The following is a 57,671-nucleotide window of genomic DNA, read 5'->3' as shown; positions in this document are numbered from 1 at the left end:
GCCCAGTCGGCTTGCTGCAGTCCGCCGTGGAACGCTGAGCTGAACAGGATGATGTCCGGGTGCTGCGCGGCGTAGCGATCCTGCAACTCCTGGAAATTGAGGTCGAAGCAGATCACCGGGGCCAAGCGTCCGATGGGCCTGTCCAGTACGGAGGCGTCTTGGCCGTACGACAGTCCCTTCTCTGCTTCTTCGATGACGAGGTGGTTCTTGTTGTACGTGCCGCCGGTGCCGGTGGGTTCGATGAGTTCGAGTGCGTTGAACCATTGGCCGGTGGGTGATCGGCGCTGGGCCGCGTACCCGACAATGCACTCGTAGGTGGTGCTGAAGTCCGCGAACACGGTGCGCACGCGGTCGCCACGAACGCGGTAGTACTCGAACTCGTCCGCGGGCGCAAGCAGGCCGATCCCCGGCCGATCACACAGCTCCGGGACCAGCAACAGCTCCGGTCGATCAGGCTGAACCTGCTCCAGCAACCTGCTCCAACTCCGTACCTCCCGCTCCACCAACTGCTCCGGTGACCAAGCAGTCACCTCGCCAGGCGGCGTCCGCCCGATAGCAACCACCCGCAGCTTCCGCAACTCCATCTTCCTTCCAGAACAACTGTCAGTAGGTCAGCCAGCCGCCGTCGACCAGGACGCCGGATCCGGTAACGAAGGACGCGTCCTCCGATGCCAGCCAGGCCACCGCCGCGGCGACGTCGGCAGGCAGGCCGCGGCGACCGAGCGGGGTGCGGCGGCCCCACGGCCCGGGCTCAGGTGCCACCGCCGGACCACGAGTTGCGATGTCACCGGGCGCGACATGCGCGACTCGGATGCCCCGCTCAGCCAGTTCGAACGCCAGCCCGCGGGTCAGTCCGACCAGGCCCGCCTTCGCGGCGGCGTACACAGTCGATCGCGGTTGCGCCGTGTACGCCGCCACGCTGGAGATGTTGACGACGACAGCACCCGGCGCGAAGTTGGGCAGCAGCAACCGCGTCAACCGGAACGGCGCCTTGATCCCGACGTCGATCACCAGGTCCACCCGATCGTCGTCGAAGTCGTCGATGTCCCCCACGGCGGGCCGGCCAGTGGCACTGGCGTTGTTCACCAGCAGATCCACCGAGCCAAGCTGGTCGACCGCCGCCGCGGCCAACTCCCGGCACCCGTCCGCGGTCGCCAGATCCGCACCCACCGGAATCAACCGCCGCCCAGGTGCATCCAGCGTACGAACCGCCTCGATCGCCTCTTCAGCGGTACGCTGCGCGACCACGACCGTGGCCCCTTCGTCGGCGAACCGGCAACTGACCGCCGCCCCGATCCCGGTCCCGCCACCGGTAACCACGACCCGCCACCCGTCAAAGCGCTGCATCAGCCCGCTCACATCCCTGACTCTGCTGGAGGTCGGCGTCATCCTGTACGTGCTGAAGCAGGCGGATCGTCGGCATCACGTCCGCGAGTTCGATCGGCGGCCGCGTACGGTTGGCGACTGCTTGCAGGAATGCCGCGTCCTGCACGCGAACCGCAGCTTCCAGCTCGTCCGCCGGTGAGAGACCTGTGGGTGTCACGGTGGAATCGCCGTTGACGAGACGGCCTTCGCGTAGCAGGTAGGTGTGGTTCTCGTTGATTGCTACGAACTCGTCGACTGGTAGCTGCGAGTGGTACGACAACGTGAGGCCCGCAAGCCGGCCGTCCATGGTGGACAGCACAGCAGCGGCGTCCATCGGTTCCCCCGTACGTGCCCACTTGCCACCCAACCGCCCACTGATCTCGACACTGGTGGTATCGAGAAGCCAGAGAGTCGCGTCGAGCAGGTGCGCGCCATGGTGCCACCAGATCTGATCTGTCCACGCCCGTGGCTGCCCCGTCCAACCGGTGTTTGTCTGGCGGCGCAGCAGCCTGCGAGCCGACAAATGTGCTATCTGGAAGCCCTCGGACTCGACCAGCTCCCGCAGTTTGCGGGGACCTTCGAGGTAGCGCAGGGTGTGAGCGACCATCACCCACTGATCTGCCGCGGCCGCCGTCGCCTGCAACCCCAGCGCGGCCGGCAGACTCGTTGCGACCGGCACCTCGCTCAGCACCGGACGACCCGCTTTAAGCGCGAGCTCAGTGTGCTCGACATGCAGCCGGTTCGGCGACGCGACGATGACCGCGTCCACGGTGTCGTCCGCGACCAGCTGCTCAGCTCGGTCGTACACCCGCGGGCAGCTGAATGTGTTGCCGAAAGCATCCGCCTGCCGGCGATCCGGACCGGCGACCGCGGCGACGTGGTGGCCGAGAGCAAGCACCGCTCGGGCGTGGACAGCGGCAATCGCGCCCGGACCGATGATGCCGACACCCAAGCCGGAGGACTTCACGACAGGACCCGTCGGGACAGGCCGAACAGCTCGACCGTCGAGCGGCCAAGAATCCAGTCTGCTTGATCGGAGGTGAGAAAGGCGGCGTCGCGTACGTGATCGACTGCCTGCGCGTACTCGGCCGGCTGCACTTCCGGACGGTTCCAGTCGCCGCTCCAGGTGATCCGTTGTGCCCCGTACGCGCGCACTGCGGCCCGGAGAAACCTATCCGCGATCGGGTATGGGTACGGTGCCGAACTGTTCGCGTAGAAGCCGGCCCACATCGTCGCGACCTGTGGATACTCCGCCAGCTGGAGAAACGCCTCGAAGTCGGGATGATCGGCCGCCTCCAGCTCGTGGTAGACGGCGAAACCCAGGTGCTCCAGGCGAATCCGGAGGTCCGGGAGCGCCTCGACGATCCGCCGGAACGCGGGAGCGGCGAGGTCGGAGAGCGGTCCGCGGACGCTGGCGACCAAGCCGTTCGCTTCGATCGCTTTCCAGATCGCGAGTGGGTCATTGCCGGTGCTTCGCGATGACGCCCACAACCGGATCCCGCGCACAACCTCGGAGCGCGCCAGCCGGTCGACGTGCCGAACCGCGCCGGCCTCCGCAGGGTCGACCATCGCGACGACCGCGAACCTGGCCGGGTCGGTTTCCGCGCAGTCGATCAGGTACCGATTGTCGGTGTTGCCAACGAATTGCACCAGCACCGCCGCCGCGACACCGGCCGCCGCCATGTCCGGCAGATAATCGCCGAACTCCCGATACTTCCACCGCCCGACATGCACATGCGAATCGACCAACCGAGAAGGATCGTCAGCGCGCAGGCTCACCGGGCCGCCGCCGCGGTCAGTTCCGGCAGCTGATCGCTCACCCGGACCACTCGCGCGGTCCGGCAGGATTCGCGCGCCGCCAAGCACATCGCCACGCTCAGAATCCCGGCCGACAACGGCGAGCTGTCGTTCTGCTCGCCGCGGCAGGCGGCCAGGAACGCCGCCGCCATCGCGGCGTCACCGCCGAAGTGCGCTTCCTCCGTACTCGTCTGCTCCTTCCGGACCGCACCGGTGAAATGATCCTCGACCTCGATCACCCCGGAGTAGAAGTCGAAGCGCAGCGTCCCCCGATACCCGATCAGCGTCGCACCCCGCCGCGCGGCACCCTTCCGCGAATAGAAGTTCTGCGAGTACGCGACCTGCACCCCGGACTCGTACCGGACAATCGCACTGGCCGAATCATGATTCCCGGTGTCAACTCCGAACGCGCACCGCCACGCCTCCGGCGGAACGTTCCCCACCAAGTCGTCCCGCGCGGCGACATTCACCGGACTCTCCGGGCAATCCCCCGCCAGCTCGCAATCCCGGCACAACAATCCAGCCGGCTGGTCTCCGCGAAAGAAGGTCTTCGACTCCAAGGCGGTGACCTCGACCGGCTGCGCGCCGACCAGGTAGTTCAGGTAGTCGAAATCATGCGTCGCCTTCTGCAACCACAGACCGCCGGTGATCGCCTCGTCCCGCATCCAGCCGTGGTAGTACGCCTCCACCCCGTACTCAGGCACGTTGTTGACCGCCTGCACCTGACCGAGTTCACCGATCGCGCCGGCCTCCAGCAGCGCCTTCACCCGGCGGATCACAGCCGCCATCCGCAGCGGAAAGGACACCACGACCGGAGCGGAAGCACCCAGGGCCGCGCGCCGAAGCTCGGTGAGCTGATCCCGGTCGATCGCCACCGGCTTCTCCAAGAACAACGGCAGCCCACGCCGCAGTACGGTCGCCGCCATCGGCGCATGCAGGTCGCAGCGCGTACCGATCAACACGCCGTCCAATGCAACCGAGGCCAGCATGTCCTCGGCCGAGTCGAACCACCGAGCGTCCGGCGCCCGGCCGTGATCGGCGTGTGGGTCCGCGACCGCTGCAATGGACACCCTGGGGTCCGCCTCCCGCAGCACGTGCAGCACGTTGCCCGCCCGGTTGCCGTAGCCGATCACCCCGAGCGCGGTCACCGATCGCCGCCGAAGCGCGAAGCCGGCCGGAGGACAAGGTAGACATTCATCTCACACCTCTTGCTCTGCGTACTCGTCGGGCCATTCGAGGTCGATCCCCCGACGGCGAAGGTACTCCTGATACCGGCTCCGGATCGCCTCGTCGGCCGAAACCTGCCGCGGTTGCGCCTTGTGCTCGACGCAGAAGCGCGCGAGCGTACCGGCTGCCTCCCCGACGTTCCACTCGACCGGATGCACGCGACAGCCACCGTTCGCGATATGCGTCGTCCCCAGGCACTTGCCGGCCGCCACCAGGTTGCCGATGCGTACCGGCAGCAGCGCGCCCAACGGGATCTGGAACGGATACGTGGCGATGTCCACGTAGTTCCGCCCGGACGGTGTCGGATGCAGGTCGATCCGGTACGCCCCGATCCCGACCGAATCCGCAAACCGGTGCGCGCCGACCACCCCCGTACGTGCTGCGACGCCGATGTGGTTCTCCGTCACGGTCGTCAACGCCCGCAGCCGACGCCCCTCGCGTACGTAGTGCCCGCGCGCCAGGCCGTCCGCCGTACCCATCGCCGGGCCGTACGGCCGCAACTCCGGATGCCCAAGCTCCGTCTGCAACCAGTACACGAACGACAGCGTCTGTTCCCTCGCCTCCGCCAGCCGCCGCTGCCGGACGTCATCGGGCACGTCGACGACCGGGCCGCCGAGATAGTCGAGCTGCGGCCAGTTCAGCAACGAGATCTCGGTGGTCGGCTCCCGGTAGTGCCCGCCGTACCGAATCCGCCGGAACCGCCACAAACTCGCCGCCGGCTCGGGCGCGAACAGGTCCCACCGGCGCGCCTCAAGCGTCCACGGATGCGGCACGGTCAGCGAGAACTGCCTGTCGGGCCATCCCTCCGGGCGTACGCTCGCCCATCGCTCGTACCCGGCCGGGCGCTGGATCGTGTGGTCCTCCCCCGGCCGCCGCTCCAGCGCCACACACCAGGTGATCGCTTGCTGCACCTCCAGGCTCGCTACCGTTTCCGCGTGCGGCTCGCCCGTATCCGCCTCAGCCCCAACCACATACTCCGCCCCCGCGAGCGGCAGCAGCTCGCCTTCGTCGGTGGCATCCAGGACATAGTCGGCCGTCACGGTACGAACCTCGCCGCCGGGGCCGGTGAACTCGACCGCGGTGATCTTGTCGTGGGCGGACTCGACCCAAGTAGGCACCCACCCGCGCCACACGCTCGACCCAGCCACGACCCCGTCAAGAATCGAGGCGATGACCGCGGGCTCGGCGCAGATCGGGCTCACCGTGCCCTGACCGGGATTCAGCTCTGACCGGCCCGCCGCCTCGTCCGTCAGCTTCCGATGCGTGCGATACCACTCCCGCACGTGCGTACGCCACTGCCGGTACGAGGCCGTTGACCCGCGATGCTCGATCCACGCGTGCTCATCAGCCGGTACGCCCTGGCTGGTCAGCTGCCCACCGAGCCAGCTGTCCGCGGACACCAGCAGGACGCGCGCGCCGGACGATCCCCAGCGCGGGTCGGCCACGGCCTGGGCGGCGGCGACACCGCCGGTGGTGCCGCCGACGATCAGGACTTCGACATGCAGTTCCATCCTCAGCCGTGCGCCTTCCAGTACTCGGCGGTCTGGGCGGAGATCTTCTCGATGAAGGTCGCGGCGTCGATCTTGCCGAACACCAGCTGGTCGTCGAGCGCGAACAGCACCTTCGTCTGGAAGTCGGAGAACTCAGGACCGGCGCGCAGCTTCTGCACCCGCCCGGTGTCGAGCACCTTCTTCACATCGGCCACCTCCGGCGCCGCCGCCACGTCGGCACTGACCGGAATCTCCTCCGCCTCGGACGCGACCTTCTCCTGGTACTTCTTCTGCAGGAAGAACGACACGAACTTCTCCGCGTTCTCCTTCTGCTTCGCCTTGGCCGGGATCGCGAATCCGATCAGCGAGACTGTCAGCGGCGGCGCCGGCTTGGCCCCGACCGCGGGGAACGCGAACGAGCGGTACTGGAATCCGTCAGCCGCGTACGGCGCTGTCTCCCGCGGCAGCCAGGTGCCACCGAAGATGAAGTCCGCCTTGTCGCTGGCCCACTTCTGCTGCTGCGCCGGAAACTTCGACGCGTCGTAGCCGGCCGAGAAGTAGCCGCCGCCGGCGAGGGCCTGGACCCGCTTGGCGGCCTCGAGATAGGCGGGTTGCTTCCACGTGTTCCCGGTCTTGTCCCGGATCGCGTCGACCCACGCACTGTCACCGCCGAGCGCCAGCGTGAACATGTTCAGGTAGTACATGCTGTAGCTCGGAATGCTTCCGTCCAGCGCGAGCGGCTTCGTACCCTGCGCCTTCTGGGTGTCGAGCACCTTCTGCAGGTCGTCCCACTTGACCGGCGCAGCCTTCGCGAGGTCCGGGAACCTCTTCCCGTTGTAGAAGAACGCCGTCGTGGAGACCTGGTACGGAACCATCACCGGCGCCTTCCCGCCGACCGGTGTCGCCAGCTCGCGGTAGGCGGAACCGACAGTCGCTCCGACGGTACGGCTCTCGTCCGGCACGGTCACGTCGTACACCTTGCTCAGGTCCTCGGCGTCGCCGGTGGTGGCCAGCGTGTTCACCAGCTCGGCGTTGTTCGAGTCGACCAGGTCGGCCGGTACGTTGTCGGTGTTCAGTGCCGGCTGCAATGCCTTGACCGGGTTCCGGCCCTTCCACTTCACGTTGACGTGGATCCCGGTGGACTGCTGGAAGTCGGCGATCGCCGCCGCCATCAGCTTCTGGTTCGGCTCGCCCTCGGACCACATGCTCCACAGCGTGAACTGCTTGCCCCCACCGCCGGCCTGGGAACTGCCGCCGCAGGCGGTCAGCGCCGAGGCCACGACAGCGACCGAGACCACCGCCGCCGGCCATTTCTTGTACGCCACGATCGTGCCTTTCAGTCGGTGCCGGGCTACTTGCCGTAACCCGACGCGATGCCTTCGATGAGTCGCGACCCCATCCACAGGTAGAGCAGGACGAGCGGGATCACGATGATGCCGATGCCGGCGAAAAGGACCGACCACTGCGCGCCGTTGTACTGCATGGTCTGCATGAACCGCAGCAACGACAGCGAGATCGTGGTCTTGTCCTGGAGCAGGATCAGCGCGAACAGCGTTTCGCCCCAGTGCCCGATCGCCTGCAGGACGAAGAGGGTGAGCAGGCCGGACCTGGTCAGTGGCAGCATGATCCGCCAGAACGTGTACGGCGGACTGCACCCGTCGATGGCGGCCGCCTCCTCGAGTTCCTTCGGCAACGAGGCGAAGAAGGCGGTCAGGAAGAACACCGCGAACGGGATGCCGGTGCCGGTACACACGATGATCAACCCGGTCATCGTGTTCACCAGGTGAAGCTTGTCCAGGGCAACGAACAGCGGTATGAACAGCGTCTGCGCCGGAATCCCCAGGCCCATCGCGAAGAACACCGTCGTGGCGCCGGACAGTCGCCATTGGAAGCGGCTGAGCACGTACGCGGCCGGCGCCGCGATCAGCAACGTGGCGATGCCGGACACGAACACCAGCAGCAGAGAGTTCCCGACGCCTTCGCCGAACTTGGCCGACTCCCAGGCCACCTGGTAGTTCTGCCACTGTGGTGAACTCGGCAGCCCGAACGGGCTGTCGAACACCTCCCGGGTGGTCTTCAGCGAGCTGACGAACAGCCAGACCACGATGAAGATGTCGAAGACGGCCAGCGACCAGGCCGCCGGCAGCGCGACGTAGAAGAGCAGCCCTCTGCTCCGCCGTACCCGGCCGGGTACGCGCGGACGCGGCGAGGTCACCGGCCGTTGCAGCAGTGTGGAGGTCATCTGAGTCGCCGATCAGTAGTCGATGGCGTCGCGCCGCTGGGTGACGCGGCGGACCAGCACGGTCAGGATCACGGTCAGCAGCAGCAGGAGGATCGCGCAGGCCGACGCGATCCCGAACCCGGCCTCACCCTCGGACGAGAACGCGGTCGCGTACGAGTACATGGAGAAGTTCCACAACTCGGTCGACGGGAGCTGCCCGGTCGCGCCGGAGAAGGTGAGCAGGAACTCGAAGACCTTCAGCGCGCCGACGATCCAGAGCACCATGCACACTCCGACCACGTCCCACATCATCGGCGCGGTCACGTACCGGAAGCGCTGGAACGAGTTCGCCCCGTCCAGTTCGGCGACCTCGTAGTACATCCGCGGGATCCGGTCGGCGGCCGCCATGAAGATCACCGTGTACCCGCCGGAGCTGAGCCACACCAAACCGATCATGATGGTCTTGAACGCGTTGCCGGTCGCCAGCCACTGCGGCGGACTGTCGACGCCGATGGCCATCAGCACCTTGTTGACCAGGCCCTCGGCGTCGAACAGGAATCCCCACAGAATCGAGATCACGATCCCCGGTACGAGGGTCGGGAAGAAGATCACCGCGCGGACGAACTTCCGCCCGACCATGTCCTGGAGCAGCATCGTCAGCCCGAAGCTGACCAGGAACACCCCGGCACCGACGCCGAAGACGATCAGGAACGTGTTCACGAACGACGACTTGAAGACCGGATCGCGGAACATCCGGACGTAGTTCTCACCGCCGACGAATGTCATCGGCCCGCTGCCGGCCCACTTGTTGAAGCTCAGCCACAGCGTGAAGAGCGTGGGGACGACCATGATGAACAGGTAGATCAGCAACGACGGCGCCAGGAACGGCAGCAGCATCCGCCGGCGGGATCGTTCGAACGGGCTCAACCGCACGCGGCGGCGCGCCGCTGGTACGACTCGTTTCCCGAGCACCCGTTCACTGGTCATCGCCACTTCGGTTCCCTCCTGCTCAGACCTGGTCGAACCGGACGCCGACTTCGGCCAGCACGAAGCCGGCCGCGTCCACGGTCCCGGCCGCGGTGCCCGCGTTCATCCCGAGGCCGAAAGTGACTGTCCCGCTGGCCGGCAGCTTGTCCACGTACGAGATCTGCCGCCAGTCGGTCGTACCGGCCGCGGCCGTTGTCTGCGGACCGAGCTGCCCGGTCGTGAGTACCGGGCCGGCGGTCGTCGAGCCGCTACGGACCCAGCAGGCGAAGTACACGTACTTGCCGGCCAGCTCCGGGTTCACGGCCAAGTCGACAGTCGGGCCCCAGAAGTTGGTCGCCGTACTCCCCGTCAGCCGGTACACCGGGTCCGTCCGGTACTTGGCGCCTGTTGCCGTGAACGAGCCGCCGGATCGCGTACCGACCACCGTGAACGCGGCCGGATCGGCCGCGTAGTTCCTGCGCACCACGCCCTCGATCGCCGCGTTGTGCAACGTACTCGTCGCCGCCTGCAGGTTGAGCACCTCGAGCGGTATGACCTTGTTGGCCGTCTGCTCGACGGCCCAGGACTTGTCGTTCGCCCGCATGGACAGGTTGTCCACCCGCGCACCGTCGCCGGTGGCGCTGGTCCCGGTCAGCAGCACGGTCGTCGTCCTGGGGTTCTTCGCGTTCATGATCGTGTTCGACGCGATCTCGGTGCCGGCGAACCCGGCGAAACAGGCGACGAAATAGTTCGGCTCGGCGATCTCGCCGACTGACACCAGGTTCTCGACGATCCGGATCGGTCCGCACGGATAGTCCGACGCGACCCGGTCCACCACGCCGCCGCCGTTGATGACGATGTGCGCGCGGACCGACAGCGCGGGTGCCGTGAACACATACGGCTGGGCAGCGTTGAATTCGAAATAGTTGTTCGAGATCTCCACCGAGCCCGACGGCCACAGGTAGATCCCGCACTGCCCGGTGCTCTCGATCGTGCACCCGGTGATCGTGATCCCGTACCCGCCGCCCTGCAAGAAGTTGATCGCGATGTTCGTACAGCCCTCGAAATCGCACTGGAAGATGTTCAGCTGATTCAGCTGGCCGCCGGGGAGCGCGCGGATACCGTCGTACGTCGCGGAGAACCGGCAGTCCTCGATGTTGTTGGTCCAGCCGTAGCTGAGCGCGAGACCGGCCTGTGCGAGCTTGCCGAAGTTGATCCGCCGGAACGTACTGGAGGTGATCCGCGGCGCCTTGATCCCGAACCGCACTGTCTTGGTGGCCGGGGCCGAGGTCCCGTCGAAGATCATCAGATCGGAGAACTCGAAGTTGACGCCGATCACGGTGTCCGAGGAGAACTGGAAGATCGCCTCGAACTGCGGGATGCCGGCCTTCGACTCCAGCCGGGTCTGGTTCATCCCGTCGCCGAAGATCCGGATGCCCTTCTTCGCCGGATCGATCAGGATCGGGGCGCTGATGATGTACCGGCCGACGGGGATGTGGACGGCGTCGGCCTGCAGTGGTGAGAAGCTCGTCCGCGGGATCTGCGCCGCCACGATCGCCGCCTGGATCGCAGCCGTGTCGTCGGTGACGCCATCACCGGTCGCGCCGAACCACCTGACGTCGAGCGGACCCTGATCGGTCCGCTTGTAGCGCCCGCCGCCCGCGGACACCAGTACCGTGCCGCCGTTGTCCGCGGACGTGGTGTCCGTTGGGTCGTACCTGAAGGTTCCTTCGCGGAGCTTGTCGACGAGGTAGTAGTACTCGCCGGGAGTGACCGCGGTCATCGCCCTGAGCTCGGCGATGGTGATGGCCACCAAGGTCTCGCCGGTGGTGGTGGCGAGCGCGGTACCGGGGGTCAGCAGCAGATTGGCGCTCGCTGCCGCCGGGACCGCCGCGGCGGCAGCGAGGATCGCGCGACGGCGCGAAGTTCGGGGCTGATCGGGTTTGGCCATGTCAATACTCCTGTCAAGGCGGTGAGAGAAGCGTGGGGGGCGAGCGGAGCGTGAAGGTGGCGGTCAGAGCCAGTACGGCCAGGTCTGTGCCGCTCGGTAGCGGGTGTCGAAGTCGCCGGACCCGTCGTCGGTCTCGAGGTCGAGCGTCGCGCCGCGATCCTGGACCGGCAGGGCACCTGCTTCGCGGCAGTCCCGCCACAGCTGATGGATGTCGGAGTAGCACCGGCGCCGGCCGTCCCCGAACTGGACGGTCAGCAGCTTCCGCGGAAAGACGTTCAGGTACGGCGCGTCCATCCGGTACCGCTCGATCGCGTCGAGATCCACTTCGATCCCGAGGCCCGGCGCCGTCGGTACCTCGGCGAACCCGTCCGAGATCGCCAACGGATGCACCAGCAGGTCGTCCGCGTAGACGTTCAGGCAGGTGACGGACGGCATCCGCGCATGGGTCAGTACCGCGCCCAAGTGGATGGTGTAGGCGGTGGTGAGGCCCGTACCGACGATCTGGAGGAAGAACTCCTTGTTGAACACCGCGCACTGCAGGCCCTGGGCAATGATCCCCGGCGGACCGGCCAGGCAGACCACGAACCCGTCGACGCCGTCAGCCCGGATCCAGTCGGGGAACCTGGTTGCGATGTAGTGCTCCACGACCGGGCGGGCAACCTGACTGCGTACCTCGGCCATGCCCGCGATGTCGGTTTGCTTGACCGGCGATTCGTACAGGCCGGTGCGCGGTTCGCGGTCGAGTTCGCGGAGGACCGGAACAGCTTCACCGGGGGTCCGCAGCATCCCGTTCCAGTCGATGTCGATCGCGTACGACTCCGGGGTGACCGCGGCGATCGCGGCAACCTGCTCCCGGACGTCGAACCACGGCCGGGCCTTGATCTTGTGCGCGCGGTAGCCCTCCCGGAGCGCGTCCTCGGCCTCCGCGGCCAGCAGCTTCGCCGGCATCTTGGTGTTCCACCAGGAGATCGGTACCCGGTCGCGGACCATCGGCTGGCCGAGCAATTTCCACATCGGCACCTCGAGTGCGTGGCCGACCAGGTCGTACAGCGCCATCTGCAAGCCGGCACCGAGGCTGTCGTCCGCGAGCAGGCCGACCGCGTCCGCGCCGACGGTGCGCACCACCGCCTGCTCCGACACCGTCTGCCAGGTGTAGTGGATCAACGTCTCGCCGTACCCGACGTGTCCCGTGGTCGACTCGACCCGGACGATCTCGACGACACCGAACTGACCGACCAGCAACTCGTTCCACGGCCGGACCCGGTCGCGGAACGGCACGTTCACCATCACGCGGTCGACCTTGGCTACCTTCAGCTTCATCGGGCTCGCTCTCCTAGCACTTAGGTCCTAGGTCATCTGTGCGGAGAGATTAGCCGCAACCCGAACAACTGGTCAAGAAGTCCGCGCCGCAAATAACGACGCCCACCCCGTTGGATTGGGGTGGGCGTCGCTGCGGTCGCTAGCTCAGAAACCTCCGCTTGTTGTTCCGCCGTTGCCGGTCGCTGGGGTCACGAAGGAGATGTTCGGGTCTGGGCCCCATTGGTCGGCGGTGGCGGGGTAGTTGGGTTCCTGGCGTTTGATGCACTTCCACTCGATGGTGGTGTTCGGTGGGAGGTTGGTGATGGTGCCGGTCCAGGTTGGGTACGACGTGGGTGCGAGCTTCACCGCGCTTGCCACCGACCATGCTCCGAGTTGTGGAGCGCTGCCGACCGCGTACACGGACTGACCCGCGGTGGTTGTGCCGTTCGCGCAGCTGAAGGTTTTCGAGACGACGGCCTGGCCGAGGGTGAACGTGAAGGTCTTGGCTGTACTGACTGCCAGCGACGCCGACTTCGCGACGATGAGGTTGCCGCCGGCGTTGTACCAGCCGCTGGTCGCCGCGTCGAAGGCTGCCTTGTTCGCGTACTGCGTCAGTGCCGTCCCGTTCAACGACACCGCTGACGCCTGCGTGTCCGCGACCAGCTCCACGACGTTGGATCGCGACGAAGGAGCGCCGGTGTACGTACCGGAGGCCGCCGCGATGCCGACCGTCGCCGTGCTGCCGGACACCTGCTGGGTCAGCTCGGTCGTCCGCTTGCTACCGGTCTGATACCCGACCGTGCTGCCGTCGTCCTCGGCCAGCGTGAAGGACGAGGCGGTTGCGTCACCAAAGACCCGCGCGACCAGCTCGTTCCGTGTACTCCCATCAGCGCGCTTTCCGGCCACGTTCATCGTCTGGTCATCGACGTACATCTTCGGGATGATCGCCCCGGCCCGGGCGTACGCCGGGAGCTGGAACTTCCCGTTCCGCCAGAGCGGTACGTTGGTCAGGTTCTGCCCGGTGCTGACGGTCTTGGTGTTGTTGTAGTAGTCGAACCACGTCCCGGCCGGCAGGTACACGTCCCGCTGCCGTTGGTTGGCGCCGGCAACTACTCCCACCAGCAGGTCCTTGCCGATCAGCTTCTCGTGGCCCATCTCGCGGACGTTCGGGTCGTTCTGGTACTGGTACACCAGCGGCGGCGTCAGCGGATCGCCGGTCGTGTACGCCTTGTGCGCCAGCGAGTAGTAGTACGGCGTGAGCTCGTACCGCTGCCGCAGGTTCGCCAGGTTGCTGGGGACATCGCCGATCGAATCCGGCGCGGTCTTGGCGCAGTTGCAGAGGTTCTCGGTGTGCGGCCGGATCGGGACGTCGAACCAGGACGAGTTCGCGAACCATTGCGTGTACAGCTCGTTCAGGTCGCTGTTGAGCATCTCCCGGCGGAAGCCGCCGATGTCCGACCCGAAGTAGTCGATCCCCGACATCGACATCTGCATTTGTACGTTCTGCTGCGACGCCAGCGCGGTCAGCTTCGAGCCGATGTCACCGGACCACATCGCCGCGCCCGTACGCTGCGTCCCGCCGGCACCCGATCGGGCCAGCATGAACGGCCGCTGCTGCACCGCGTTGTCCGCGTACCCCTTCGAAATCCCGCGCGCCCACTCCAGGTTGTACAGGTTGTGGTAGTCGGCGTGCGCATGCTTCCCGGCCAGCAGACCGGCCGTCCAGTCGTTGCTGTCGTACATCTCCGGCTCACCGAGGTCGAGCCAATGCCCCACCACCCCGGCGTCGACCAGCGGCTGCCGCTGCGTGTTGTGCCAGTATGTACTCGCGGCCGGCTGCGTCCAGTCGATCATGCCGCCGCGACCCCACCAGTCGTTCCCGGTCAGGTACGCCGGACTGCAACTGGAACATCCGGCGCGGATCAGATACCCGGCCGAGGCCATCGACGAATGCTCGGGCAGGTTCTTCCCGATGTACGACTCCTCGATCGTCATCACGCCGACACCATTGGTGTTCTTGAGAGCCGCCAACTTGGTCGCCGGATTCGGGAAGTTGACCGGATCCCATTCGAGCGTACCCATCCGGGTGTTGTCCGATCCGGCGGTGACGCCACCGAACCAGTTCACGTCCAGCATCACGCCGTCGGTCGGGAACTTGTTCGACCGCAAACTCGCCAGCGTGGTGTCGATTTCGTTCCAGTTGTCGTAGCCGTATTCCGACATCCACAGGCCGAAGGCCTTCTTCGGCGGTACCGGCGGCCGGCCGGTCAGCTCCAGATAATCCTTGCGCAAGTCCGGCAGGTCCGGCCCGGACATCACGTACCAGCGGAGCTGATCGCCCCAGGTGTCCATTGTCCACGGATCACCGGTCAAATCCCATTGCTGCTTGTAGACCTGGTCGACGAACATTCCGTAGTTCGCATTGTTCGCACCGACCGCGAACAACACCGGGATCTGCGCATTGCCGACCGGTCCGTTGTCGGTGTCGTACACCATCGCGTTGCCGTAGTTCCCACCCGGCGTACGCTGGCGGCCGACCCAGTCGCCGTCGGCGCTTCCGCCCATGAAGAACTGCTCCCCCAGCCCGTACGCGTTCTGCATCGAGGACTTGGTGAAGCTGAGCCCTTTCCAGGCCTGACTCAGGTTGCGCGGACACGTCGTGTTGAGCAATAACTGCGGCGTACGGGTGGTGTCGTACACCGTCGCGCACAACGTCGTCGTGTTGACATCGACCTTGAGACCCGGCGTGGTCAGTACGCCACCCGACTGGGTCAAACTCGTCGGACCGGAATAGTTGGTTTTCGCGATCTGGGTGGTGGTGAACAACGGCGATCCGGTACCGGGCCCGCTTCCGGTGCCCATTTCGAAATGGACGAGATCATCGTCGAGGAACTCCACCACCAGGTAGTTGCCTCCGGCCAAGAACTGCACCCGCTGAACGACCGCCTGTGCGGTTTGGGTCGGGAGGACGACCAGGAGTGGAATCAGCAGGATGAAAGCAGCTATTCGTTTCATGGTCGCGCCACCGTCACGTTGTCGAGATTGATTCCACCGGACGCATACAGCGCCTTGATCACCCGTTTACCGGCATTCAGATTGGTCGTCAGCGTCGCAGTCCCCCAGGTATCCCAGTTGCCGGTGCTTGGCAGGTTGAGCGTCCCGACCGTGACCCCGTCGACCTGAATCGTCCGGGTCGCGGCGGTCGCGGCACCGTTTGCGTACCGGAACTTCAGGACATGCGAACCGGTCACGTCGGCCTGCGTGTCGACCGAGACCGCGTCACCGGCGGTTTCGAAACCGTCGACGAAACCCGTCCCGGTGTAGCCCGGGTGGTCGGTGTTGGTTGTCGTACCGGTGTTGGTCCCGAACTCGGCCTCGTACGCCGCCTTGTCGACCCCGTTCAGGACGACCGACCGCGCCGTCGTACCCGACGTGGTCTTGACCAGCGTGAGCTGCTGAACCGGATCCCAGTACCAGCCCTCGGTCGCCGACTGCAGCGCGGCCAGGGTGGCGTGCGCGGTCATCGTGACGCCGTCCTTCGTCACGCTCGACGGCTTCGACGAGGCCACCTGCAGCGTGCTCTTGGTGCTCAACGGCGGGACGCTGACCGTGACCTGGTGCCCGGCGAAGTTCTCCGTCGAGGTGACGGTCCGGGTCTGGTTCGCCGAGTCCTCGAAGTACCCGTAGCTCGTCGTTCCGGACGGGTAGATGCGGAAGGCAAGGTTCGTGTACGTGTCGACGCTGTTGCCGATGTTCCCGCCGAGCTCGTAGTTCGCGTTCAGGTTCAGCGGGACAATCGCGCCCGCCTTCGCGTACACCGGAATCGTGCTCGTACCCGCGTTGTACACCTTCGTGCCGGCGCCCTGCGCACGGCCGCCGTTCCAGAAGTCGTACCACTCACCCGCCGGCAGGTAGACGTTCTTGCTGGTCGCACCCTGCGTCGTGATCGGTGCCACCAGCAACTGCCGGCCGAACATGTACTGCTGGTCCTGCGCCGCCGCGGTGGTGTCGTTCGGGTACGCGACACTCATCGACTGCATCATCGGCAGCCCGGTCGTCGACGCGTTCTTCGCCTCGGTGTAGAGGTACGGAACGAGGTTCATCCGGGTGTTGGCGAACTTGCGGAACGTCGGCAGCACACTGGTGTCACCGGTCCGCGCCTGCACGTTCCACGGCGTACGCGCCTCGGACGGGCTCGGGTTCGACTTCTCCGAGTGGTACTGCATGATCGGCGCGAACGTCGCCTGCGCCGCCGACCGCAAGTACAGCTCGCTGCTCGGGAACGTACCGGTGAAGCCGGCCAGGTCCCACGACCAGAACGGCACACCCGACTGTCCGGCGCTCTGACCAGCGCGGACGGCCTGCTGGAACGCGTCGAACGTGGAGGCCTGGTCACCGGCCCAGAAGATCGAGTTCGCCTGCGCGCCCGACGTACCACCCCGGCTGAACAGCGTGCCCTGACTGCCCTTCTTCGTCTGGACCAGATCGTTGTACGCCCGGGTGTACTCGTTCGGGTACTGGTTGTGCAGCTCGTCGCCCTTCTTGCCGCTCGCGCTCGTCACGTTCCGCCCGAACACCGCCTCACTGCCATCGGTCTTCAATCCGTCGATGCCGATGTCGTCGAAGAGGTACGCCCGCTTGCTCATCCACCAGTTCGACGCGGCGGTGCTGGTGAAGTCCGGCACCGTACTGTTGCCGAACCACTGCCCCGCCGGAATCCGGTACGGGCCGCCGGCACCATCGCCAAGTACGTAGCCCTGGGCAACGGCATAGTCTCGGTCGTTGATGTGCTGTTGCGGTGGAGTGGATGGGTTCGTATCGAAGTCCTGTTTCAGCACCGGGATCTGCCAGAGCACCATCTTCACGCCCTGGTTGTGCGCGGCCGTGACCATCGCCTTCGGGTCGGTCCATTCGCCACCGGCCGGGAAGGACAGATCGGAGTACGTGAGCGCCTGACTGCCCGGTTTCGGCGTGTACGTTGCCCCGTGCCACAAGTAGAACGTTGCCTCATCACTCCATTGCTCCAGCACCATCGCGGTGTGCGGGATGCTGTTCGAGGTCATGTTCGCCAGCTCGGCGGTCACCTCGGCCTGGGTGTTCCATTCGTTGGCCGAACCCCACAGACCGAACGCCCACTTCGGCGGCAGCTCCGGCCGCGCGGTGGTCGCCGTGTACTGGTCGATGATCTCGGCGCGGGTGCCCGTGAAGAAGTAGTAGTCAGCCGTCGACGCCGCCGCACCGCCGGTGTCGACGGTGAAGCCGGCCATGTCGCTGAGGTACGTGCACAGGTTGAAGATCGAGTAGCGGGTACTTGGTACGTAGATGCCGTAGCCGGCCGAGTTCGTGTAGAACGGCACGCTCAGGTACGTACGATGTGTCGGCCCTTGATCCTGGTACTGGTTGTACACGTAGTTGTGGACGTCCTTACCGCGCTGATCGAGAGCGTCGTACCGCTCACCGAGCCCCTCGAACCGCTCCCCCGCCGGACTCAGCCAGTGATCCTCGATCTTGGTGACACTCGAACCGCCATCACTCGCCCAGCCCGTGTTCCGGAAGGTCGCCGGATCGTACTGCCGCGCGATCAGCGTCGTCCCGTCCCCCTTGTAGACGGCGACCCGGTACGGCGACTTCTGGATCTTCACCACGACCTTCGTGGTCGCGAGCGTCAGCGTCGACGCGCTGTCGGTCACCGTGTACGACGTGCTGCCGGTGATGTTCAGCCCACTGCCCTTCGGCGCGACCTGCACATGGAACCGATCCAGCGCCGGGAACGCGAACCGGATCTTCGGCGTGAAGCTCCCGGCCGTGTCCGTGGTGGTCACGTCCACGCTGGAGCCGTTGTTCACGAACCCGGTCACGTTGCCGGCACCGCTGAACGACGTCACCGAGAACGAGAACGGGCCGGTCGACTTCTGGTTGGCACCGTCCACATCCGCGTTGACGGTGTACGTGATCTGGTCGCCGCGGGCGAATGTGCCCAGATTGAGTTTCCAGTACGTGTTGTTGCCGCTGTTGTAGTCGAACGCGGCCCCGATCGGCGTCTGGTTCACGCCGTTCTTGGTCCAGGTGACCCACAGGGTCTGACCGCTCGAGATCGGCCAGGTGGTCGCCTTGAGCTCGACGGCCTGGCCGGCCATCGGGTCCCGCGGCGCGCGTTCGGTCGGTTGCGTGTTGTAGAGCTCGTCGGCGCCGTACGGCGCGTGGAACACCCCGGTGAGGGTGCCCGCCCAGGCCGGCGCCGGGGCGAACTGGAACAGGACGGCCGCGAGCACCAGGAGCGCGGCGACCCACCTGTTTCTGGACATGACGGCATGACGCATCGACTGCCTCACTTCTGTGTCCGGCCGGACGGGGCCGGGGTCGGGTTTCAGCTGGCGGAGCGTGCGGTCAGGGAAGGGCGGCCGGCCTCGTCCGGTCGCAGGTTCGGCTGGAAGAGCTCGCCCAGGAACAGGCCCGCGGCGCCGCGCGCCCAGGCCTCGTCGTCCCACTCGTCCACGACGATCTCCAGGTCTCGCTGAAGACCGTCGAAGACGGAACTGCGCAACGTTGCGTCGAAGCCGGGCCGGATCAGTTCGGCGGCCCGCGTCCCCTCCCCGGCGAGGACGATCAGCTTCGGGTTCAGGAGGTTGACCAGGTTTCCGACGGCCGTCCCCAGGATCCGGCCGACTTCGTCGAACACGGCTCGCGCGCCGGCATCACCGGACCGCGCCAACGCGGCGGCGTCGTCCAGCGTGCGCTGACCGGTCCGCGCCAGAATCGCCGGCCCGCCGATCACCGCCTCCAGACAACCGCGCCCGCCACACGCACAATCGGGGCCATCGGCAACTTTCAGGTGCCCGAACTCGCCGGCACCCCCGCCGGCACCGCGATAGAGCCGGCCGTCCAGGACCATGCCGAGCCCGATACCGCGGCCGATGCTGACCACGGCCATGTCGGACACGCCGCGGCCGGCGCCGAACCACTGCTCGTTCGCCACCAGGGTGTTGACGTCGTTGTCGACCACCACCGGTACGCCGAGCTTGCCCTCCAGCAGCCCGGCGAGATCAACATCCCGCCAATCCGCGTACGTCGCATGCCGAACCACCCCACTGGCCCGATCAACCACACCAGCCAAACCGACCCCAACCCCGTACAAAGGCCCGGACGCCTGCGCCCTGGCTGACCCCGCCGGGGCGGGCTTCGGGCGGAGGGCGCGGACGAGTTTGGTGATGGCGCGGACTACGGTCGGGACGTCATCGGATGGGACCGCCGCGGTCGCCCGGGCGACGATGCCGGCGTTCAGGTCCGTGCGGACGCCGATCACGCGGGTCTCGGTGACTTTGATGCCGATGACGAAACCGGCATCGGCCTTCAACGCGAGCAGGACCGGCTTGCGTCCGCCGCCGGACAGCGCGGTCTCACGCTCCTCGACGACCCCGCGCTGCAGCAGCTCGGCGACGATTTCGGAGACGGTCGGCAGACTCAGGCCGGTGCGTTTGGCCAGCTCGGTGCGCGACAACAGACCGGCCCGCAGCTCGGCAAGCAGCAGCGAGGAGTTGATCTCCCGGATCAGTTCCTTGCTGCCCACCCGGACCGGCTGCATGCGGCCACTTCCTAAGGTCACCGAAGTAAGTGCCGGGACGGTATCGCCGCCAAACCTCACCGGTCAAGACCTCACCCACACCACCCACGTCACCCAGCCACCACCCCCATGCCACCGCCCACCCACACCACCGCCCGCTCGCAGAGCCCCCAAACCGGTTTGGGGCGCCCCACTACCCGAATCAGACAGCAGCACTCCCCGATCTACGCCCCGCTCCTCCCCAAACCGGTTTGGGGAGGACTGCGACAAGGAGCACGACGTCCGGGCCGGGCGGGTGGCAACTGACGGGTGGTCGCCGTGGGTCTTGACAACCCCTCGCCCACCTGCTTATTTTTTGACTAAATTTAGTCATGAAGGAAGTCGCGGCAGCTGGTGGGTTGCCGGCGAAGCAAGTCAAAGACAGCTGGTGGGTCGTCGGCGAAGGAAGTCCGGAGGCAGTCGGGTGAGTGGTCAGAGTCCCAGGGGTGAGTTGGTGCCGGCGGGGGTTGTCGCCCTGCTCGGTACGCGGGGGCCGACGTCGCGGACCGCGATTGCCCGCGACCTCGGGCTCAGTCCCGCCACCGTCACGCAGGTGACCAAGGACCTGATCGCCCGCGGCATCGTCGAGGAGCTCGAGTCGGTCCCGTCCAGCGGCGGCCGCCCGGCCCGGCTGCTCGGTCTGGCCGGCCGCACCGGCGTCGCGCTCGGCGCGAAAGTCACCGCCGACCACGTCGCCGTGGTGACGGTCGAGCTGGACGGCAGCGTCCGATCCAGCAGCTCGCACGACTTCGACCCGGGCGCGACGAATGCGCTGGACCGGCTCGGCGAGATCCTCACCACCGAGATAGCGGTCCTCGACGGCGAGCTCCTCGGCGTCGGCGTCGGCGTACCGGGCTCCGTCGACACCCAGGCCTCCGGGATCGTCGATGCACCGACCCTCGGCTGGCGCGCCGCCCAGGTCGGCCCGATCCTCCGGCAGGCCGTCGCACAGCGCGTCAACCGGTCCAAGCTGACCGACACCGTCGGTACGCCGGTGCTGGTCGACAACGACGTGAACACCCTCGCCGCGGCCGAACGGTTGTACGGGATCGGCCGCGAGCACTCGTCCTACCTGGTCGTCACGATCGGCCGCGGCATCGGCTGCGGCATGGTCGTCGACGGAACCATCTACCGCGGCGCGAACGGCGGCGCCGGCGAGATCGGCCACCTTCCCGTCTGGGACACCGGCGCCGAGCTCCCGCGCTGCACCTGCGGGTCGACCGGATGCCTGGAGGCGTACATCGGCGCCGACGCCCTGCTCCGCACCGCCCACGACCGCGGCGTACTCACCCGGCGCGGCACCCTCGCCGACCTGTTGCACGCAGCAACCACCGGTAACGAACAAGCCCAAGCCGTGTACGCGGACGCGGGCGAACGACTCGGCCGCGCGCTGGCCGGCGTGATCCACACCGTCGACCCGGAGGTGGTCGTGCTCCTCGGTGAAGGCGTGGACGCCTGGGAGTTCTGGCAGACCGGCTTCGAACCGTCCTTCCGCCGATCGTTGCTCCCGGCCCGCAAAGGCGTGCCCGTGGCGGTCGAGCCCTGGACCGAAGATCAGTGGGCGCGGGGCGCGGCGTCGCTCGTACTGGCCTCGCCGTTCGACTCCGCCGGCAACGGCGGCGAGCAAGGCCGGCTGGTACGCGCCCGGCTGGGGGCCTCATGAGTACGCCGACGCTGACCCGGCCGTCCGCCCGGCTGGGCGCGAAGCAGGATGCGCGACCGGGGCGACGCGCGCAGGGCTGGAAGAAGCTCGGCTGGGTGCTGTTCTTCCTGCTGCCGAGCGCGATCCCGCTGACCGTGTTCACGCTGATCCCGATGGTGTCCAGCCTCTGGGTGAGCCTGCACAAGTGGAACCTGATCTCGCCGATGCAGTGGGTCGGGCTGGACAACTACACCAACCTGCTGACTGACCCGATGACGCGCCGCGTCTTCCTGCACACCCTCATCTACGTCGCCGGCTACCTCCCTTTGGTGTACGCGGGCGGGCTCGGCCTGGCGCTCGTACTCAACCAGCGGCTCAAAGGCCGTGCCTTCCTCCGGGCGACGTACTTCCTGCCGGTCGTCACCAGCTGGGTCGTCGTCGCACTCGTCTGGAAGTGGCTGCTCAACCCCGCGAACGGCCTGGTCAACCAGATCCTCGGCGCGCTCGGTCTTGGGCAGCCCGGTTGGTGGACCGATCCGCACTGGGCGCTCCCGGCCGTCATCCTGTCGTCGGCCTGGAAGGACCTCGGGTTCGTGATGGTGATCCTGCTGGCCGGCTTGCAGGCGATCCCGTCCGACGTCCGCGAGGCCGCGCTGGTGGACGGAGCGAACGGCTGGCAACGGTTCTCGCGGATCACGCTGCCGCTGCTGTCGCCGTCGACGTTCTTCGTAGTGGTGATCTCGCTGATCAACGGCTTCCAGGTGTTCGACCAGGTGTACGTGATGACCGCCGGCGGACCATCGGGTTCCAGCCAGGTGGTCGTCGGGCAGATCTACGACCTGACCTTCCGGTACGGACGCGCCGGTGAAGCGTCCGCACTGTCCTGGATCCTGTTCGCGGTGATCCTGGTGATCACGGTGTTCCAGATCCGCGGCCAGCGGAAGTGGGTGCACTATGCGTAAATTCTGGCTGTACGCGGCGGTCCTGGTCGGCGCGGCGGTGATGCTCTTCCCGTTCCTGTGGACGGTGATCACCTCGATCACGCCGGAAGGAACACTGGCCGACGGGCCGAAGCTGATCGTGCACAATCCGACGCTGGACGCGTACCGGACGTTGCTGGACGCGATGCCGATCTGGCGCATCCTGATCAACTCGCTGCTGATCGCGGTCGCGTCCACGGTGCTGCAGCTGATCACCGGATCGATGGCCGCGTACGGGTTCGCGCGGCTGCACTTCCCGCTGAAGAACGTGGTGTTCGGGTGCTACCTGGCGACGCTGATGGTGCCGCTGCAGGTGCTCGTCGTACCGCTGTTCATCGAGATGAAGACGCTGAACCTGCAGGACACGTACTTCGCGCTGCTCGCACCGACGATCGCCTCCGCGTTCGGGGTGTTCCTGCTCCGGCAGGCGGTCACCGCCGTACCGACCGAGCTGGACGAGGCGGCCACCATCGACGGCGCCGGTCACCTGCGGATCTTCACCACGATCGCGCTCCCGCTGATCCGGCCGGCACTCGCGACCGTCGCCGTGTTCGCGTTCATGGGCAGCTGGAACAGCTTCCTCTGGCCGCTGGTGGTGATCCGGTCGCCGGAGTTCATGACGCTGCCGCTCGGCCTGTCCACGCTGCAGGGTCAGTTCACCACCCAATGGGACGTCGTGATGGCGGGCTCCGTCGTCTCCATCGTCCCGATCGCTGTCGTCTACCTGCTCGCACAGCGCCACATCATCGCCGGTGTCGCCCACACCGGACTCAAGTAACTCCCACCAAGTAGCTCCCGCATCAAGTGAGAGGAAAGTCCCGAATGCGCATTCTCAAGTTCGCGGCCGTCGGTGTGACCGCCGCGCTTGCGCTGACCGCCTGTGGGCAGGGCTCCGCCACCAAGGAGGCCGCGGCACCGGACGGCAAGGCAGTGGTGCGGTACATGAACTTCTCGTCCAACGACGGCCACGAGAAGGACCTGACCGCGATCGTGAACGCGTTCCAGACCGCCAACCCGGACATCACCGTCCAGGTCGAGACGGTCCCGTACGCCGACTACTTCACCAAGCTGCAGACCGCTGTCGCTGGTGGCACCGCGGCCGACGCTTTCGAGCTGAACTACGAGAACTTCGTGACATACGCGAAGAACGGCTCGCTGGCCGAGCTGAAGGACGTGGACGGATCGGTGTACAAGCCGTCCTTGTACAGCGCGTTCGCCTCGGACGGGAAGCAGTACGGCGTACCCGAATCGTTCTCGAACGTCGTGCTGTTCTACAACAAGACGCTGTTCAAACAGGCCGGGGTGGCTGCGCCGACGGCTGATTGGACCTGGAAGGACGAGCAGGCGGCGGCGACCAAGCTGACCAACAAGGCAACGAAGACTTGGGGCGATTACCAGCCGGTGTCGTACAACGAGTTCTACAAGGTGCTGGCGCAGAACGGTGGGGAGTTCCTGAACGCCGACCGGACCGCCGCGACGTTCAACTCGCCGCAGGGGGTCGAGGCGGCGAACTTCCTGATCGGGAAGGTCGGCAAGACGATGCCGACCGAGGCGGACGGGGCCGGCACGCCGGACTTCGACTCGAAGCTGTTCAAGTCCGGGAAGCTGGCGATGTGGCACACCGGGATCTGGATGTTCTCGGCGCTCGCGGACGCGAAGTTCGACTGGGATGTGGTGGTCGAGCCGGGGAACACGAAGAAGGCGTCCGCGATGTTCGCGAACGGGCTGGTGGTGAACGCAGCCTCCAAGAACGCGAGCGCCGCGCAGAAGTGGATCACGTACCTGTCGTCGTCCGATGAGACGACGAAGACCCGGTTGGCGTCGTCGTGGGAGCTGCCGCCGATCGCGGACGAGAGCAAGCTGAAGTCGTACCTGGACCAGCCGAAGCCGGCCAACCGCGCGGCTGTCTTCACCGCCCTGGAGTCGCCGGTCCTGCCGCCGGTGATCGAGCGCCAGCAGGAGATGCAGGACGCCGTAACCCAGGAGCTGACCGCAGCCGCCGCCGGCCGCAAGCCGGTGGAGAAAGCACTGGCCGACGCCCAAACCAAGGTGAACGGCCTCCTGAAGAAGTGAAAGAGCAGAAGAACACAAAAGCACCCGCCCCCTCGCTCCGCTCGGGGGCGGGGTTGGGGGTGGGGCCCACGCCGCCCACGTCGGTACAGGCGGCGTCGCCCACCCACCCCTCAGCGTATGAGGCGTCGCCCACCCACCGCTCAGCGCATGAGCCGTCGACCGCTCACCCATCAGCGCATGAGGCGGCCGCTCAGCCGGCGGCGGAGGAGCTGGTGATCGGTCCGCCGGGGCGGGAGGAGCTCGGGCGGTTGTGGGGGCTTGTTGTGCGTAGTCATGCGGTGATTACGCGGTATCAGGATGAAGGTGGGGCGTATCCGGCGGCGCCTACCTTCTCGGCGTACAAGGGGTATGCCTGGTTGCGGGATGGGAGTTTTACCGCGGAGGGGATTTCGCGGTACGGGGACGTGGTTTCGGCTGGGCGGTTTCATGACTGGGTGGATCGGGTGCTGGACAGCCGGCGCGTACAGGTTGATGAACTGTGCGCGCAGGTGCGGCGGGGTGAGCAGCCGGATGAGTCGCGGATGTTGCCTACCCGGTTCACCTTCGACGGGAAAGACGGCTCCGACCCGTGGTGGGACTTCCAGACCGACGGCTACGGGATCTGGCTGTGGTCGGTGGTCACGCACGCGAACCGCCACAACCTCGACCTGGAACGCTGGCGCAACGGCATCGACGTAGCAGTCGACTACTTGCTCGCCTTCTGGGATCGGCCCTGCTACGACTGGTGGGAAGAACACGTCGAACACCGGCACGTCTCCACCCTCGGCGCGATCTACGGCGGCCTGACCGCGATCGCGCCGTACACCACCGCCCCAGTACTCGAAACCGCCGACCGCATCCGCGCCCTCGTCGCCGCGGAAGGCACCCAGAACGGCCACCTGACCAAATGGCTCGGCACCACGACCGTCGACGGATCACTCCCGTCCTGCGTCGTACCGTTCGGCCTCGTCTCCGGCGACACGGCCGCGGCGACCCTGACCGCCGTCGCCCGCGACCTCGACGCGGACGGTGGCGTCCACCGGTTCACCGCCGACGTGTTCTACGGCGGCGGCCAGTGGATCCTGCTCTCGGCCCTCCTCGGCTGGAACCTGGCCGCGGCCGGCGACACCGCGGGCGCCTGGCGCCACCTGCGCTGGATCGCCGACCAGGCAACCCCGGACGGCGACCTCCCGGAGCAGGTCCCACACCACCTGCTGCACCCCGAATCCCGCGCCGAATGGCTCGCCCGCTGGGGAACCGTCGCGACCCCGCTGCTCTGGTCGCACGGCATGTACCTGATCCTCGCCGACGAGCTCGGCCTCCTGCCCGCGCACCTCCCCGACTCGAACCGCATCGACCCGAACAGCACCGACCCGAACCTCACCGACAAGGCCTGACATGATCACCCATCGCCCGCACGGCATCGAGCACCCGTACGCCACGTCGCCCGATCAGCGCGTCCCCGTCCTGCCGCTGGCCGGACAGCCGGTACGCCTGGGCGTCGTCGCCTCGCCCGACGTCACCTCGATCGTCTGCGACTGGGGTACCACCACGCTCGACTTGTCCCCCGCCCGTGACAACGGCGCGGACGCCGCGGCGCTGGCCGGAGGTGAGGGCCACCTGAGCGAGGCCCAGGCGAAGTCGCTAGGCGCCGACGGCGGCTGGTCCGTGACCACCCCGCCGGTCACCGAGCCGATCCGGTACCGCTTCCGCAGCGACAGCGAGACCACCGAGTGGTTCGACCTCTCCCCCGCGTCGTGGGTACCGGATGCGGGCGAGGTGCGCGGCGGCGAGGGCCGGGTGCGTGACGTCGAATGGTTGGTGTCGGCGGAAGGCGCGCACCGGGCACGGTTCGTGCTTCCGTTGCAGCCGGACGACCACCTGGTCGGGTTCGGCGAACGGTACGACCGGCTCGATCAGCGCGGTCAGGAGCTCGACGCGGTCGTCTTCGAGCAGTACAAGGCGCAGGGCAAGCACGGGCGTACGTACCTGCCGATGCCCTTCGCGCATGTGGTCAACGGCGGCTGGGGCTTCCACGTACGCACCTCGCGGCGCACCTGGTTCAGCTCGGACCAGAACGCCCTGACAGTAGAAGTTGCCCTGGGCGACGAACCGATCGTTGACCTGGGCATCTATGAAGGCAGCCCGAACGAAGTACTCACCGCCTTCCTGAGCGAGGTCGGACGCGCGGAGGAGCTGCCCGACTGGGTGTTCCGGTTGTGGGCCTCCGGCAACGAATGGAACACGCAGGACCTGGTGATGGCCCGGATGGACGCGCATCGCGACCTGGACATCCCGGTCGGCGCCGTGGTGATCGAGGCGTGGAGCGACGAGGAGGGCATCACGATCTGGCGGGACGCGGAGTACGCGGTCACGCCGGACGGGAGCGCCCACAAGGCCGCCGACTTCAGCTACCCGGCGGATGGCGCGTGGCCGGCTCCGAAGGCGATGATCGACGAGCTGCACCGTCGCGACATCAAGGTGATCCTCTGGCAGATCCCGTTGCAGAAGAGCGAGTTCAGTACGGGACAGGTCGCCGCCGACGCGGAGGCGATGGTCCGTGACGGGCACGCGGTCCTGGAAGCGGATGGCACCGCGTACCACAACCGTGGTTGGTGGTTCCCGAAGGCGCTGATGCCGGACCTGTCCGTGCAGCGCACGCGGGACTGGTGGACCGAGAAGCGCCGCTACCTGGTCGAGGACTTCGATGTCGACGGATTCAAGACCGATGGCGGTGAGCATGCCTGGGGCCACGACCTGCGGTACGCCGACGGGCGCCGCGGTGCCGATGGTAACAATCTCTTCCCGGTGCACTACGCCAAGGCGTTCGGCGACCTGCTGCGGTCGGCCGGCAAGGCGCCGGTGACGTTCTCCCGGGCCGGGTTCACCGGCTCGCAGGCGCATGGTGTCTTCTGGGCCGGCGACGAGGACTCCACCTGGGAGGCGTTCCGGTCGTCGATCACCGCCGGTCTGACCGCGGCGTCCTGCGGCATCGTGTATTGGGGCTGGGACCTGGCCGGGTTCTCCGGCCCGGTCCCCGACGCCGAGCTGTACTTGCGCGCGACCGCCGCGTCGACGTTCTTGCCGATCATGCAGTACCACTCGGAGTTCAACCACCATCAGCGGCCGCTGCGGGACCGTACCCCGTGGCACGTCGCCGAGACCACAGGTGATGATCGCGTCATCCCGGTGTTCCGCGCGTACGCGACGCTCCGCGAGCAGCTCGTGCCGTACCTGACCGAGCAGGCCAAACGGACGATCAGCACCGACCGCCCGTTGCTCCGGCCGTTGTTCTTCGATCACCTCGACGACCCGGAGATCTGGAAGCACCCGTACCAGTACTTGCTCGGCGACGACCTCCTCGTCAACCCAGTACTCGAGCCAGGTGCGACCACCTGGACCACGTACATCCCCGAAGGCACCTGGTACGACGTGTGGACCGGCGCCCAGGTACCGAACGGTCTGGTCACCCGCGAGGTTCCGCTCGAGGTGATCCCGGTCTACACGCGCAACCCCGACCTGAACGTCTTCCACTAACGGTTCTGCAGCTGGGCCTCGTACTCCGTACGCATCGCGTCACCGCCGCCGGATCGCCACGCCTTCACCAGGTCGTCGAGCGTGGCGATCGGCTTGCGGCCCTGCACGATCTCCTTCACGCCGTTGCCGAACGCCTTGTCGATCGTCGCGTTCTTGGTCGCGTTCGTGTTGGAGAACAGCCCGACCGTCGGGTTGACCGCCGCCTTCGCCAGCACCTTGGTCTGGTACGCGTGCTGCACGTCCGCGTCCTGCGGCCGGCCCGGTTGATAGATCACCGCCGGCGCGTCAGCCAGGTAGCGGATCGGTAGGACCGTGTTGGTCTGCCCGGCCGCTGTCAGCGCCGGGTCGCCGCTGGCGCTGACGGTATGGTCGACGCCTTCCTTGCCGAACACCCGATAGACGTACTCCTCCGTGCCGAACGGCGCGGCCAGCCAGTTCAGCATGCGCAGAATCAGCTCGATCTTCTTCGGGTCGCTCTGCTGCTTGAGCGCGGTGATCGAGTACCCACCGCTGCCCTGCCACCACGGCGCCAGCCCGCCACCCGTGCGGGTGTAGATAGGCATCAACCCGAGCTTGAACTTCGGGTTACTGGCACCGGCCTGGATGTACGCGTTCCAGGCAAGGTAGCCGTCGATCGCGTTGATGGCGATCGTGCCGGCGTTGAACAGGTTCTTGAACGGCAGCTGATCCGAGAACGCGTCCGGGTGCATGACACCGGCCGTCCACAGCTGGGCCAGGTCGGCGATCCCCTGCTTGTACTCCTGGGTCTCGAACTGGTGTGTGAGCCGTCCACCCTCTTCGCGCCAGCCGTTCGGCGACCCGTTCATCATCTGCAGAAAGTCCCGTACCTGCATCCAGTAGCCGAACGCCCAGCGCCGCGACTTCGGATCGGTCAGCGCCTTCGCGGTCTCGGTCAACTCGGCCAGGCTCTTCGGTTCCGGCGACACCCCGGCCGCCTCGAACAGATCCTGCCGGATGAAGCTGTACAGCTGCACCGCGCCGCGCGGAATCGGTACGCCGTAGATGCCGCCGTTGAAGACCGCCGACTTCCACGTCCGGGTGGGGATGTTCGCGAGGTTCGGGTACTTCTTGATCGCATCTCCGGCCAGGTGCTCGTCCAGTCGCATGAAGCGCTTGTCCAGCAGAGACGGCAGGTTCGCGACCGGGCGCATCTGCAGTACGTCGGGGAGGTCGTTGCCCGCGATCGTGGTGGCGAACTTCTGCTCGTAGTCCGCGGCGGCGACCATCTGCAGCTTCAGGTCGATCCCGAGCCGGTCGTTCAGGCCGGACCAGTAGCTGTTCCGGTCCAGGCCGGGTGGGACAGCGTAGAAGATGTTGCTCATCCCGCTGACCGTCTCGCCGTTCCCGGGCTTCTCCGGTACCGACTTCGGCCGCTCTTTCGGGAAGTGCCGGAAGGCCGCGTCGACCCCGGCGGCAGTCGCCGCCAGGTCGGGGGTGATCCCGGTGTACGGGAGGTACTCCGGCAGCGTCACCTTCGTGTTCGACTCGGCCGAATTGGCCTGTCCGCCACCGCCACTACTGTTGCAGCCGGCAACCGATCCGACGCCGAGCAGCGCCGCGGTTCCGCCACCGGCGGCGGCCAGAAACGACCGGCGCCCGATAGACCTGTCCATCACTTCCTCCTTGTTGAACGACCCCCGGCTGTACCTCACCGCCGGCCTCAGCCTTTGACGGCGCCGATCATGACTCCCTACCTGTCCACCACTCTTTCCTTCCTGAACACCCCGCCAGGGCAGCTCAACCCTTCACGGCGCCGATCATGACTCCCTTGGCGAAGTGTTTTTGCAGGAAGGGATAGACGACCAGGATGGGAACCAGCGCGACGACCAGAATCGCCATCTGCAACGGAAGCTGCGGCGGCATCGCCTCGGCTCCGGCGCCGACCTGGTCACCCCCGATGGTTGTCTGATTCACCACGAACGTCCGCAACACCAGGGAAATCGGCCATTTGTCGGTGCTCTGGATATAGAGCATCGCGTTGAAGAACGCATTCCAGTACCCGACGGCATAGAACAGCCCCATCACCGCCAGTACGGCTTTCGAGAGCGGCAGGACTATCCGTACCAGCACGGTCGCACTCGACGCACCGTCGATTGCCGCCGACTCGAACAGTTCCTGCGGCAATTGCTGGAAGAACGCCCGCATCACCAGCACGTTGAAGGCATTCACCATCACCGGCAAGATCAGCGACCACCATGAATCCAGTAGTCCGAGCTGCTTCACCACGAGATAGCTGGGTATCAGTCCGGGGCTGAACAGCACGGCACCGAGTACGACAAGCACCATCGGCCGGGCGCCGAACGTACCGCGCCTGGACAACCAGTACGCGAGTCCGGCGGTCGCCGTCAGCGAGAACAGCGTGCCCACGACCGTGACCGCGATCGAGATGGTCAGCGCTCGCGTGACCACTCCCCCGGACAAGATCGCCTTGTACGCGCCGATCGACAACCCGCCCGGCCACAACACCATGCCGCCGCCGGAAGCGTCGATCGTCCGCTGATCCGCGAGCGACGTCGCGATCACCGACCAGAACGGGACGATGACGAGTAGTACGGCGATGCCGAGCGCGATCGACTTTGCCAGTTGAACCAGCGGGTTCGGCGGTTCCATCCAGATCGGACGCGTGCTCATTTCTGGTACACCCCCTGCTCGCCGAACAGATGGGCCAGCTTGTTCGCACCGATCACCAGCAGTACGCCGACCACGCTCTTCACGAGTCCCGCGGCCGTGGACATGCCCCAGTCGCCGCCGATGATGCCGTTGTTGTAGACCCAGGTGTCGAGCACTTCACTCGAATCGGTGCCGACCGGGCCTTGCTGCAGGATGATCTGCTCGAAACCGACGGACAGACTGTCACCGAGCCGCAGGATCAGCAGCAGGATGAAGATCCCCTTCAGCGAGGGCAGGGTGATGTGCCACAGGCGCTGGCGGGCGTTGGCGCCGTCGACAGCCGAGGCTTCGTACTGCTCCTGGTCGACTTGGGACAGCGCGGCAAGGAAGATGATCGTTCCCCAGCCGGCGTCCTTCCAGATCACCTGGGTGGTCAGGAGTGCCTTGAACAGTTCGGGTACGCCGATGATGTGGATCATCGGGAGGTCGTTCTGGACCAGGAAGGTGTTCAGCATGCCGGCGTTGCCGAGCATTTGCTGGAAGATCGCGATGACGATCACCCAGGAGAGGAAGTGCGGGAGGTACAGCACCGACTGGAGCAGTCGCTTGAGGCGTTCGCCGGCGAGGCTGTTCAGGAGCAGTGCGAGCGCCAGCGGGATCGGGAAGACGAAGACGGCCTGGACCAGCGTGAGGATCAGGGTGTTGGCCAGGGCGTTCAGGAAGGCGGGGTTGCCGTCCCAGAGGAACGAGAAGTTCCGCAGGCCGACGAAGGGCGCGTCCTTGATGCCCAGGTACGGCTGGTAGTCCTTGAACGCGATGATGTTGCCGAGCAACGGAAGGTACTGAAACAGCACCAGCGCAATCGCCCCCGGCAACCCCAGCGCCACCAACACCTTGTCCCGCCGAAACCGCTGCCCGCGCTGACGTCCTCGGTGCTGATCTGCCTGCTGACCTGCCTGCTGGTCGTGGCCGCGCTGCGTTCGCCGGTGCTGTCGCGGCGACTGGGGTGCGGCCGGGTTCGCCTGGTTGTTCTTGACGGTCATGGCCATGTCTTCCCTCCTCCTCGCCGATCGATGCTGGGATGTTATTGAGCGCCTGCCGGGCCACACCACCGACTGAGTTGACCGAAACTAGGACAGGATTCGCCTGTACTCACAGCTGGTCGACCGACCCGTCCGCCCAAGTCACCCGCAACAACTCACCGTCGAACACCGGCCAAACCGGCGCACTCTCACCAAGCCACACCGCGACCACGTACCACCGCCCAACCTCAGGCCCATCAAACCGGCACCAAGGCACCACCAGCTCGCCCCCAAACGGCGTCTCCAGCAAATGCACCGACTCCCCGCCCCACCCACCACCCGTCAACCCCGCCACTGCACTAACCAAGTCCGCTCGCGCCCCCGCCGAGGGTTTCCGCGGCACCGCATACCCCGAAACCACCAACGCCTTACCCGACCCACCGGCTTCGATCCGAACCGCACGAACCTCAACCGCTCCACGAACCACCGACACACATTTGAGAGTTGGCCCAGCATCGAATCCACCACCCGGACGGGCGAAAGTCGCGACGTGTCGGCTTTGGGCTCGGTGGGTGGTGATGGTTTGCAGGGTGATGGTCGGGCGTTGGGACCAGCGGCCGTGGGTGTCGATCAGTGCTACTTGGTTGTCTACTGCGCGGTCTGCTTCGCCGGATGGCAGCGGCACTGGGGCGGTGGCTGTGGAGTATGCGAATCTGCTGTAGAGGGGGTTCTCGCCTTCAGGGGTGTGGGCGCGATGGTTGGACACGCGGACGATTCCGTCTGATGCTGTGCCGGAGACGATCCAACCGGTGGGGCGGATCGCGTGGGTGTAGTCGCCGACGTCGATCGGTGCGGGCTCTTCAGGGGCCGTCCAGACAGGGTGGGACTCGGGGAGGACCAGGCCGGCCAGACCGAGGCTTGACCAGTACGGGGAGCCCGGTCCCGAGTACGACTGCCGCATCGGGTCGAACCGACCGTGCCATCCCTGGCTGAGCAGTCGGTCATCGTCGTACGCGTCTCGGTCGACGAAGTACTTGATCGCCCCCAAGCACGTCCGGCGGAGGCGGCCAGGTGGGAGCGGGTTCGCGTCGAAGATCGCGCCGGCCCACAGCGCACCGACGACAGCGTGCCGGTAGATCAGCGAGCGGCCCTGGTACAGCGGCGCACCATCCGCGCCGAAAAGCTCCGCCGCGCCTGCTACGTACGCCTTGAGTCTTGCGGCGTACTGAACCTGACGATCCTGGTCGCCGGACATCCGGCAGTACCACAGCGAGAACAGCTGCATGACGAAACCCGCGTACCAGTCGACGTTCCCGTCGCGGCCGTCGGTGTACCAGCCTTCGTCCAGGTAGCAACTGTCCAGATACTCGAGGTACTCGTCCACTTTCGCCTGATCGTGCGGCCCGTCCACCGAGCGCAGGAATGCCTGCGTCACGTTGTGGAACCACTGCCAGTTGCTCTCCGGGTACCACGCGCCGACCGAACCGGCCAGCCAGTCGACGATCCGCTCCTGGGCCGACGACGGCAGCGCATCCCAGATCCACCGGCGGGTCTCGTGCAGACCGATCGCGATCGCGGCAGCCTCCACCCGCGCCTGCGGTGTATCCACCAGCGACGGCCAGCGCTCGGCTCGGTCAGTCTGACCAGTGCCGGCGATCAGTCCACGCGCGTACCAGCCGGCGTGATCATGCGGATCGGACTCGGCCCCCGACAACCGAAACCCAACCGCCAGAAACGAACGAGCAAAAGCCTCCAACCCGTCCACCACCGGACCCGATTGCCCCGCCGGCCCCGGCAGGTCGAACCGAGCATGACCGGGCGACGCCCACGGCCGAAGGGCAAGCAGCGCCCGATCAGCCAGCTCCACCAAGTCCGCACGCTTCCATCCCGTGTTCATGGTCTGGGCCCGAAGACTCGGCGGATTTGTTCGAGGTGGCCATGGCGGTGGCGGGTGTCAGGCTCCAGGTAGCTGCCTTCGGTCCACTCGTTCCAGGCGTTGATGGTCAGCAGCGGAACGTTGGTCGACTCAACGAAAGTACGCACCTGCTCAAGGGCCAGACCGAACTGCTCCGGTGTCGCGTCCGAGATGATGTTGGTGTGCGGGTACCCCCAAGCCGGGTTCAGCCGGTCGGACTGGACCGTACGTGGTGACGAGTCCCAACCGACAGTCACGTTCGGGAAGTACGGCTGGTCGTACTCGGCCGCGTACCGTTTCCAACCGTCCACCGCCTGCGCACGCATTTCCGCGTACGGTGTCAGCCGCGTCGGCATCGGATGATGGTGCACCCACACGTACGACGTGACGCTGTCAAACCCGAGCCGGCTGACCAACGCCGGACCGTCGAGCGCGACCCCGTCATCGGGCAGCACCGCACGCTCCCGGATCACCGCGTTCAGATGGAGCTCCGGAAACCCTGCCTGCGCGGCGCGTTTGCGCAGACCGTCCAGCGCCGCCTTGGCCGCGTCGACCCCGCCGAGCCCTTCGACCAGAGTTTCCAGCTCATAGATCGACAGGTACGGAGCATCGCCGATGCGCAAGTACGCGGGATGACCGAAGTACCGCTCGATCATGTAATCCGTCGCGGCCTCGAACTGCTCCGCGTCGACGCTGCCCGACTCCAACTGCGTCGCGGGCGTGGCGGACTTCCACGGATGGATATTGCTCCAGTGGTGATTCGCCCACATCAGCGCGAACTTCAGGTCGTGACCGACCGCGGCCGGCATGAACGCGGCTTCGAGCGGGCGCTCCAGGTACGGACGGCCGCCGTACCAGTACCAGTCGAACAGGAACGCGCCGACACCGTGCTCGGTCGCCATCGCGATCTTGCCGGCCATCACCTCCGGGTCGGCCTCGTCCAGGTAACCGTCCAGCGGTACGCGCGGCTGCCAGTGCCCCTCGAACCGGGGTTCGGCGCGCTTCACCAGCTCCCATTCGGTCCAGGCTTCGCCGTGCCACTGCTCGTTGCGCGGATCGACGTGGAAGTTCGGGAAGTAGTACGCCGCGATCGTGACATCGCCTTCGGTCACAGACGCTCCTTGTTCGAGTTTGTGGACGGCACCCGCTGGTGGATGGCACGAGCTGGTGGATCGTTCGAGCTGGTGATTGCCGGTGCGTGGTGTGATGTTATTGACCGGCGAGGCGCCGCACCTTCGCGTGGATTGAGCGAAAGTAGGACAAAAGTGGCCAGCAGCCGGAGCAAGCCCCGCTACGAACGAGCCGCCGTGTTCAACCCGGACGGCCTGCCGGTCTGGGCCGACCGGCATCGGATGCCGGCCGATGTCGCCGCGCACGACCACGACTTCTTCGAGATCGCGCTGGTCACCCGGGGGCGCGGGCTGCACATCGCCGCCGACGGCGACCACCCGATCGGGCCGGGCAGCGTCATCGTCGTCCCGCCGAACCAGTGGCACGGGTACGCGCAGTGCGAGGACCTCGTGGTGTTCGACAGTTTCGTCGCACCCGAGCTGATCGACGGCACGCTGTCGTTCCTGGACGCCGAGCTGCCGCTGATGCAGACCGTGCACAAGTCGAGCCTGCCGCTGCCGCAACGCGTCGAGCTCAGTCAGTACGACGTGAGCCTGGCGGTCGCCGAGCTGCACAGCATGAGCGACACCACCCCGGCCCGGCGATCGCGGATCGAGCTCGTCGGCCACCTGCTCATCTACCTGGACATCCTGAATCGCTCCTGGTCGCCCGAGCAGGCCAATCGCCGCCGGTCGCTGGCGCCGATGCATCCGGCGGTGTCGCGGGCGGCGCAGTTGATGGAGGACGATCTGGGGCGGTCGTGGACGCTGGCGCAGTTGGCGACCGCGACGACCACCGAGCGTACGCATTTGGTCCGGCTGTTCCAGCGGGAGCTCGGTGCGCCGCCGATCGCGTACCTGAATCGGCTCCGCGAGCAGGCCGCGGCCCGGCTGCTCGTACAGACCGATGAGCCGATCGCCCACATCGGTGCACGGGTCGGCTGGGAGGACGCCGGGTATTTCGCGCGGCGCTTCAAGTCGGCGTACGGGCTGAGTCCGTCCGCGTACCGGCGGCGCGCCCGCACCGGCGAGGCGCGGTACCACGCGTCGACCGACTCCGAGCCGGCGTTGCCGATCAGCGGCGCACGCTTCGGTGCGCCGGTTCCGGACACCACCCGGACGTACGGGAGTGGGCTCGCGCTCTGATCCGTTGACGGTGGCGGTCGACTCCAACACCTGGGTTCGTCAACATCGTCCGGGTTTCGCCCAATCCGAGCCCTGCGCCGCCAGGTTATGCCCCGACTAGGGTCCTTCGCACCAAGTGGGGTGCCGGATCGTTGGAGGTTGGGCCATGGTTGATGGTGGACCGAGTCGACGGGATGTCTTGCGGGTGGCGGCTTTGGCGTCGGGTGCGGTGGCGCTGGGTTTGCCGAGCGGGACGGCGGAGGCCGCGGGCGCGAAGCTGCTGCTCGGGGCGATTCGCTGGGATGCGTGGGTAGGCAGTGACTGGGCGGTCGGAAGCCAGGTGAACCGGACGTTGTCGCCGCAGAAGTACGAGTTCCGGTTGCCGTACTACACCACGATCACGGTGCCCAATCGCGTACTCGTCGACGAGCCGGCGCAGACGCTCCTGCACGACGAGTCGACGACGCAGCTGACCGAGCTGTCGCGTCCGTTCACGCCGCAGTCGCGTGCTGTCACGGTGGAGTGGGACTGGAAGGAGCCGGTCGCCGGGCGATGGTCCCGCGCCATTCTGGTCAGTGGTTCGAGCGCGGCGGTCGACATCGCGACTCGTTCCGACGCGACGGGTACGCAATTGGTGTACCGCGCAACAGACGGGACCTGGAAGGTACTGCAGACCGTTGCCGACGACACCTGGTATTCGCTGAAGGTGATTGCGGATCCGGCGCCGCCGCAGGGCGCGACGCCGTGGGTGGACATCTTTGTCGACGGCGTCCGCCGGGCCAATCACGTGCCGTGCTGGGGGCAATGACCTCTTTCGACCGGCTTTCCCTGCGGACCAACGAATCGCTGACTTCGGATCTGTACATCCGCAATCTCAGTGTCGAGGTGACCGAGTCGGTGAATACCAACGGCGCGGTGCAAAGTGTGATGGATCAGGAGATTCATTACGCGGCTGCGGCCGGAATCGACTACTGGGCGTTCGTCTACTATCCGCAAGCCCCGCTGTCGGCGGCCCGGAACCTGTACTTCTCCAGCGCCTACAAGAACGACGTGAAATGGTGCGCGATCCTGGACGGGAACTTCACCGGCACGTTCGATACGAATCTCCCTGTGCTGGCGTCGCATTTCGGTGATTCCAACTACCAAAAGGTGCTCGGTGGGCGGCCGCTGGTCTACTTCCTGTCCGGCGCGGACGCTGACAAGGTCGCGAAGCTCCGCGCCAAGGCGGCCGAGCTCGGGGTGCCCGATCCGTACGTCGTGGTGATGGGTTGGACCGCGCAGGGCGCCGCTGATCTGAAGACCACGGTCGGCGCCGACGCGGTCAGCCGGTACGCGACCGGTTCGATGAGCGGCGCCCCGTACTCCAATCTCGCCGCCGCCGAAAGCGGGTTGTGGGCCCAGTACGCGACCGCGGCCGGCCAGGTCATCCCGACCGTGAGCACCGGCTGGGACAAGCGCCCGCGGTACGACTATCCGGTGTCCTGGGAGCCTGACTACACAGGCTTCAAGGACACCTGGACGCAGCAGGCGACGCCGGCCCAGATCGCGTCCCACCTCGGCGCGGCGGCCAGCTGGACCAAGGCGCACCCGGCGAACACCGCCGCCAACACGGCCCTGATCTACGCCTGGAACGAGTTCGACGAGGGCGGCTGGATCTGCCCGACACTGGCCGAGATCCGCGACTCCGGCGCGCCGCTCCGGCTGAACGCGATCGCCGGCGTGTCCCGGACCACCGCCCGCCGGGGCCGAAAGTGAGCAATGCTCGACAGTGAACTGCCAGCCGGCTGCCAGGTAAGCCGGAGGTCGCGCTCAGGATTAACCAACAGCATCAACGGATGACAATCCGTGCCACCAAAGCGGCGTACGTCGCTCTCCTCCTTCTGACCGCCATCGGCTATCTCTGGGGATTGTTCCGGAACGGTTTCGCGAACGAGTACTACGCGGCCGCCGTCCAAGCCGGTGCGATCAGCTGGAAAGCCTGGTTCTTCGCGGCTTTCGACGCGCCCGGTTTCATCACGGTCGACAAGACACCGGGCGCGCTGTGGGTGATGGGGTTGTCCGCGCGGTTGTTCGGGTTCAGCAGCTGGAGCATGTTGTTGCCGCAGGCATTGATGGGTGTCGGCACGGTGGCATTGTTGTACGCGTGCGTACGCCGCTGGTTCTCCGCGCCGGCGGCGTTGCTCGCGGGCGTGATCATGGCGGTGACGCCGGTTTCGGTGCTGATGTTCCGGTTCAACAATCCGGATGCGTTGCTGGTCCTGCTGCTGACCTCGGCCGCGTACGCGGTGACGCGCGCGATCTCGTCGGAGCACCACCCGGCGCGCTGGATGGTGCTGGCCGGGGCGCTGGTCGGCTTCGCGTTTCTTACCAAGATGACGCAGGCGTTCCTGGTCCTGCCCGCACTGGCGTTCGCGTACCTGCTGGCCGGCCGGAAGGGCGTTTGGGTACGTGTACGCAACACCGCTCTTGCCGGGATTGCGATGGTCTTGGGCGGAGGGTGGTGGATCGCGATTGTGGAGCTGATGCCGGCGTCGGCGCGACCGTACATCGGGGGCTCTAGGACCAACAGCATTGTCGAGCTGGCGCTGGGGTACAACGGGCTGAGCAGGTTGAGCGGGAGCGCGGCCCGATCCGGTCCAGGCGCGGAAGCCACCGGCTTGCAGCGGCTGCTGGACCCGGAGTACGCCGGTCAGATCCTGTGGTTGTTGCCAGTGGCACTGATCTCGGCGGTTGCGCTGCTGGTCATGCGTGGTGGACGAGGGGCCCGCGGCGCTGTGGCGCAGCAAGCGGCTTTTGGTGCAGGCGTGGACCGGTCTGGGCGGCGCGCCTTCGTCGTGTTGTGGGCGGGCTGGTTGGTGGTGACCGGCGCGGTGTTCGTGCTGATGGATGGGACCGTTCACAGCTATTACATGATCGCGCTGGCGCCGCCGATCGCGGCGCTGAGCGGGGCCGGACTCGTCCTGCTCTGGAGCCGTCGGGACGAGCTGATCGCTCGCGCGGCCCTGAGCGGCGGTGCTTTGCTGACCGCGGGCATCAGCTTCGGACTGTTGTCACGGGCATCGACCGGCGCGCTCCCGTACGCAGTCCTGACCATCGGCGTACTCGCCGCCGGACTGCTGCTCGTCAACTCATCGCAGTTTCGCGTACTGACGGCCGGGCTCCTCGTCGGCACCGCACTGGCCGGGCCGCTGACCTACTCGATCCAAACGATCAGCGTCCGCAAAGGCGGGACGATGCCGACCGCCGGTCCCACGAGCAGCAGTGGCGGGGGGCGCAGCGGAGCTCTGATCAGTGGGACCGCGACCAGCCAGGTACCCGCCGAGCTGACCGCTTTGCTGGACGGCGCTTCCGGCTACACCTGGGCCGCCGCGGCCGTCAGCGCCCACACCGCCGCACCGCTCGAACTCGCGACCGGCCGCCCGGTGATCGCGATCGGCGGCTTCAACGGCACGAACCCGACGCCAACCCTCACCGACTTCCAGCACTTGATCGCCTCGAACCAGATCCGCTACTTCATCGACGGCGTCAGCCTCCCCAACGCAATCGCGACCTGGGTCCGAACCACCTACCAACCCACAACCATCAGCGGCACAACCGTCTACGACCTGACCTCACCAACACCCACCTGAACCCACCGCCGCGCCCGCACCCCTCACCCGGAGCGCGATGCACCGCGCGCTCCAGCCCCCGGGGACCTTGAACATCTGATCGAGACCGCGGACACCTGCTGACCTGTCCACGGCCCCCTCCAGTGTCCACGGTCCGCCGGCTTGAGCACACCGGGCGCGTATCCGACGTCACGCATCAGGTACCGACCGCGCCCGCGCCACCAACCAGCCGCCCTCGCACCGAAGGATCCGCAGCTCGACAGGTAGTACACCTGCGAGACGCCGTACACCCAAGCACTCCCACGCTCAAGTGCACTACCCACCCAACCCACACCTCCTGTCCGCCCGCACACCATCCACCCCACAACCCGATCACCCCTCCGCCCCCGCGCCCAAACCGGTTTGGGGAGTCGCACCCCCCTGATCGGACAGTCGTACTCCCCAGTCGTGGTGGCGATCTTCCCCAAACCGGTTTGGGGAAGATCACCACCGCAGAACTGAGCGAGACTCGGCGGGCGGGCGGGGATGGGCTGGGCGGGGCTGGGCTGACATCCAGCGGCAACCTCATCTTCGGCAGCCGATGGCGTATTCATCGCCGTTTGACGATGATATGGTCTATTCAGGATTGGTTAACCCGAGCCGAGAGGACAACCGATGTCGCGTATTCCGGTGGCTGCTCGGGCCCGTTACTACGAGGAGATGCGGGCGGCGAAGATCGCGGCTGATCCCGCGGCGCGGTGGGGGCATCTGGAGCGGGCGCACATTTTGTCCCAGCCGGATCCTTGGCTGCATACGCGTAATCACGTCAGCATGTTCGTCCTGGCCGTGCAGCAACGCGATCGCCGCGAGGCGCTCGGCCAGGTCGTACGCATCGTGGTCGCCGCCCCCGGCTCCCTCACCGGCCGCTACCCCGAAGGCAACACCGGCCGCGCCTCCATCGGCCTCACCCAACAACTCCCCACCCCACCCGACCTGGCCCAACTCCTCCACCCAACCCAATAACCCAACCCACTCCCCGCCCGCTCCTCGTCCGCTCCCCCGGCCCGCCTGCTCGTCGGCTCCCCGTTCATCGGCTCCCCGTTCATCGGCTCCCCGCTCGTGGGCTCCCCGCTCCTCCGGCTCCTCCGCTCCTTCGGCTCGTCAGCTCCTTCGGCTCGTCAGCTCCTTCGGCTCGTCAGCTGCCCGCCCGCCTGCTCGTCCGCTCATCCGCTCGTTCGCTGGTCCGCTCGTCGGCTCCCCCGCCCGTCCGCTCCCCCGGCTCGTCCACTCATCCACTCATCCGCTCGTTCGCTTGTTCGCTCGTCCGCTCCCCCGGCTCCTCCGCTGGTCCGCTGGTCCGCTCGTCGGCTCCCCCGCTCGTTCGCCCGTCCGCTCCCCCGGCTCGTCCACTCATCCACTCATCCGCTCGTTCGCTTGTTCGCTCGTCCGCTCCCCCGGCTCCTCCGCTGGTCGGCTCGTCGGCTCGTCGGCTCGTCCGCTCGTCCGCTCGTCCGCTCGTCCGCTCGTCCGCAAGCCTGCTGCCTGCTGCCTGCTGCCTGTTAGTAGCTTCACCCCGTCCGCCGGCTCGTCTGGAGAACGGCAGTAGCCTCGGGGTGGAGGGCTGGTTTATGAGGACGGATGTGGTGCTTGGCAGGGCTCGGGCTGTGGCGGGCTTGTGTAGTGCTCTGCTTGCGGGCGTCGCGCTGACTGTTCTCGTCCTTGAACTGGCATCCCGCGACCTCGACGGTCCCGGCTACGTCCGCCTTCGCCAGGCCGAGTACCGACCCTTCACCTGGTTCATCGGCCTGATCTCCGTGCTCACCCTCGCGTCCGTGATCACGCTGACCATCAAGGCGTACAAACACGAGCGCCACCTGATCCGCCCACCCGTGATCGCTCTCGCGCTGATCCTCGTCGCCGTCGTCATCACGATCGCCGTCAACGGCCCGATCAACCTCGAACAGCTGACCTGGAACCCGAGCACCCCACCAGCAAACTGGTCCCAGACCCGCGACCACTGGCAAATCGCCCACGCCGCCCGCACCATCGCCCTCACGGCCGCGGCCGTCTACCTGAACAAGCCGGCGAATCACGGCTGGAAGCGGTAGCCCATGCCCGGCTCGGTGATCAGGTGGGTGGGCCGGGCCGGATCGAGCTCCAGTTTGCGGCGCAGCTGGGCCAGGTAGACCCGGAGGTAGTTGGTCTCGGCCTCGTACCCGGCGCCCCAGACGTCGTGCAGGAGTTGTTTCTGGCTGACGAGTTTGCCCGCGTTCCGGACGAGGATTTCGAGCAGGCTCCATTCGGTGGGCGTGAGCCGTACGTCGCCAGCGCTCGTACTCACCCGCCTGGCAGCCAGGTCGATGCTGAAGGCATCGGTCCGAACGATCACGGGCGTACCGGCGTCGGGTTGCGTCCGTCGGAGGGCCGCCCGCAGCCGGGCGAGGAGTTCATCCATCCCGAACGGTTTGGTGACGTAGTCGTCCGCACCGGCGTCGAGTGCGGCGACCTTGTCGGCCTGGGCCTCGCGAGCGGAGAGCACGATGATCGGCGCGGCACACCAGCCCCGCAGGCCATGCACGACCTCCACACCGTCGAGATCGGGCAGGCCGAGGTCCAGAATGACGAGATCCGGCGGCCGGGTGCCGGCGGTCGCGAGGGCGGAGGTGCCGTCGGCGGCGGTGTCGACGTCGTACCGGCGGGCGCGCAGGTTGATCGCCAGTGCGCGGAGGAGCTGGCGGTCGTCGTCAACGATCAGTACGCGGGTCATGGCGCCACCGGCAACGTGATCGTCATGGTCAGCCCGCCACCAGGTGTCGGCGCGGGCGTCAGCGTTCCCGCCATCGCGTCGGTGAAGCCGCGGGCAATCGCCAGACCGAGACCGACGCCACCGTCCGCGGGATTGTCCCCGAGCCGCTGGAACGGCGTGAACATCCGGTCGAAGTCCACCGCGGGTACGCCCGGACCGCTGTCGACCACGTTGATGCGTACGGCACCACCCGCGGGCGAAGCGTTGACGCGAACCGCATCCGGACTGTACCGACGCGCATTGTCGACCAGGTTCGCGATCACCCGTTCGAGCAATCCGGCATCCGCGAGGACGAGCGGAAGATCATCCGGTACGTCGACCGTGACCGCGTCGGGTGGTACGCCGACCAGCGCCTTGCCGACGACCTCGTCGAGCAGCACCGGACGTGCATCGACGCTCAGCGCACCGGCCTGCAGCCGGCTCATCGCGAGCAGGTTGGCGATCAGGTCGTCGAGCCGGTCGGCGGATTCCTCGATCGTCGCCAGGAGCTCGCGCTGCTCGTCCCGGCTCCAGGCAACGTCCTCCTGGCGAAGGCTGGACACCGCCGCTTTGATCCCGGACAACGGCGTCCGGAGGTCGTGCCCGACCGCCGCCAGCAGGGCGGCGCGCAGCTTGTCGACCTCCGCGAGCTGGCGGGCCTGAGCGGCCTCGCCGGCCAGCTGCTGATCTTCCCAGGCGCGGGCGGCCGCGCCGGCCAGCCGGGTCAGCAGCTTCCGGTCCTCCGCGAAGAGTTCGGGCCCTTCGGCGATCAGCAGCAGGTCGTCGCGGGCCGCTACGGACAGCACCGGATGCCCACGCAGCGCCGGTCCCGCGCGGGCGGCGACGCGGTCACCCTCGGCCCGGCGCTCGATCAGCGCGACCGAGGTCATCCCGAACGTCCCGCGGACCTCCTCGAGGACGGCACCGAGCGAGTCGTCGGTGACCGGCTCGCTGGTCAGGCGGGCCAGCACCTCGGCCTCGCTCCGGCTGCGGGCGGCCGCGATCCGGCGGCTGGTGGCGAGATCGACCGTGACGCTGACGGTCACCGCGACGATCACGAACACCAGGAGCGCGATGATGCTGTCCCGCTGCTGCACCGCGAACGTGTGGTACGGCGTGGTGAAGTAGAAGTTCGCCAGCAGCACCGATCCGAGCGCGGCCACGACCGCGGGCAGGACACCGCCGGCCACGGCGATCAGTACGACGAGCAGCAGGTACAGCAGCAGGACGCTCGCGAGCGCGAGCCGGTCCCGGACCGGAACCAGCGCGACCGTCAGCGCGGGCAGGCACCCGACCACCAGCGCCAGCCCGGTCCACAACCGGACCCGGCGGCCGTGCCGGGCCGAGACGATCCGGCCGGGTGAGCGGCCGGCGGGTTCCGCCCGGCTGATCTGCACCACAGCACCACTGTGACACGACTTTGCCCAGGATCACGGTGCCCTTTGCACAGGACCACGGTGCCCTGTGCACAGGATCACGGTGCCCCGGCGCCGGGCTCTCCGGTCGAGGCGAGCTGCCACGGCACGTTGATGACCATCACCCCGGTCTGGAACAGCAAGTGCGCCTTCAGCCGCAGCGCGCTCTGGTTGTGCAGGAACGCCTCCCACCAGTGCCCCACCACGTACTCCGGAATGAACACGGCGACCAGGTCGCGCGGGCTGCCCCGGCGGATGTCCTTCACGTACTCGAGCACTGGTCCGGTCACATCGCGGTACGGCGAGTGCAGCACCTTCAACGGTACTGGGATGGCCCGCTCGGACCACTCCCGCAGCAATGCGTCGGAGGCGTCCTGGTCGGTGGCGACCGTGATCGCGGTCAGCGTGGTCGGACGGGTCGCGCGGGCGTACGCGAGCGCCCGCAGGGTCGGGGTGTGCAGCTTGGAAACCAGCACGATCGCGAACACCCGCGGCGGCAGCGCCACCCCACCGGGCCGTGGGCGCAACTCGGCTTCGACGCGGTCGTAGTCCCGCCGGATGCCCTTCATCAGCAGGAAGACCGCCGGCATCGCGAGCACCACGATCCAGGCTCCGTGGGTGAACTTGGTGATCAGCACGATCACCAAAACCACCGCGGTGAAGACCGCTCCGAACGCGTTGATCGCCCGGGACCGGTGCATCGACACCGTCGCCGACGGTTCGCGCAGGCTGCGGGTCCAGTGCACGACCATCCCGGCCTGGCTGAGCGTGAACGACACGAAGACCCCGATGATGTACAGCTGGATCAGCCGCGTCGTACTGGCCTGGAAGACCCAGATCAGCACTCCGGCCAGCGCGGCCAGGATCACGATGCCGTTGCTGAAGACCAGCCGGTCCCCGCGACGGGAGAACTGCCGCGGGAGGAAGCCGTCGTGGCCGAGCAGCGACGCCAAGATGGGGAACCCGTTGAAGGCCGTGTTCGCGGCCAGCACCAGGATCGCCGCCGTGAAGGTCTGGACGGCGAAGAACCCGATCGAGTGGTACCCGCCGAACACCGCGCCCGCGACCTGCGCGATCACCGTGCGTTGCTGGTACCCGGCCGGTGCGCCGGTGAGCCGGGCCGGGTTGTCGCTGAGATGTACGTGCGAGGTCAGCGCCAGCACCGTGATGCCGGCGAACATCGCGACCGTCACGCCGCCCATGATCGCCAGCGTGTCCGCGGCGTTGCGGCTCTTCGGGCGCCTGAAGTTCGGCACGCCGTTGCTGACCGCCTCGACCCCGGTGAGGGCCGTACACCCGGAGGCGAAGGCACGCATCGCCAGCAGGACAACGGCCAGACCCGTGACGTGGCTCGCCGGTACGACACCGTACGGCGCGGACTCGGCCTGCGCCGGAGCACCGGTGAGGATCCGGACGAAGCCGACCACGATCATCACCAGCACCGCCGCGATGAAACCGTACGTGGGCACCGCGAACGCCGTACCCGACTCCTTGACGCCGCGCAGGTTCATCCACGCGAGTACCGCGATCATGCCGATCGACACCGCCACCGCGTGCGGGGCGAGTACCGGGACCGCGGACACGATGTTCTGGACGCCGGCGGCCACCGACACCGCCACTGTCAGCACGTAGTCGACGAGGAGTGCGCTCGCCGCGACCAAGGATGCGTTCCGGCCGAGGTTCGCGCGGCTGACGGCGTACGCGCCACCGCCACTCGGGTACGCATAGCAGGTCTGGCGGTACGACGCGACGACCACGATCAGCAGCGCGACCACCACCGCCGCCACCCAAGGGGCCAGCTGCAGCAACGCCAGGCCACCCAGGCTGAGCATCAGCAGGATCTCCTCGGTGGCGTACGCGTTCGAGGACAGCGGATCGCTGCAGAACACCGGCAACGCGAGCCGCTTCGGCAACAACGTTTCGCCCAGCCGCTCACTCCGCAACGGCCGCCCGACCAGCAGCCGCTTCGGCAACTCGAGCACCTTCACCCCACCAGCCAACCGCCGGCCGGCCGTCAAGCCACGCGTCTTGACGCCCCCTTGACGCTCACCATCCAGATTTTGACGCGGCCTTGACGCGGACCTTGAACTACGCCGCTGGGTACGCCGCGCGGTACTCCGTGGGGCGGAGGTGTTTGAGTTCGCGGAAGCGGCGGTTGAAGTTGGAGAGGTTGTGGTAGCCGCTGCGGGTGGCGACTTCGGTGATCGGGAGTGCGGTGTCGGCGAGGAGGCGGCAGGCGGTTTCGATGCGGAGCTGGTTGACGTACTCGGTGAACGTACAGCCGAGCGCGCGGCGGAAGAAGCGGCTGAACGAGGTCGGCGGCATGTGGACGAGGGCGGCGATCTCCTCCTGGGTGACCGCCTCGGTGTGACGCAGTTGCAGCTCGCGGCAGACGATGTCGACGCGGTCGCGGATCACCGTGCTCGGGGCCGAGGTGTAGCCCGGCCCGGTGATCGGCGTCGCGGTCGTGTCGGCGGCGAGCCGGCGCAGGATGTCCAGTAGTTGCACGGTTTGAGTGGCCGGTTCGAGGCGCGGGAGGGCGGCGATCAGGTCGCGTACGCCGGTGTCGTGGAACCACAGTCCTTGGGCGGAACGGGCCAGCAGCTCGGCGACGCGGCGGAACTGCGGATGCTCGAAGAAGCCCGCGCCGAGGAAGTCGTGGCGGAACTGGGTCACGGACGCTTCGGCGAACGGCCGGGTCGGCCCGGAAGACTCAGATGGTTCAGTCAGCTCAGGCGGTTCGGAGGCGTACGTGTGTGGGAGTTCCGGTCCGAGCAGGACGAGATCGCCCGGCTGGTACCGCTCCACGATGGTACCGACATACCGCGTACCCGATCCCGCCGTGATGAGCGTGAGCTCGTACTCCTGATGGAAGTGCCATTCGAAGCCGAACGCGCGCTCACGCCGTACATAGCAGGTGAAAGTCGACCCGTCCGGCACCCCGGGCCGCTCGTAGCGGGGCTTCACCCGCGTCAGCCTAGCCGAGTGTCAACTGAGTACCAGAACTGGTTACCAGCGGCGTGGTGGTGACGGGTCCCGGGCTGCGATCGTGGAGCGATCGAACCCGCTGCCGACCGGTAGGAGTACCGACGACATGACCACGACCACCGACGCCTCGCTCCTCGACCTCCCGTACGACGGCCTGGCACCGACCGCGACCGCCGACTTCAACCGCGACGGCTTCATCCACCTGTCCGGCGTCCTCGACGCGGAGACGATCGCGCGGTACGAACCGACGATCACCTCCGAGGTGATCCGGCTGAACACGCAGGATCTCCCGCTCGCGGAACGTGACACGTACGGGAAGGCGTTCTTGCAGGTCGGAAACCTGTGGCGGGAGAACGAGAAGGTCAAGGAGCTGGTGTTCTCGCGCCGGCTGGCCGGGATCGCCGCGCGGCTGCTCGGCGTACATGCGGTCCGGCTGTACCACGACCAGGCGCTGTACAAGGAGCCGAGCGGCGGCATCACCCCGTGGCACGCCGACCAGTACTACTGGCCGCTGTCGTCCGACCGGTGCCTGACGATCTGGCTCCCGCTGCAGGAGACGCCGCTCGAGATGGGGCCGCTGGCGTTCGCGCGCGGCAGCCACAACTTCGCGTACGGGCGCGACCTGGCGATCTCCGACGAGTCCGAGGAGCGCCTGAAGCAGGCGGTCGCGGAGCAGAACTTCGAGGACGTGGTCGAGCCGTTCGCACTCGGCGACGCGACCTTCCACCGCGGCTGGACCTTCCACCACGCGGGCCCGAACCGCGGCACGGAACCGCGCCGGGTGATGACGGTGATCTACATGGACGCCGACATCCGGATCACCGAACCAACCAACGACCACCAGCAGGCCGACCTCAGCTGGATGCCCGGCGCAGTCATCGGCCAGGTCGCCGACACCCCCCTCACCCCAGTCCTCTACGACGACCGCGTGTGATCACTCAGATGAACGAGAGAGGTGGTCGGCGAAGGTTCGGGTGATTCGGGTGGGGTGGGTGATGGCGGTACCGACCACCACCGCGTACGCCCCGGCGTTGCGGCAGGCCAGTGCATCGTCGGGGTTGCGGATGCGGCCTTCGGCGATGACTGGGACGTCGACGTTGGCGACCAGTTCGGCTAGCAGTTCGAGGTCGGGGCCGCGGCTGACAGGGCGCTCGCCGGTGTACCCGGCGAGGGTCGTCCCGACGCAGTCGGCGCCGGCCGCGATGCTGTACAGGGCGTCGTCGAGACTGCCGCAGTCCGCCATCACCAAGGCACCCGCCGCGTGCACGGCCTCGATCGACGCGGCCAGCGGTCGCCCGTCGGGCCGTTCGCGCCGGGTGCCGTCGACCGCCACGATGTCCGCACCAGCGGCCGCACAGTCAACCGCATCGGCAACGGTCGGCGTGATGAAAACCCCGTCCGATCCGCGTTTGACCAGCCCGATCAAACACACGTCCACCAACGGGCGAATCGCCTTCAGATCCTCGATCCCCTGCGCCCGGATCCCCTTCGCACCACCCTCGACCACAGCTTGCGCGACCGCCGCCATGATCACCGGTGACCGCATCGGCTCCCCCGGGTACGCCTGACAAGACACCACCAACTGCCCCGCAATCGACGCCAGCCCCCTCATGCGCCGCCCTCCTCTTCGTTCCGGCCGCCCAACGCCGTACGCCGAATCTGCCCCGCCGCCGCGCCGTGGTGTTTCCGGGCATGGAGGGCTGCGCCGCGGAGTGCGGTTTCGGGGCCGGCCGTGGATAGCTCGAGCGGCGTACCAGCAACGGCCGGGATCAGCGTGTTCGTGTACGACGTGCGCAACCCCGCTTCCCACGGATCACCCGCGCGAGCAATACTGCCCGCGACCACCACAACCTCCGGATCGAACGCGTTCACCAACCCACCAGCGGCCGCACCCAACGCACTTCCACCAACGCCCAACGCCGCCTGCGCCACCTCGTCCCCGGGCCGATCAAGCAACTCCCGCGTCGTAGTCACCCCAGGATCACCACCCTGAGCGTGATACCAGGCCAGAATTCCGTAGCCACTGGCAACGGCCTCCAAATGCCCGACCCGCCCACACGGACACACCATCCCGGCCGCCTCCAGCGCAACCGCATGCCCAAGATGCCCACCGGCATGATGCGCACCAAGCACCGGCTCGCCGCCGACAATCAGACTTCCACCGATCCCGGTCCCCGCGACCAGCGCCACCAGATTGACCGCGCCATACTCCAGCGCCAACCCGAGCCCGAACGCGTTGCCGTCCCCAACCACCCAGGCAGGCAGCCCAACCCCGGCCGAAACCAGCTCGCCCAACCGCGTCCCGGCCCACCCGGCAATGCTGCTCGTCGCGCCAAGCACGGTCCCGCCGACCGTATCGACCACCCCCGCAGCCGAAATCGCGACCGCCTCATCCCCAGGCCCACGCAGCGAATCGAGCAACCGCACGGTCGCCTCAACCACACTCGCTGCCCCGTCCCGCGACGGCGTCGGCACCTCCACGATGCCCGCACCAAGCCCGCCATCGGCAGCAACCCGCGCCGCGGCGATCTTCGTACCCCCGATGTCCGCCGCCAGGATCACGCTCATCCCTTCACCGCGCCGGCCGACAGCCCACTGACCAGGTACCGCTGCGCGAACACCGCGAAGATCACCGGCGGCAGCGTCGACAGCACCGCCGTCGCCGAAATGTCACCCCACCGAATGCCGGTACTGGTGACGAAGTTCGCCGCGCCGAGCGTGATCGGCGTCGCGTTCGACGACGACAGCACGAGCGCGAACAGGTAGTCGTTCCAGGAGAAGATGAACACCAGCACCGCCACCGCGACCAGCGACGGCGCCAGGATCGGCATCAAGACCGAGTACAGGATCCGGTACGTGTTCGCGCCGTCGACCTTCGCCGCCTCCTCCACCTCGATCGGTACGTCCCGGAACCCGGCCGCCAGCAAGATGATTGCCAACGGCAAGTTCAGGAACGTGTTCGCGAGGATCAGCCCGGGTACGGTGTCGAGCATCCCGAGGTTCGACATCAGCAGGAAGTACGGCACCGCGAAGAAGATGGCCGGCAGCAACCGCAACCCACTGGACGCGTTCATGATGAACCGCCCGCCGAACCCGAGCCGGATCGCCGAGTACGTACTCGGAATCGCGATCAGCAACACCAGCAGCACCGCGCCGAGCGCGATCAGGGCCGAGTTCAGGAAGAACCGCGGGAAGTCGTACCCGGCCGCGCCCAGCGCGTTCGCGTAGTGATCGGTCGTCGGCGTACCGGCCGCGGTCGCGCCGCGGGAGATGTCGCCGTCGGACTTGAAGCTGACGAAGAGCGTGTTGAACCACGGGACGTTCACCACGATCGCGATCAGGCCGACCGCGATCGTCGTACCCCAGAGCCGGCGTTTGATCATTTGGCCGCTCCGTTCGGGGTGGCGATCCGCTTCACGAACAGCGGCACGAACGGGATCAGCACGACCATCACGATCGTCGACGCCGCCGCCGCGAGCCCGAACTGCCCGGACTCGAACGCGGTCTTGTAGATGTAGATGCTCATCGTGGTCGTCTTCGTGCCCGGGCCGCCCGCGGTGAGTACGTAGATCACGTCGAAGGTCCGGATCGCGTCGATCAGCCGGAGGAAGATCGCCGCGAAGATGATCGGTTTCATCATCGGCACCACGATCGACCGCAGCGTCCGGAACCGCCCGGCCCCGTCGACCTGCGCGGCCTCCAGCACGTCATTGGGGAAGGATTGCAGGCCCGCGTACATGATCAGGAACGCGAACGGCGTCCATTGCAGGACATCCAGCAGGACCAGCAACGGGACGACCGTGTTCGGTGCGAACAGCGAGACGTCCAGGCCGACGCCGCGCAGCAGTTCCGGGACCAGGCCGATGTCACCGTTCAGCAGCAGCCGGAACATCACGCCGAGCAGCGCCGGCGCGACCATGATCGGCACCAGCAGCATGGTGAAGAAGACCTTCTTCCCCGGGAACTCGCGGTTCACGAGCAACGCCAGGCCGAACCCGAGCACCGTCTCGATCGCGGTCACCGCGAGCGCGAACAGCAGCGTGAACTTCGCGGCCGCGAGGAACCCGGGATCGGTCAGGACGGTGCCGAAGTTCTCCAGCCCGGTGAACAGGGTCTCCGGGTTCTGCAGCGACAGGCTGTAGAACCCGGTCTGGATGCCCTGGTACACCGGATACACCACGAAGATCAGCGCGAAGATGATCAGTGGTGAACCCAGCACCCATTTCGACAGGCGTGACGTTGATCGTGTACTCACGGATCGTCCTTCAGCCGAGCAGCTTCTCGAGCGCCGCGTTCGCCGTCTTCAGCGCCGTACCGGCGTCCTGCTGACCGACCCACGCCCCACTCAGCGACTCGGCGATCTTGCTGTACGCCTGGAAGGTGTTCGGGAACACCGGCACCGAGTAGCCGTACTTGTCGATCGACTCAGCGATCTGCGGGAACGCCGGGTTGATCGACGCCTTGTCCTTCAGGACCGACGGCATCGCCGGAATCCCACCGGCCTCGGCGTACGCGGACATCGCGTCCTTGGTCGCCAGGTAGTTCAGGAACTTGGTCGCCGCGTCCTTGTTCTCCGAGTACTTGTTCAGGGCAACGGCCAGCGCGTGCACGTGCGTCTTCTGGCCCGGTACCGGCGCGATCGCCATCTTGCCCGCGACCAGCGGCGACTTGGTCTTGTCGTTCAGCTCGGCGAAACCGGCCGACCACTGCAGCGCGAACGCCGTCGTCCCCGCCTTCAGCGCGGCCTGCGTCTCCGGGAACTCGGCCTGCGAGCTGTCCTTCGACGTCCAGCCGTTCTTGTAGATCGTGCTGTAGACCCCGACCGCCTTGGCCGCCGCGGGCGTGTCCAGGTTGGCCTTCCCGTCCGGCGTGGTCCACGAACCGCCCGAACCCCAGAGCACGTCGTCCCAGATCATCGTGTTGTACAGCAGGTTCTTGGCCTGCAGGATCGTCCCGTACCGGGTCGGCGAGGACGGGTTCGCGGTCTTGCTGAACCACGCGGCCATCGCGGTGTAGTCGTTCCAGTCCCACTCGGCGGCCGGCTTCGGGTCGCGCTTCTCGCCGATCGCCTTCTGCGCCACCGCCTGGTACGCGGGCCATTGGCTCTTCGTACTGAGCAACGCGTCGACCAGGTCCTTGCGGTACAGCAGGAAGTGGTTCGAGACATCCAGCGGCAGCGCGTACTGCTTGTCCTGGTACTTCAGCCCGTCGACCGCGACCGGGAAGTAGTTGCTGGCATCGACCGACGTCAGCGGGTCGAGCGAGTTCGCGTACTGGCCGACGTTGTAGCTGGCGACGAAGTAGATGTCCTGCTGACTGGACTTCGCCGCCATCAGGGTCGCCTCCTTGGAGAAGGTGTCCTGCCGGGACAGCAAGGTCATCTCGACCTTGATCTTGTCCTTCGACCCCTGGCCGGCGTTGTACGCGTCGACCACCTTGCTCATCGCGTCGCCCTCCGGCCCGGGCCACAGCACCATCTTGACGGTGCCGCTCCCGCTCCCCTGCTCCCCACCGGAACCGCCGGCCTTCGACCCGGTGCTGGGCGCACAGCCCACCAGCGCCAGGCTCGTGGCGAGCGCGACGACAAACCCTGCAGCTTTCATGACGACCTCCGCGCCGATTCCCTAGTGTATCGGGATTACCCTAGGGTTGGTTGACCGTAGCAGAGATTCCGGGGTGCTGCCAAGGCGGCCTGAACCTAGAATTGCACTAGGGTTGGTTCGGTTACCGACGGTGCGGAGGCCGTGCATGCACAAGTACGAGCAGATCCTTGAGGACCTGTCCGGGCGGATCGCGACGCTCGAGCCGGGCGCGCGGATTCCGACCGAGAAGGAGCTCGCGGCCGAGTTCGACGCGTCCACGATGACGGTCCGGCGGGCGCTGCAGATCCTGATCCAGAACGGCCAGCTCCGCGGCGTACCCGGGCGAGGCACCTTCGTCGCCCATCCCCGCGTCACCAAGATGATCGCCAGCGCGGCGTCCTTCACCGACGCGATGCGGTCCTCCGGCCGCCGGCCGACCAGCTTGCTGGTGGAGGCGGCGGTCCGGCCGTCCAGCGCCGAGGAGGCCGGCTGGTTCGACGTACGCGAGGGCGCGCCGGTGTACTCGATCAAGCGCGTCCGGCTCGGCGACGGCGTACCGCTGGGCTTCGAGGTCGCCACGCTCAACGCCGGCCCGTTCCCGGGGTTGCTCGGGGCGAACCTCGAACATTCGCTGTACGACACGCTGACCGCCCAGTTCGGCATCGACGTGGTCCGCCGCGGCATCGTCGTCTCGACCCGCTGCCCGCGCCCCGACGAAGCCGCGCACCTCGGCATCGACCCGACCGTCCCCTGCCTGCAGACCATCGTCACATCGGAAACCGGAGACGGCACTCCGTTCGAGCACACCACGTCGATCTTCCGCGGCGACCTGTACGAGATCTCGCTGTAGTTCCTTCCCACTCACGCGGACACCTGAGCTTGGCCTGTGTTCCTCGGTTGAGCGGCGCGGCCGGCGACCTACAGTGGACGTGCCGGTCCTGAGCTGGGGAAGGATTGCCAATGCAGACCGTGTCCCTGTTGAAGGGCTGGTTTCCGCTGGTCGTTGCGCTGCTCGCCGCTGGGATGCTGCTGCTGGCGGTCGGCTGGCGTGACCAGCAGTGGCGACTGCGCCGAGTGCCGCTTGTCGTTGTCGTCGCGGTCATCGTCACGCTGATCCTCTCGAGCAACAGCGCGAGCCTCCTCGGCATCACGGACCCGCTCCCCGCCGGCGTCTGGATCTGGGCCGGTTGCGCGATCGGCGCGCTCCTCGTACTGGCCGTCGGCTGGCGCTCCGCCGGGTGGTGGCGGCGCGGTGCGGCCGTCGTGGCGGCGCTGCTCGCGGCGTTCGTCTGCGCCAACGGCGTGAACCAGTTCGTCGGGTACTACCCGACGATCGGCGCGGTCTGGGACGACTGGACGCACACTCCGCTGCCGGGCGTGACGTCGATCAGCAGCGTCAAGCACCACCCACCGACCGACGGTCACATCCTGCCCGAAGGCAAGCTGGTCGGCGTCACGATCCCGTCCACCCACTCGGGCTTCAAGCACCGCCAAGAGCTCGTCTACCTCCCGCCGACCTGGTTCCGCGGTCCGGCCTTCCGGCGTACGCTCCCGGTGGTCGAACTGGTCGGTGGCGAACGTGGCGGACCGCCCGATTGGGTACGGCTCGGCAACGCCGTGCAGACCGCGAACGCGTACGCGAAGCAGCACAGCGGGTACGCGCCGATCCTGGTCTTCGTCGACGCGACCGGCGGCTTCTCGAACGACACCGAATGCGTCAACGGCCCGCGCGGTCAGGCCGAGGATCACCTCGTCAAGGACGTACCCGAGTACATCGTGAAGACCTTCGACACCACCGCCGACCCGAACCGCTGGGGCGTCGCCGGGTTCTCGATGGGCGGCACCTGCGCGCTCAGCCTGGTCGTCGAACATCCGGACGTGTTCCGCCACTTCGTCGACATCTCCGGCGACCTGACCCCGAACAGCGGCAACGCCGAGCAGACCTTGTCCGACTTGTACGGCGGATCGACCAAGGACCGCGCGCTGCACGACCCGCAAACCGTGATGCGCGCGCACGGTCCGTACACCGGTGTCTCCGGCCTGTTCCTGGTCAGCAAACACGAAACCATCCACATCCGCGAAGCCGGCGACCTCTCCCGCGCCGCGGCCAAGGTGGGCATCAAGACCCAGCTCATCGTCTCCCCCGGCACTCACGTCTGGCAGTTCGCCGCCCCCGCCTTCGCCCAGTCCTTCCCTTGGTTCGTCAGCCAACTCAAGTAAGCCACCACTACCCGGCGCGCGACCGCACAGGACTCAGGGCGCTCGACTGTTCAGGGGGCGACCATGATCTGGGCGGCGTTGGTTTTGAGGGCGGCGTTGGCCCAGCGGAGTTGGCGCAGGGTTTGTGGGTGGCAGGTCTTGGTGAGGGTGAGCAGCTCGGAGTCCTTCAGTGCCTGCGCGGTCTGCGCCAAGATCTCCCAATCGAGCGAGACGCCGGCCGCTTTGCGATGGATCTCGCGAAGGTCCTTGAGCAGCAGCAGCGCCGGATCGTGGTACCCGCCGATCAGCTCGGCACCCTTCTGCCGGACCGCGGCCAAGAGACCCGGCTCGTCCGCAGGTTCTGCGTCGAGCTCGACCTCGTAGTTCTTGCCGTGTTTCGCCAGTTCGCGCACATGCTCCTGCGACCACACCGCCAGATCGCGGCCGAGGTAGAAGATGTCGTGATCAGCCTTATGCCGGCTGGACGCCTGCAGCAGCTCCACGGCCAAGTCGTTCTCGGCCCGATGCAACTCCCGAATCGCCAAACCCACCTTGCCCGTCATCACACTCCTCCCTCGGCATCCGCCATCCCTACGCGCCCCGAGGGTCGCCGGCGCTCCGCTCCCCCGGCACTGGCTCGCTCGGTGCTCCCCGGCGCGATCACGTCCTCGACAACCTCTGCTGACTTCCCGCCCCGCGTCGGCGGTACCGCCGCGCCGCTCGCCGGCCGGGAGGCGGTGGTTGTCGGAGCCGCGGACGGGCCGTCGCCGACCGCGATCCGCTCCACGCGTGCCGCCGCGCACTTGAACAATGGTTGCTTCGAGCACGGATCCCAGTCGGTGACAGTCAGCTCGTTCGCGGCCCGCCCTGGTACGTCGTTCTGTCCCGGCGCCTTGTCCGGCGCATCCCAGTAGCCGTAGTGGAACGGCAGGAACAACGTCGACGGCCGGATCCCGCTGATCCGCAGCCGCGCCTCCACGCTCCCTCGCGGCGTACGCACGCGCAGCAAATCGCCTTCGCCCCACCCGTGCAACTCCGCGTCGTACGCCGACATCTCCACCCACACCTCCGGCGCCGCATCCTGCAACTGCCGTACCCGGCCTGTCTTCGTCCGGGTGTGGAAGTGATAGAGCGTCCGCCCAGTCGTCAGCAAGTACGGGTACTCGGGCGTCGTCGGCTCATGCATTGGCAGGTACTCAGCCGCTTTCAGCACCGCCTTGCCCGACGGATTCATCGCCTTGTACTCGACCGGCTCCAGCGGCGCCCCGGTCACCAGATCCTTGCCGTAACTCTCGCAATAAGACGGTGCACTCCAGAACTCACCATCCACATAGATGCGCTCCGTACCGTCCGGATGCTCCGCATTACACGGCCACTGAATCCCGCTCCCGCCCCGCAACTTCTGGTAGCTCAACCCGCTGTAGTCACACGGCCGTCCCGCGCTGCATTCCTTCCACGCCTCGAACGCGCCCTCCGCGTCGGTCCACTTCACCAGCGGCTGACCGTCCTTGTCCTTCAGCTCCAACCGCCGCGCATAGTCGAGGAAGATGTCCAGATCGGCCCGCGCGTCGCCCGGCGGCTCCACCGCCTGGTCCGAGAGATGCACCGTACGGTCCACGTTCGTGAACGTGCCGGTCTTCTCGCCCCAAGTTGCCGCAGGCAACACCACATCGGCCAGCTCGGCGGTCTCGGACCTGAAGATGTCCTGCACCACCAGGAAGAGCCGTTCCTGGCTGAGAAGCTTCCGGATTCGGCTCAGCTCGGGCAGCGACACCGCCGGGTTCGTCCCGCTCACGTACAGGAAGCGGACCGATCCGTCCTCGACGTACCGCAGCATCTGCATCAGGTGCGTCGGCTCGGAGTAGTGCGGGATCTGCATCGGGTCGATGTTCCAGATCCGAGCAAGGTCGGCGACCTGGTCGTCGTTCGACCAGTTCCGGAACCCCGGGAGGTCACCGTCCGCACCACACTCGCGGGTGTTCTGCGCCGTCGGCTGACCGTTCATCTGCAGGATCCCGCAGCCGGGGCGGCCGAGCATGCCGCGGATCAGGTTGACATTGTTGACCTGGACCGCGGCCGCCGTCGCTTGGTGCGATTGGTAGAAGCCTTGCAGCACAGTCGAAAGCAGCCGCTCAGCCGTACCGAGCAACCGTGCCGCGTCGCGGATGTCCCCCGCCGGTACGTCGCAGATCGTCGCGGCCCAGTCCGGGTCACAGCCCGCGACCTGCTTCGCGAGTTCGTCGTACCCGACCGTGTGCTGATCGACGTACTCGTGGTCGGCCCAGTCGTTCTCGATCAGCTCGTGCAGGATCGCGTTCATGATCGCGACGTTCGTCCCTGGTTTCGGCGCCAGATGGATGGTCGCGGCCTCGGCCACCGGCGTACGCCGCGGATCGACGCACACGATCTTGGGCGGATTCGGGCCGGCCAGCCGGTCGAGGATGCGGGACCAGAGCACCGTCTGGGTCTCGGCCATGTTGTGGCCGTACAGGGCGATCACGTCGGCATGGTCGACATCGGTGTACGAGCCTGGCTGACCGTCGCACGCGAACGATTCCTTCAACGCGGCGGCCGCGGTCGCCGTACACAGCCTGGTGTTGCCGTCCAGGTGGTTGGTACCGATGCCGCCGTGGCCGATCAGGGCGAGGGTGTAGTACTCCTCCAGGAACAGCTGGCCGGTCGTGTAGAACCCGATCGAGCTCGGCCCACGCTCGGCAAGAAGCTCCTTCGTCCGTCCGGCGACCAGAGCCATTGCCGTTTCCCAGTCGGTTTCGACCAGTTGGCCGTCACGTCGTACTAGCGGCGTCGTGAGCCGGTCCGGGGAGTTGTTCGCCTGGTAACCGAACAAATCCTTCGGCCCAAGCCGGCCGTGGTTGACGCGATCGATCGCCCGTCCGCGTACGCCGACAATCCGGCCGTCCTTCACCGCGATGTCGAGCCCGTCACCATTCGAATGCAGAATCGCCGCCGATTGGACCCACTTGTCGACGTCGCCCGATGTCAACCCGTCATCCAGCCGCTGATCCACCCGCACCGGCCACCGCTCCCCCGCCCCATACCCCACCCGCGTACCCCACGGCTCCGCAATCCGATCAACTCCACCCATCCCGCAGCGGTGCCCCCACAACCCCCCCCCCAAACCCCCCCCCCCCCCCCCCCCCCCCCCCCCCCCCCCCCCCCACCCCC

General features: G+C 67.1%; 45 protein-coding genes (1 of these 45 running past the window's edge). 15 read left to right on the top strand and 30 right to left on the bottom strand.

Features of this window, described 5'->3' with window-relative positions; translation table 11 throughout:
- The 14 genes from ABD260_RS35160 to ABD260_RS35095 form a co-directional block, all read right to left on the bottom strand.
- A protein-coding gene (locus ABD260_RS35160) for a nitrilase-related carbon-nitrogen hydrolase (RefSeq protein ID WP_344240883.1) crosses the window boundary here: on the bottom strand, positions 1-584 show its 5' portion. 376 nt of this gene lie to the left of the window's left edge; only the first 584 of its 960 coding nucleotides appear in the window; the start codon lies at positions 582-584; its stop codon lies off the left edge, out of view.
- 19 nt (positions 585-603) lie between these two features.
- On the bottom strand, positions 604-1,347 hold the full coding sequence (locus ABD260_RS35155) for an SDR family NAD(P)-dependent oxidoreductase (RefSeq protein WP_344240881.1): 744 nt from the start codon (positions 1,345-1,347) through the stop codon (positions 604-606).
- A complete protein-coding gene (locus ABD260_RS35150) occupies positions 1,334-2,332 on the bottom strand; it encodes a Gfo/Idh/MocA family protein (RefSeq protein ID WP_344240879.1) in 999 nt (332 codons plus the stop codon). The genes ABD260_RS35155 and ABD260_RS35150 overlap by 14 nt, the downstream gene beginning before the upstream one ends.
- On the bottom strand, positions 2,329-3,114 hold the full coding sequence (locus tag ABD260_RS35145; RefSeq protein ID WP_344240877.1) for an amidohydrolase family protein: 786 nt from the start codon (positions 3,112-3,114) through the stop codon (positions 2,329-2,331). Before ABD260_RS35145 ends, ABD260_RS35150 begins: the two co-directional genes overlap by 4 nt.
- Before the next feature lie 26 nt (positions 3,115-3,140).
- Positions 3,141-4,310: a Gfo/Idh/MocA family protein gene (locus ABD260_RS35140; protein ID WP_344240875.1), complete on the bottom strand. Its 1,170-nt coding sequence runs from the start codon at positions 4,308-4,310 to the stop codon at positions 3,141-3,143.
- Positions 4,311-4,361: 51 nt separating this feature from the next.
- Positions 4,362-5,900: an FAD-dependent oxidoreductase gene (locus ABD260_RS35135; RefSeq protein ID WP_344240873.1), complete on the bottom strand. Its 1,539-nt coding sequence runs from the start codon at positions 5,898-5,900 to the stop codon at positions 4,362-4,364.
- A gap of 2 nt (positions 5,901-5,902) precedes the next feature.
- Complete coding sequence (locus tag ABD260_RS35130) at positions 5,903-7,204, bottom strand: ABC transporter substrate-binding protein (RefSeq protein ID WP_344240871.1); 1,302 nt, start codon at positions 7,202-7,204, stop codon at positions 5,903-5,905.
- A 26-nt stretch (positions 7,205-7,230) separates the two neighbouring features.
- Positions 7,231-8,121 carry a carbohydrate ABC transporter permease gene (locus ABD260_RS35125; RefSeq protein WP_344240869.1) on the bottom strand — a complete coding sequence of 297 codons (891 nt, stop codon included), beginning with the start codon at positions 8,119-8,121 and terminating at the stop codon, positions 7,231-7,233.
- Positions 8,122-8,133: 12 nt separating this feature from the next.
- Positions 8,134-9,087: a carbohydrate ABC transporter permease gene (locus ABD260_RS35120; protein ID WP_344240867.1), complete on the bottom strand. Its 954-nt coding sequence runs from the start codon at positions 9,085-9,087 to the stop codon at positions 8,134-8,136.
- A gap of 22 nt (positions 9,088-9,109) precedes the next feature.
- Complete coding sequence (locus ABD260_RS35115) at positions 9,110-11,017, bottom strand: glycosyl hydrolase family 28-related protein (protein WP_344240865.1); 1,908 nt, start codon at positions 11,015-11,017, stop codon at positions 9,110-9,112.
- Positions 11,018-11,080: 63 nt separating this feature from the next.
- Positions 11,081-12,337 (bottom strand): mandelate racemase/muconate lactonizing enzyme family protein, encoded by a 1,257-nt coding sequence (locus ABD260_RS35110; RefSeq protein ID WP_344240863.1) that lies wholly within the window; start codon positions 12,335-12,337, stop codon positions 11,081-11,083.
- 144 nt (positions 12,338-12,481) lie between these two features.
- Complete coding sequence (locus ABD260_RS35105) at positions 12,482-15,331, bottom strand: TIM-barrel domain-containing protein (RefSeq protein ID WP_344240861.1); 2,850 nt, start codon at positions 15,329-15,331, stop codon at positions 12,482-12,484.
- On the bottom strand, positions 15,328-18,621 hold the full coding sequence (locus ABD260_RS35100) for a TIM-barrel domain-containing protein (protein WP_344240859.1): 3,294 nt from the start codon (positions 18,619-18,621) through the stop codon (positions 15,328-15,330). Before ABD260_RS35100 ends, ABD260_RS35105 begins: the two co-directional genes overlap by 4 nt.
- Before the next feature lie 62 nt (positions 18,622-18,683).
- Positions 18,684-19,898, bottom strand: a complete 1,215-nt coding sequence (locus ABD260_RS35095; RefSeq protein WP_344240857.1) for an ROK family protein — start codon at positions 19,896-19,898, stop codon at positions 18,684-18,686.
- Positions 19,899-20,370: 472 nt separating this feature from the next.
- Here ABD260_RS35095 and ABD260_RS35090 point away from each other — a divergent pair, with 472 nt between their 5' ends.
- The 6 genes from ABD260_RS35090 to ABD260_RS35065 all read left to right on the top strand — a co-directional run bounded on the left by ABD260_RS35090 (position 20,371) and on the right by ABD260_RS35065 (position 28,127).
- Positions 20,371-21,579 carry an ROK family protein gene (locus ABD260_RS35090; protein WP_344240855.1) on the top strand — a complete coding sequence of 403 codons (1,209 nt, stop codon included), beginning with the start codon at positions 20,371-20,373 and terminating at the stop codon, positions 21,577-21,579.
- Positions 21,576-22,520: a carbohydrate ABC transporter permease gene (locus ABD260_RS35085; RefSeq protein WP_344240853.1), complete on the top strand. Its 945-nt coding sequence runs from the start codon at positions 21,576-21,578 to the stop codon at positions 22,518-22,520. Before ABD260_RS35090 ends, ABD260_RS35085 begins: the two co-directional genes overlap by 4 nt.
- Positions 22,513-23,316 (top strand): carbohydrate ABC transporter permease, encoded by an 804-nt coding sequence (locus ABD260_RS35080; protein ID WP_344240851.1) that lies wholly within the window; start codon positions 22,513-22,515, stop codon positions 23,314-23,316. Before ABD260_RS35085 ends, ABD260_RS35080 begins: the two co-directional genes overlap by 8 nt.
- 44 nt (positions 23,317-23,360) lie before the next feature.
- Positions 23,361-24,611, top strand: coding sequence for an ABC transporter substrate-binding protein (locus tag ABD260_RS35075; protein WP_344240850.1), 1,251 nt, complete (start codon positions 23,361-23,363; stop codon positions 24,609-24,611).
- 212 nt (positions 24,612-24,823) lie between these two features.
- Positions 24,824-25,987: a glycoside hydrolase family 15 protein gene (locus ABD260_RS35070; protein ID WP_344240849.1), complete on the top strand. Its 1,164-nt coding sequence runs from the start codon at positions 24,824-24,826 to the stop codon at positions 25,985-25,987.
- A gap of 1 nt (position 25,988) precedes the next feature.
- Complete coding sequence (locus tag ABD260_RS35065) at positions 25,989-28,127, top strand: glycoside hydrolase family 31 protein (RefSeq protein ID WP_344240847.1); 2,139 nt, start codon at positions 25,989-25,991, stop codon at positions 28,125-28,127.
- Here the strand turns inward: ABD260_RS35065 and ABD260_RS35060 are convergent.
- From ABD260_RS35060 to ABD260_RS35040, 5 genes are all read right to left on the bottom strand, one after another.
- Positions 28,124-29,761 carry a type 2 periplasmic-binding domain-containing protein gene (locus ABD260_RS35060; protein WP_344240845.1) on the bottom strand — a complete coding sequence of 546 codons (1,638 nt, stop codon included), beginning with the start codon at positions 29,759-29,761 and terminating at the stop codon, positions 28,124-28,126. The genes ABD260_RS35065 and ABD260_RS35060 overlap by 4 nt on opposite strands.
- 124 nt (positions 29,762-29,885) lie before the next feature.
- The gene (locus tag ABD260_RS35055; RefSeq protein WP_344240843.1) at positions 29,886-30,779 is read right to left on the bottom strand and encodes a carbohydrate ABC transporter permease; all 894 of its coding nucleotides are present in this window, start codon (positions 30,777-30,779) and stop codon (positions 29,886-29,888) included.
- Positions 30,776-31,807: an ABC transporter permease gene (locus ABD260_RS35050; protein ID WP_344240841.1), complete on the bottom strand. Its 1,032-nt coding sequence runs from the start codon at positions 31,805-31,807 to the stop codon at positions 30,776-30,778. Before ABD260_RS35050 ends, ABD260_RS35055 begins: the two co-directional genes overlap by 4 nt.
- Before the next feature lie 103 nt (positions 31,808-31,910).
- On the bottom strand, positions 31,911-33,677 hold the full coding sequence (locus tag ABD260_RS35045) for a DUF2264 domain-containing protein (RefSeq protein WP_344240839.1): 1,767 nt from the start codon (positions 33,675-33,677) through the stop codon (positions 31,911-31,913).
- Positions 33,674-34,807: a glycosyltransferase WbsX family protein gene (locus ABD260_RS35040; RefSeq protein ID WP_344240837.1), complete on the bottom strand. Its 1,134-nt coding sequence runs from the start codon at positions 34,805-34,807 to the stop codon at positions 33,674-33,676. The genes ABD260_RS35045 and ABD260_RS35040 overlap by 4 nt, the downstream gene beginning before the upstream one ends.
- Before the next feature lie 153 nt (positions 34,808-34,960).
- On the opposite strand from ABD260_RS35040, the gene ABD260_RS35035 reads away from it, so the two are divergent.
- The 6 genes from ABD260_RS35035 to ABD260_RS35010 all read left to right on the top strand — a co-directional run bounded on the left by ABD260_RS35035 (position 34,961) and on the right by ABD260_RS35010 (position 41,624).
- On the top strand, positions 34,961-35,950 hold the full coding sequence (locus ABD260_RS35035) for an AraC family transcriptional regulator (RefSeq protein WP_344240835.1): 990 nt from the start codon (positions 34,961-34,963) through the stop codon (positions 35,948-35,950).
- A gap of 145 nt (positions 35,951-36,095) precedes the next feature.
- On the top strand, positions 36,096-36,737 hold the full coding sequence (locus ABD260_RS35030; protein WP_344240833.1) for a hypothetical protein: 642 nt from the start codon (positions 36,096-36,098) through the stop codon (positions 36,735-36,737).
- Positions 36,734-37,684: a glycoside hydrolase family 71/99 protein gene (locus tag ABD260_RS35025; protein WP_344240831.1), complete on the top strand. Its 951-nt coding sequence runs from the start codon at positions 36,734-36,736 to the stop codon at positions 37,682-37,684. The genes ABD260_RS35030 and ABD260_RS35025 overlap by 4 nt, the downstream gene beginning before the upstream one ends.
- Positions 37,685-37,764: 80 nt before the next feature.
- Positions 37,765-39,558 (top strand): glycosyltransferase family 39 protein, encoded by a 1,794-nt coding sequence (locus ABD260_RS35020; RefSeq protein ID WP_344240829.1) that lies wholly within the window; start codon positions 37,765-37,767, stop codon positions 39,556-39,558.
- A gap of 633 nt (positions 39,559-40,191) precedes the next feature.
- Entirely contained in the window at positions 40,192-40,539 is a 348-nt protein-coding gene (locus tag ABD260_RS35015; RefSeq protein WP_344240827.1) for a DUF3703 domain-containing protein, read from the top strand.
- 605 nt (positions 40,540-41,144) lie between these two features.
- Positions 41,145-41,624 (top strand): anthrone oxygenase family protein, encoded by a 480-nt coding sequence (locus ABD260_RS35010; protein WP_344240825.1) that lies wholly within the window; start codon positions 41,145-41,147, stop codon positions 41,622-41,624.
- On the opposite strand, the gene ABD260_RS35005 is transcribed toward ABD260_RS35010, so the two are convergent.
- The 4 genes from ABD260_RS35005 to ABD260_RS34990 all read right to left on the bottom strand — a co-directional run bounded on the left by ABD260_RS35005 (position 41,606) and on the right by ABD260_RS34990 (position 46,683).
- The gene (locus tag ABD260_RS35005) at positions 41,606-42,283 is read right to left on the bottom strand and encodes a response regulator (RefSeq protein ID WP_344240823.1); all 678 of its coding nucleotides are present in this window, start codon (positions 42,281-42,283) and stop codon (positions 41,606-41,608) included. The genes ABD260_RS35010 and ABD260_RS35005 overlap by 19 nt on opposite strands.
- On the bottom strand, positions 42,280-43,701 hold the full coding sequence (locus tag ABD260_RS35000; protein ID WP_344240821.1) for a sensor histidine kinase: 1,422 nt from the start codon (positions 43,699-43,701) through the stop codon (positions 42,280-42,282). Before ABD260_RS35000 ends, ABD260_RS35005 begins: the two co-directional genes overlap by 4 nt.
- Positions 43,702-43,775: 74 nt before the next feature.
- On the bottom strand, positions 43,776-45,704 hold the full coding sequence (locus ABD260_RS34995) for an APC family permease (protein ID WP_344240819.1): 1,929 nt from the start codon (positions 45,702-45,704) through the stop codon (positions 43,776-43,778).
- 100 nt (positions 45,705-45,804) lie between these two features.
- Positions 45,805-46,683: an AraC family transcriptional regulator gene (locus ABD260_RS34990; protein WP_344240817.1), complete on the bottom strand. Its 879-nt coding sequence runs from the start codon at positions 46,681-46,683 to the stop codon at positions 45,805-45,807.
- A gap of 127 nt (positions 46,684-46,810) precedes the next feature.
- On the opposite strand from ABD260_RS34990, the gene ABD260_RS34985 reads away from it, so the two are divergent.
- Positions 46,811-47,638: a phytanoyl-CoA dioxygenase family protein gene (locus ABD260_RS34985; protein WP_344240815.1), complete on the top strand. Its 828-nt coding sequence runs from the start codon at positions 46,811-46,813 to the stop codon at positions 47,636-47,638.
- On the opposite strand, the gene ABD260_RS34980 is transcribed toward ABD260_RS34985, so the two are convergent.
- The 5 genes from ABD260_RS34980 to ABD260_RS34960 are packed head-to-tail and all read right to left on the bottom strand — an operon-like array spanning position 47,639 to position 52,307.
- Entirely contained in the window at positions 47,639-48,316 is a 678-nt protein-coding gene (locus ABD260_RS34980; RefSeq protein WP_344240813.1) for an N-acetylmannosamine-6-phosphate 2-epimerase, read from the bottom strand.
- Positions 48,313-49,272: an ROK family protein gene (locus ABD260_RS34975; protein WP_344240811.1), complete on the bottom strand. Its 960-nt coding sequence runs from the start codon at positions 49,270-49,272 to the stop codon at positions 48,313-48,315. The genes ABD260_RS34980 and ABD260_RS34975 overlap by 4 nt, the downstream gene beginning before the upstream one ends.
- Complete coding sequence (locus ABD260_RS34970; protein ID WP_344240809.1) at positions 49,269-50,087, bottom strand: carbohydrate ABC transporter permease; 819 nt, start codon at positions 50,085-50,087, stop codon at positions 49,269-49,271. Before ABD260_RS34970 ends, ABD260_RS34975 begins: the two co-directional genes overlap by 4 nt.
- Positions 50,084-50,959, bottom strand: a complete 876-nt coding sequence (locus tag ABD260_RS34965) for a carbohydrate ABC transporter permease (protein WP_344240807.1) — start codon at positions 50,957-50,959, stop codon at positions 50,084-50,086. Before ABD260_RS34965 ends, ABD260_RS34970 begins: the two co-directional genes overlap by 4 nt.
- Before the next feature lie 10 nt (positions 50,960-50,969).
- Positions 50,970-52,307 (bottom strand): ABC transporter substrate-binding protein, encoded by a 1,338-nt coding sequence (locus tag ABD260_RS34960; RefSeq protein ID WP_344240805.1) that lies wholly within the window; start codon positions 52,305-52,307, stop codon positions 50,970-50,972.
- Positions 52,308-52,452: 145 nt separating this feature from the next.
- Between ABD260_RS34960 and ABD260_RS34955 the strand changes: the two genes are divergently transcribed.
- Both ABD260_RS34955 and ABD260_RS34950 read left to right on the top strand, forming a co-directional pair.
- Entirely contained in the window at positions 52,453-53,136 is a 684-nt protein-coding gene (locus tag ABD260_RS34955) for a GntR family transcriptional regulator (RefSeq protein WP_344240803.1), read from the top strand.
- A gap of 110 nt (positions 53,137-53,246) precedes the next feature.
- Positions 53,247-54,506 carry an alpha/beta hydrolase gene (locus ABD260_RS34950; RefSeq protein WP_344240801.1) on the top strand — a complete coding sequence of 420 codons (1,260 nt, stop codon included), beginning with the start codon at positions 53,247-53,249 and terminating at the stop codon, positions 54,504-54,506.
- Between the two features lie 50 nt (positions 54,507-54,556).
- Here ABD260_RS34950 and ABD260_RS34945 read toward each other — a convergent pair whose 3' ends face one another.
- Together ABD260_RS34945 and ABD260_RS34940 are read right to left on the bottom strand one after the other, a co-directional pair.
- Positions 54,557-55,048, bottom strand: coding sequence for a hypothetical protein (locus tag ABD260_RS34945; RefSeq protein ID WP_344240800.1), 492 nt, complete (start codon positions 55,046-55,048; stop codon positions 54,557-54,559).
- The gene (locus tag ABD260_RS34940) at positions 55,048-57,591 is read right to left on the bottom strand and encodes a molybdopterin oxidoreductase family protein (RefSeq protein ID WP_344240798.1); all 2,544 of its coding nucleotides are present in this window, start codon (positions 57,589-57,591) and stop codon (positions 55,048-55,050) included. Before ABD260_RS34940 ends, ABD260_RS34945 begins: the two co-directional genes overlap by 1 nt.
- Between the last annotated feature and the right edge of the window lie 80 nt (positions 57,592-57,671).

Origin of the sequence: Kribbella hippodromi, from assembly GCF_039531045.1 — a bacterium.
Taxonomy (GTDB): Bacteria; Actinomycetota; Actinomycetes; order Propionibacteriales; family Kribbellaceae; genus Kribbella; species Kribbella hippodromi.
Note: the sequence above shows the minus strand (reverse complement) of the source record. Positions and strands in the feature narration are given on the sequence as shown.

Excerpts from the sequence above, each read along its gene's own strand:
- ABD260_RS35100 (WP_344240859.1), bottom strand. The coding sequence starts at position 18,621 with ATGTCCAGAAACAGGTGGGTCGCCGCGCTCCTGGTGCTCGCGGCCGTC.
- ABD260_RS35080 (WP_344240851.1), top strand. The coding sequence starts at position 22,513 with ATGCGTAAATTCTGGCTGTACGCGGCGGTCCTGGTCGGCGCGGCGGTG.
- ABD260_RS35075 (WP_344240850.1), top strand. The coding sequence starts at position 23,361 with ATGCGCATTCTCAAGTTCGCGGCCGTCGGTGTGACCGCCGCGCTTGCG.
- ABD260_RS34975 (WP_344240811.1), bottom strand. The coding sequence starts at position 49,272 with ATGAGCGTGATCCTGGCGGCGGACATCGGGGGTACGAAGATCGCCGCG.
- ABD260_RS34980 (WP_344240813.1), bottom strand. The coding sequence starts at position 48,316 with ATGAGGGGGCTGGCGTCGATTGCGGGGCAGTTGGTGGTGTCTTGTCAG.
- ABD260_RS35055 (WP_344240843.1), bottom strand. The coding sequence starts at position 30,779 with ATGAGCACGCGTCCGATCTGGATGGAACCGCCGAACCCGCTGGTTCAA.
- ABD260_RS35095 (WP_344240857.1), bottom strand. The coding sequence starts at position 19,898 with ATGCAGCCGGTCCGGGTGGGCAGCAAGGAACTGATCCGGGAGATCAAC.
- ABD260_RS35135 (WP_344240873.1), bottom strand. The coding sequence starts at position 5,900 with ATGGAACTGCATGTCGAAGTCCTGATCGTCGGCGGCACCACCGGCGGT.
- ABD260_RS34950 (WP_344240801.1), top strand. The coding sequence starts at position 53,247 with ATGCAGACCGTGTCCCTGTTGAAGGGCTGGTTTCCGCTGGTCGTTGCG.
- ABD260_RS35115 (WP_344240865.1), bottom strand. The coding sequence starts at position 11,017 with ATGGCCAAACCCGATCAGCCCCGAACTTCGCGCCGTCGCGCGATCCTC.
- ABD260_RS34955 (WP_344240803.1), top strand. The coding sequence starts at position 52,453 with ATGCACAAGTACGAGCAGATCCTTGAGGACCTGTCCGGGCGGATCGCG.
- ABD260_RS35045 (WP_344240839.1), bottom strand. The coding sequence starts at position 33,677 with ATGAACACGGGATGGAAGCGTGCGGACTTGGTGGAGCTGGCTGATCGG.
- ABD260_RS35060 (WP_344240845.1), bottom strand. The coding sequence starts at position 29,761 with ATGGACAGGTCTATCGGGCGCCGGTCGTTTCTGGCCGCCGCCGGTGGC.
- ABD260_RS35120 (WP_344240867.1), bottom strand. The coding sequence starts at position 9,087 with ATGACCAGTGAACGGGTGCTCGGGAAACGAGTCGTACCAGCGGCGCGC.
- ABD260_RS35105 (WP_344240861.1), bottom strand. The coding sequence starts at position 15,331 with ATGAAACGAATAGCTGCTTTCATCCTGCTGATTCCACTCCTGGTCGTC.
- ABD260_RS35005 (WP_344240823.1), bottom strand. The coding sequence starts at position 42,283 with ATGACCCGCGTACTGATCGTTGACGACGACCGCCAGCTCCTCCGCGCA.
- ABD260_RS34940 (WP_344240798.1), bottom strand. The coding sequence starts at position 57,591 with ATGGGTGGAGTTGATCGGATTGCGGAGCCGTGGGGTACGCGGGTGGGG.
- ABD260_RS35030 (WP_344240833.1), top strand. The coding sequence starts at position 36,096 with ATGGTTGATGGTGGACCGAGTCGACGGGATGTCTTGCGGGTGGCGGCT.
- ABD260_RS35155 (WP_344240881.1), bottom strand. The coding sequence starts at position 1,347 with ATGCAGCGCTTTGACGGGTGGCGGGTCGTGGTTACCGGTGGCGGGACC.
- ABD260_RS35065 (WP_344240847.1), top strand. The coding sequence starts at position 25,989 with ATGATCACCCATCGCCCGCACGGCATCGAGCACCCGTACGCCACGTCG.
- ABD260_RS35125 (WP_344240869.1), bottom strand. The coding sequence starts at position 8,121 with ATGACCTCCACACTGCTGCAACGGCCGGTGACCTCGCCGCGTCCGCGC.
- ABD260_RS35085 (WP_344240853.1), top strand. The coding sequence starts at position 21,576 with ATGAGTACGCCGACGCTGACCCGGCCGTCCGCCCGGCTGGGCGCGAAG.
- ABD260_RS35020 (WP_344240829.1), top strand. The coding sequence starts at position 37,765 with ATGACAATCCGTGCCACCAAAGCGGCGTACGTCGCTCTCCTCCTTCTG.
- ABD260_RS35025 (WP_344240831.1), top strand. The coding sequence starts at position 36,734 with ATGACCTCTTTCGACCGGCTTTCCCTGCGGACCAACGAATCGCTGACT.
- ABD260_RS34945 (WP_344240800.1), bottom strand. The coding sequence starts at position 55,048 with ATGACGGGCAAGGTGGGTTTGGCGATTCGGGAGTTGCATCGGGCCGAG.
- ABD260_RS35110 (WP_344240863.1), bottom strand. The coding sequence starts at position 12,337 with ATGAAGCTGAAGGTAGCCAAGGTCGACCGCGTGATGGTGAACGTGCCG.
- ABD260_RS35050 (WP_344240841.1), bottom strand. The coding sequence starts at position 31,807 with ATGGCCATGACCGTCAAGAACAACCAGGCGAACCCGGCCGCACCCCAG.
- ABD260_RS35010 (WP_344240825.1), top strand. The coding sequence starts at position 41,145 with ATGAGGACGGATGTGGTGCTTGGCAGGGCTCGGGCTGTGGCGGGCTTG.
- ABD260_RS34970 (WP_344240809.1), bottom strand. The coding sequence starts at position 50,087 with ATGATCAAACGCCGGCTCTGGGGTACGACGATCGCGGTCGGCCTGATC.
- ABD260_RS34985 (WP_344240815.1), top strand. The coding sequence starts at position 46,811 with ATGACCACGACCACCGACGCCTCGCTCCTCGACCTCCCGTACGACGGC.
- ABD260_RS35015 (WP_344240827.1), top strand. The coding sequence starts at position 40,192 with ATGTCGCGTATTCCGGTGGCTGCTCGGGCCCGTTACTACGAGGAGATG.
- ABD260_RS34960 (WP_344240805.1), bottom strand. The coding sequence starts at position 52,307 with ATGAAAGCTGCAGGGTTTGTCGTCGCGCTCGCCACGAGCCTGGCGCTG.